Source organism: Kitasatospora sp. NPDC097691, assembly GCF_040302665.1.
Lineage (GTDB): Bacteria > Actinomycetota > Actinomycetes > Streptomycetales > Streptomycetaceae > Kitasatospora.
This window is the reverse complement of sequence record NZ_JBEORY010000001.1, coordinates 229,448-284,412: the sequence shown is the minus strand read 5'-3', so window position 1 is coordinate 284,412 and position 54,965 is coordinate 229,448. Positions and strand designations below refer to the sequence as shown.

Here is a 54,965-nt window from a genome sequence, read left to right as displayed (position 1 = left end):
CGGCACAACCCGTAGGACCGCACGGCCGAAGGCCCCGCAGCATCTCAGGCCCCAGGAAGGAACGGCCCCATGCCCCAGCTCCCCGACTTCCGGCTCGAAACCCACCTCTCGCGCTGGGAGTTCACCGCCCCCCACCACCTCACCGCCTCCGACGCCCAGACCATGACGATGGCCGAGCTGCTCGCCCTGGCCGGCCCCGAGGACCGCGAGGCCTGGGACACCCTCACCCTCGGCTACACCGAGACCTTCGGCGACCCCGGGCTGCGCCGGGCGATCGCCGGGATGTACGAGCAGGTCGACGCGGACGACCTGATCTGCTTCGGCGGCGCCCAGGAGGGTCTGAACCTCGCCATGCAGGTGCTGCTCGAACCGGGCGACCACGCGGTGGTGGTGACCCCCAACTACCAGTCCGCCGAGACCATTCCGCTCTCCCTGTGCGAGGTCACCGGCGTCGCCCTGGACGACCGGCGGGACTGGGCGCTCGACCTCGACGCGGTCGAGGCGGCGCTGCGCCCGAACACCAGGGTGCTGTCGGTCAACTTCCCCAACAACCCCACCGGCACGCTGATCGACGCCGCCGACTTCGCCCGGCTCGTCGAACTCTGCGACGAGCGCGGCATCCGGCTCTTCTCGGACGAGGTCTACCGCGGCTTGGAGCGGGACCCGGCCCGCACCCTGCCACAGGCCGCCGACCTCTCCGAACGGGCCCTCTCGCTCAACGTCACCTCCAAGTCGCTCGGCCTGCCCGGTCTGCGGATCGGCTGGATCGCCTGCCGGGACCGGGAGGTACGCTCCCGCCTGGAACGGGCCAAGCACTACACCACGATCTGCAACTCGGCGCCGAGCGAGGTGCTGGCCCGGATCGCGATCACCGCCCGCGAGCGGATCCTGGCGCGCAACCGCGGCATCATCGCGGAGAACCTGCCGCTCTTCGACGCCTTCTTCGCCGAGTTCGCCGACCTCTTCGAGTGGCGCGCCCCGGACGGCGGCTGCGTCGCCTTCCCGCGCTACCTCGGGACGGACGGCGTGGAGGAGTTCTGCACCGGGCTGGTCGAACAGGCCGGTGTCATCCTGCTGCCCGCGAGCACCTTCCGCTCCGAACTGACGCCCACCCCGACCGACCGCTTCCGCCTCGGCCTCGGCCGGCGCGACCCGGGCCCGGCCCTGGAGGCCTTCGCCGGCTGGCTCCGCAAGCGCTGACCGGCCCCGACGGACCACCGACCGGCGCGCCCGCGCACACGCACGAGCCGGCGCGCACGCGAACGAGCCGGGGCGCCGGCCACCGAGCGGATCGGTGGCCGGCGCCCCGGCCGTCACGGCTGCGCCGCGGACGTGCTCAGAGCTTCTGCCAGGACGGCTTGGCCGCGTAGGTGTCGCGGAAGTAGTCGGCGAGCTTGAGGCGGGAGGCGGCGGCCTCGTCGACCACCACGGTCGCGTGCGGGTGCAGCTGGAGCGCGGAGGCGGGGACGACGGCGGACAGCGGGCCCTCGACGGCGAGGGCGACGGCTTCGGCCTTGGCCTCGCCGGTGGCGAGCAGCACCAGGTGGCGGGCCTCCAGGATGGTGCCGATGCCCTGGGTGATGACGTGGTGCGGGACCTCGTCGATGCTGTCGAAGAAGCGCGCGTTGTCCTCGCGGGTCTGCCGGGTCAGGGTCTTGATCCGGGTCCGGGAGGCCAGCGAGGAGCAGGGCTCGTTGAAGCCGATGTGGCCGTCCGTGCCGATGCCGAGCAGCTGGAGGTCGACGCCGCCGGCCTCGGCGAGCGCGCGGTCGTAGGCGGCGGCCGCTCCGGCGATGTCCGTCGCGTTGCCGTCCGGACCCAGGAAGGAGTCCTCGGTCAGTCCGAGCGGCTCCACGACCTCGCGCAGCACCACGGAGCGGTAGGACTCCGGGTGGCCGGCCGGCAGGCCGACGTACTCGTCCAGCTGGCAGATGCGCGCCCGGGAGGCGTCCAGTCGGCCGTCGCCGACCCGGGCGGCGAGGGACTGGTAGATCGGCAGCGGGGTCGAACCGGTGGCCACGCCGAGCAGGGCGTCGGGCTTGTCGGTCAGCAGATCGGTGATCGCCGTGGCGATGAGTTCGCCGGCCGCCCGGGCGTCTGGGACGATCACGATTTCCATACTGGGTCCACCGTTCTGAGGTGCGTCTGAGGTCTAGACCTCCGAGGTCTAGACCAGTTTGCCGTGAACGGGTGCCCCAGGTCCACCCGGGGCCTGGTCGGAGCCGGTCCGTGGCCTCCTGTTCTCCCCTCGGATGCCGGGCGAGGGAAGTCGGGCGGTGGTGCGGATGCCTGCGCGCCGACGGTGCGGGCACCCGTGCGTCGACGGTCCGGGGCCCGAACGCCGACGGGCCGGCCGCCGGGAACGGGGGTCCCGGCGACCGGCCCCGAGCGGGGCGGGGCCCCGTCTCGTCCTGTCGCTACTGCTACTGCTACTGCTGCCGCTGCCGTCGGGCGTGCGGACGGGGGCGGGTGGTGGCGTCGCGCGTGCCGCCCGTCAAGGGCTCCGTGATCAGAACGGGTTGGTACAGGTGGTGACCTGCTTGGCCGCGTCCAGCGCCGGGCCGGCGGTGGCGCAGATCATGTGCAGGTCGGTGGTGACGACACGCGGGGTGACGGCCTTGGCGGAGCCGAGGCGCACGGTGGTGGCTGAGGCGGCGGTCTCCCACGGGCTGCCCCACGCGGCCTGGGTGCGGACCTCGACCTTCACGATCGTCAACTGGCCCGGGTCGGCGGTGACCTGGGCGACGCCGACGAAGCCCTCGCCGTCGGCCTGGTGCGAGATGCAGGGGCGGTTGAGCACCGTGGCGCAGGCCACGGCGTCGGTCTCGGACGTTGCCGTGGCGGCTATGGCCGGGCCAGCCGTCAGCCCGGCGATCCCTGCCACCGTCATCATCACAGCTGCGATCCGAGTGCGCATGATGCGAACCTCCTTGGAAATTAAGGGAATCTCACTCCTTGGGATGAGTCTTGCACACATTGTGGACGTCGCGTGGTGTGCGTTGCGTCACACTCATGGTGATCGTTCAACTACATAGTGCAACCGTTCGCCGAGTGTTCGATATCCGGACAACTGGTGTCCTGACGGAGGATCAGTTCGTGGGCGGCAGCACCATCCGTCGTCCGGCCGTCGCCCCGCCGTCCACCGGCACCGAGGCGCCGGTCTGGTACGTGAAATCGTCCGAGGTCAGCGCCAGGATCGCCCGCGCGATCTCCTCCGGCTCGGCCATCCGCTCCAGCCCCTCGACGTTCAGCGGCCCGTAGGCCTTCTTGAACTGCGCCCAGGCCGCGTCCGGGATGCCCGGCGGCCGGACGAAGGCGGTGTCGGTGGTGCCCGGGAGGATCGCGTTGATCCGGATGCCCCTGGTTCCGTACGCGAGAGCCGCCGCCTTGACCAGTCCTTGGATCGCCCTTTTGCTGGCCGTGTACGCACCGCCGTTCGGCCGGGCCTGTTCGGCGGCCGAGGAGGCGGTGCAGACGATCACCCCGCGGCCGGCCTTCAGCATGTGCGGGATCTGGTACTTGAGCGCCAGGAACACCCCGCGCGCATTGGTGTTCAGCACGTCGTCCCACTCGGCGACGCTCAGCTCGTGGAGCAGCTTTCCGCTGCCGATCCCCGCGTTGTTGACGGCGATGTCCGGGCCGCCGTACCGGGCCACCACCTGTTCGGTGAACCGCTCGACCTGTGCCGGGTCGCGCACGTCGGCCGGGAAGTACGAGGCCTCGCCGCCGGCCCGGCGGATCTCCTGCTCGACCTCGCGGCCGAGCGCGGTCCGCCGTCCGCAGAAGCCGACCCGGGCGCCGGACGCGGCGAAGGCGAGCGCGGCGGCCCGACCGATGCCCGAGGTGGCGCCGGTGATCAGCACCGTGCGGTCCTCGAAGCGGCCCTCCTGGCCGGACGGCGCGCCGCGCCGCCGCTCGCCCGGATCGGCCTGGGCCCGTCCGGCGCCCAGGGTGGCGGCGGCCGCCCCGGCCAGTCCGAGCGCGGAGGCGCCGAGCAGCGCCCGCCGGGCCGGAGCGGCGGGGGAGTCCGATCCCGCGGTGGTGGAAGTGGATGCGGTGGAAGAGGAGTTGACGTCCATGCCCCCACCTTCGCGACCCCCGCCCCGGGGCCGCCTCGGCCGACCGGCCCGACCCTCCGGCCGGAAGGAGGAGGGCCGTCCTCCCGCAGGTTGACGGCAACTCCGGCGAGACCGGGCGGGGTTGGCGGTGTCCCGTCACTCGTCCGGGTGGCGGTTTGCCTCCGGGGCGAATCGGGCGGATACCATCGACCCGATCCCACGGAGGTGGCTGCGTGGACACGGTCATCGTGCAACTTCCCTGTCCGGGGCCCGAGATGGCGCCCCGCGAGGCGCCCGGCCTGGTGCGGATGGGCCCCGGCGAGGCCGCGGTCTTCGGCCGCGGCGAGCCCGGTCGGCCGGTCGCCATCCCGCTGCCCGACCAGGGCGTCTCGCGCCGCGCGGGCGAGGTGGTCGCGGCCGAGGACTACTGGCGGCTGTCCAACTTCAGCGGCTCCGCCACCTATGTCGTGGAGAACCTGGAGGGCGCGGGGGAACACATCAAGGTCGCCCCCGGCCGGCTCGGCGCGCCCGTGCCGTTCGAGCTCTCCCGGGTGCTGCTGCCCGCGCTGGGCGAGCCCGCCTCCTTCAAGGTCTTCGCCCCGCAGCACGCCTACCTGGACGGCCGACCCGGCGGCGCCGACGGTGAACGCACCGTCAGCCCCTTCGCCCTTGACCCGACCGCCAAGTACTTCCTGGTGCTGCTCGCGCTGTGCGAGCCGCGGTTGCGCTCGCCCTCCGCCGCCGTCGTCCCGGGTGTGACCGAGGTGCTGGCCCGGCTGCGCGCCCTGCCCTCCTGTCAGGGACTGACCCGCTCGGCGGTGAACTACCACATCGACTACCTGGTGGAGACCAAGCTGCGGCTCCGCGAGCCGTACGAGGAGGGCCCGGGTGGCGGAAAACGCGAGGAACTCGCCGCCCTGGCACTGAGGTTCGACCTCGTCCGGGAGGAGCACCTGGCCCTGCTCCCGCCCCGGCGCGCGGCCACCCGGCCGTGAAGCCCGCGGACACCCCGGATCCGGAGCCACCGGAGCGGCGGCCGAGCGCGGGCCGACCGCCCGAAGGCCCGCCCTTCGACGTCCCGGACGGCTACCCGATCGCCGGCTACCGCCTCGGCGCGTTCCTCGGTGCGGGCGCGTGGGGCAGCGTCCACGCTGCCGAGGGGCCGGACGGCACCCCGGTCGCCGTCAAACTGCTCGGTGCCGCCCGGTTCAGCCCCGGCCAGCGGCGGACGGTGGCCCAGATGGCCCGCAGCGAGCAGCGCTTCAGCCGGCGGGCCGACCACCCGCACCTGATCCGGACCCTCGCCGTGGTCACCGTCGAGGACCCGGACCACCCGGCCCTGGACGGTGCCGTCGCCCTGGTGATGGAGCGCGCCGCCCGCAGCCTCCAGGACGTGCTGGCCGCCGCCCGACCGGGCACGGCGGTGCCCGGAGCCGAGCGCATCCTCGCCGAGGTCTGCGCCGGGCTGACCCACATGCACCGGGCCGGCTGGGTGCACGGGGACCTGAAACCGGCCAATATCCTGCTGATGCCCGACGGCAGCGCCAGGATCGCCGACTTCGGCCTCACCGCCGAGCTGGAGGGCACCCACGCCTACGCCCCGCCGCTGGGCTCGCCCGACCACGTCCCGCCCGAGTGGTGGTCCCAGCGCACCGGGGCGCGCGGCGTCGCGGTGCGCCCCAGCGCCGACGTCTGGGCCTTCGGCGTGATCGCCCACCAGCTGCTCACCGGCGGGCTGCACCCCTTCCTCGGCGCCACCGCCCGGGCCCGCTCGCTGGCCGCCCAGGCGTACGCGCGCGGCGTCGCGCCGCTGCGGCCGGACGAGGCGCTGCCCGCGCGCTGGCGTCCCGTGGTCGCCGCCTGCCTCGCCCCCGGGCGGGAGGAGCGGGCGCGCACCGACCTCGCCGCGCTGGTCGCCCGGGCGACCGCCCGTCCGGCCCGGCGCCGCCGCGTCGTGCTGCGGGCCGGTGCGGGCGCGCTGGCCTGCGCCTTCGCCGTCCTCGCGCTGACCGGGGGACCGGAGCCCGCCGGCCCGGGCGCCCACCGCGGCCCGCCCCCGCCGCCCGGCGCGATCCCGGCGGATTCGGACGTCCCGGTCGCCTACCGGGACATGATCCTGAACGCCGCCCGGCGCTGCCCCGAGCCGGAGGTCACCCCGGTGCTGCTGGCCGCGATGCTGAAGGCCGAGAGCGGCTTCGACCCGAACGCCGCCCGCCCGGAGACCGGCGAGTACGGCATCGCCATGTGGACGCCCGCCGTCTTCGAGGCCTGGGCCAAGGCGGCCACCCACGCCGGCCCCAAGTCGTACCTGGACCCGGGCGACGCCATCGCCGCGATGGGCAACTACGTCTGCTGGCTGGACCAGCAGCTCAAGCGGGCCGGCTTCACCCGCGACCTGCCCGCGCTGGTCACGGCCGCCTACCGGACCAGCGACAAGACGGTGGAGTCGGCCGGGGGCGTCCCGGACCGGGTCCGCGCCCATGTGGACAAGGTGCTCCGGTACCTCGCCGACTACGGCGGATGAGGGCGCGTACCGGGACGAGTTGTGCCACATCCATACGCATCCCGGCGCGGGCACCCGGGTGACCGGACGGTGGTCTGGGATCCTCGCGGAATGATCACGAAGCTCCGCGCAGCTGCCGCGCAATGGACCGTCGTCGTTCCGGTGGTGTCGTTCGTCGTCCTCGTCCTGACCTGGCACGAGGACCTGCCCGGCTGGGTGGTGGGCGTGGTCGCCTGCTTCCTGATGGGCGCCGTGCTGGCCGCCGTGCACCACGCCGAGGTCATCGCGCACTGGTCGGGGGAGCCGTTCGGATCGCTGGTGCTCGCGGTGGCCGTCACCGTGATCGAGGTCGCGCTGATCGTGACGCTGATGGCCGACGGCGGGGAGAAGTCCTCCACACTCGCCCGGGACACCGTGTTCGCCGCCGTGATGATCACCTGCAACGGCATCCTCGGTCTGTCCATCCTGGTCACCGCGGTCAAGTACCGCACCGCCGTCTTCAACGCCGAGGGCACCGGCGCCGCGCTCGCCTGCATCGCCACGCTCGCGACCCTCAGCCTGGTGCTGCCGACCTTCACCACCAGCTCGCCGGGCCCGCAGTTCTCGACCACCCAGCTGACCTACGCGGCCACCGCCTCGCTCGTGGTCTACGGGCTGTTCGTGGCCACCCAGACCGTCCGGCACCGCGACTACTTCCTGGCCGTCACCCCCGAGGGCCGGGTGCTGGACGAGGAGGAGCACGCGAGCCCGCCCACCGTCCGGGCCGCCGGGGTCAGCCTGCTGCTGCTCGCCGTCGCGCTGGTCTCGGTGGTGGGCCTGGCCAAGGGCGTCTCGCCGACCATCGAGAAGGCGGTGGACGACGCCGGACTCCCGCACGCCGTCGTCGGCGTGGTGATCGCCATGATGGTGCTGCTGCCGGAGACCATCGCGGCGCTGCGCGCGGCCGTCCGCAACCGGGTGCAGACCAGCCTCAACCTGGCCCTCGGCTCCGCGCTCGCCAGCATCGGCCTGACCATCCCGGCGGTCGCGATCGCCTCCACCTGGCTGTCCGGCCCGCTCGTCCTCGGCCTCGGCCCGGCGCACATGGTGCTGCTGACCCTGACGGTCGTGCTGGGCATCCTCACGGTGATCCCGCGCCGGGCGACGATGCTGCAGGGCGCGGTGCACCTGGCGGTGCTGGCGGGGTACATGGTGCTGGCGGTGAACCCGTGACGGCCGGTCGGCCGTAGTCCAGGGTGGAAGCCCCTGGCCCGTTCCCCCGTGGGCCAGGGGCTTCCGGTGTTCCCGGGCCGGCACCGGTGGAGTGCGCGGTGCGGCCGGTGAACCGGCGGCGGCCGGTCGTCCGTGCCGGAGGGTGGAAGCCCCTGGCCGGTTCCCCCATGGGGCCGGGGGCTTCCGGCCCTCCCGGAACAGTGGCCGGTGGAGCCGGTGGCGTTCGCGGTACCGGTGGTGAACCCGGGACGGCGGGCCGGCCGTAGGACAGGGTGAGGGCCCCTGGTCCCACCCCCGTGATCCGGGGCCCTCGTCGTCGGCGGCGCCGTCGGCCGTGGCCCTCGGGGGACACGGGCGCCGCCCTACGACACGGAGCCCCCGGCCCCGCGGCTGCTCGCGGGGCCGGGGGCCCGGTGCTGCCGCGGCTCAGACGCGGCGGGTGCCCGGAGCGGGGTCAGCGCCCCGGGCGGGCTCGGTGTCGCGGGGCAGCCGGTGCGTCGACACCCGGTGCCCTGGGAGGACGTGCCTCATCAGGCGGCGGTGCCTGAGGCCGGCGTGCCTCGGACCGATGCGCCTCAGGCGGACGTGCCTCAGGCCGAGGTGCGGCGACGGCGGGCGTAGACCACCGCGCCCGCGCCGGCGGCCAGCAGGACGGTGCCGGCGCCCGCGTACAGCAGGGTGCCGTCGCTGCCGGTGCTGGCCAGCTTCTTGCCGTCCGAGGGGGCGCCCGGGATCGGGGTGGGGACGCTGACCTTCTTGGGCAGCGGCAGCGGCGCGTCCGGGTTGACCGGGGTGTCGGTGGTCGGGGTGTGCACCGGCACGGTGGCGGTCGGCGGGGTCGACGGGCCCGCGCTCGGGACCTCGGTGGGGGCGGCGGTCGGCTCGCCGGTCGCCGGAGCGGTGGCCGCCGGGGTGGTGGGCGTGGCGCTCGGGGTCTCGGTCGGCTTCGCGGTGGCGCTCGGCGTGGCCGGGGCCGAGGGCGTGGCCGGAGCGGTCGGGGTGTGCACCGGCGGGGTCGGCACGGAGGTCGGGCCGCCGGTCGGGGTCTTGGTGGGGGTCTTGGTCGGGGTCGGCGTCACGGCCGGCGACGGCTTGCCGGTCGGGGCCGTGGTCTCGCCGCCGCAGTCGACCTTGAAGACCTTGTGCTTGGGGTTGTTGAGCTTGGTGTCCTCCGGCAGCTCGCCGTCGACCAGCTCGACGGACTGCCAGTAGAGCTTGTAGTGGCCGTCCGGCAGGTGGATGTCCTCGGTGCGGACGTGGCCGTGGCCGTCGACCGGGAGGTCGCCGTACGCGACGAGCTTCTCCTGCGGGCCGCCGCCGACGGTGGTGATCGCCCAGATCACGTCCTGGTTGGCGTCGAAGCCGAAGGAGTCCAGGTAGAAGGTGCAGACCTTGGGCTCGTTGCGGACGTCCTCCTGGCCGGTGGCGGCGTCGTGGATCTTGACGGTGCCGTTGTTGCCGGGGGCACCGCCCTTGCCGCCGCCACCGGCGACGGCGTGCGCGGCGGCGGGGGCGAGCAGCATCAGGGCGGCGGCGGTCGGGACGGCCACCAGGGAGCGCGCGGCGGTGGAGCGGATGTGCATGGGTGTTCCATCGGGTACGGCAGGCGGGGACGCGCCTGCGCGGTGGGAGGGAGCCTCTGGTCGGCCGTTCGGCGTGAGCCGGTGCCGTACGACGTGAGGGGCACAAAAGTTCCCGCAGAGAGAAACGTGACGCAAGGGAGGTTTGGCCGAAATGCAGCGCTCTGGTCGGTTCGCCCGACTAGTTCGTTACAACGATCCGATCACCCGGTTGTCATGGATTCGTGTGCGTTCCGGCCGGTACGGCGGCCGGCGGCGGTCAACTCCGGGCCCCGACCCGGCGGGTGAACCCGTGACACCGATCTGGCCGGTATTGACCGGTCCCCGGGCACGGCCTGCGTGTCGGGGCGGCGGGCGGGCGCCAGGTTTCTCTATCGTCCGTCTGGAACCGCCCAGTCCGCTGACTCCGTTGCGCGTGCAGCCGAGCCGACCCGTGGGAGAGTGCGATGCCCGGCCCCGAGCAGACCGCCGAGGAGAGCGCCGACGTCATCGTGGTCGGTGCCGGCCCGGCCGGCTCCACCGCTGCCGCCCACCTGGCGCGGACCGGCCTGGACGTCCTGCTGCTGGAGAAGTCCGCCTTCCCACGCGAGAAGGTCTGCGGCGACGGCCTCACCCCGCGCGTCGTCAAGCAGCTGACCGACCTCGGCATCGACGTCTCCGAGGAGGCCGGCTGGCTGCACAACCGTGGTCTGCGGCTGGTCGCCGGCCGGCGCTCGCTGGAGTTCGACTGGCCCGAGCTCTCCGCCTTCCCCGGGTACGGACTGGTGCGCCGCCGCGCCGACTTCGACCACCTGCTCGCGCAGAAGGCCGCCTCCTACGGCGCCCGGGTGATCGAACGCGCCAATGTGGCGGGCCCCCTGGTCGACGAGCGGACCGGCCGGATCACCGGCGTCACCGCCAAGCTGGGCGAGGACCGCCGTTCCGTCGCCTACCGGGCCCCGGTCGTGGTCGCCGCCGACGGCAACTCCACCCGGCTGTCCGTCGCCATGAAGCGCTACCGCCGCACCGACCGCGCGATGGGCGTCGCCTACCGGACGTACTTCACCACCCCGCGCCACGAGGACCGCTACCTGGAGGCCTGGCTCGACCTGCGCGACCCGAGCGACCCGGCCCGGCGCCTGCTGCCCGGCTACGCCTGGGTGTTCGGCATGGGCGACGGCACCGCCAACGTCGGCCTCGGCGTCCTCGACACCGCCGGCACCGACGTGGACTGGCGGGAACTGCTGCGCCGCTGGTGCGAGGAGCTGCCGCCCGGGTACGGCTACACCCCCGACGGCGTGACCGAGCCGATCCGCGGTGCCGCCCTCCCGATGGGCCTCAACCGCCGGCCCCACTACGCGGACGGCCTGCTGCTCGTCGGCGACGCGGGCGGCACCGTCAGCCCGGGGACCGGCGAGGGCATCGCCTACGCGATGGAATCCGGCCGCTACGCCGCCGAGACCATCGTCCAGGCCCTGGCCCGCCGCACCGACCGCGGCCGCGAACTCGCCCTGCGCGCCTACCCGCGGGCACTGCACTCCGCCTACGCCGGCTACTTCGCGCTCGGCCGCCTGGCCGCCGACCTGCTCGGGCGGCCCAAGCTGCTCGGTGCCGCGGGCGCCGCCGGACTCGGCCGCCCCGCGCTGCTGAAGGTGGCGTTCCGGCTCATGGTCAACCTGACCGAGCCCAACTCCAAGGACTCCCTCGACCGGCTGCTCCACCTGCTCGGGCGGGTCGCGCCGGGGCGCTGAGCACAGGACCGCCGAACCGCCCATCCTCGCGGGTGGGCGGTCGCCGTGTCCCGGGTTCGGCCGAAACCACGGAGTCGAACGGGCCGTTGTCAGGATCATGTTGACGAACGATCAGATGATCCGATTGCCTGGTGTCGAATCGGCCACGAAGGGTGAGCGAAACACCCCTCCGGGGCTGGTTCCCCGACCGCCGACCCGACCGCCGACCCGTCCGACGGAGACACCGTGCGCCTTCGCCTTCGCCTGCTCGCCGTACCCCTCGCCGCGGCCGTGGCCGTGCTCGCCCCGAGCATCCCCGCCGCCGCGGCCGCCCCGGCCGCCACCCCCTCCGACCAGTGCTCGGCCGCCTTCCACCACGACGACGCCCGCCTCGGCCCGCAGGACCTGCCGACCAGCGGACGGATCGGGCGCCAGCTGATCGGCTACCAGCGCACCGGCGGAGCGAGCGACCAGGCCTTCCTCGCGCACTACTACGACGCGACCGCCAACGGCGGCAAGGGCGGCTGGATCTACCCGCCCGCCGACGGCTACGTCACCCTGCCCGACGGCAGCCCGATCGAGTTCGACATCACGCTCCACCCCAACCAGAACATCGACCGCTACGGCAGCGAGTACGGCGCCTTCCTCGCCCCCGAGGGCCTGCCCTACGCCAACCGCGCGATACCGCCGCAGAGCCTGGACGGCAACCCGCCGGCCGCCTGCAACTACCACGACTACAAGGTGGTCAAGGCGTTCACGGTGCACGCCGGCCCGATCGCGCCGTGGTTCGACCAGCCCGGCTGGGGCCTGCAGTACCAGCTCGACGCGACCCTGCTGCCCGGCGGCCCGGCCAAGCTGAACGTCCTCTGGCTGGTGGAGAACGGATACCTGGCCCGGATCTGAGCCACCGTCACGGACGGCGGCGTCCGGTGCCCCCGCCCCGCGCGGTCACCGGACGCCACCGTCGCGCCGGGTCACGGGCCAGGATTAATCGCTGGCGACTGCGGGGGAGCCGGGGATAGGAAGAGCGGGTGACCACCACCAGTGACCCCACCACCAGCGACCCCACCACCGAGCGGCGCGTCTTCCGCCCCGCCGTCCTCGACCTCGGCGACGCCCTGCTGCGCCCCTGGGGGCGGGCCCTCGACGTGCCCGGCGGCATCGTCCCCGCGCTCGTCGCCGCGTCGACGGACCCGGACATCGCCCGCTGGAACCCGCTGAGCGCCACCGATCCGGCCACCGCCGAGGCCTACCTGGACCGCTGCGACGACCACTGGGCCGACGGCACGATGGCCGGCTTCGCGATCACCGACGCCGCCGACGGCACCCTCCTCGGCAACGCCTTCCTGCGCTGGAGCAACCAGGCCGACGGCGTCGCCATGGTCGGCTACTGGCTGCTCGCCGCCGCCCGCGGCCGCGGCCTGGCCACCCGGGCGGCCACCGCCGTCACCCGCTGGGCCGTCGAGACCGCCGACGCCCGCCGCATCGAGCTGTTCCACGCCGTCGGCAACGACAACTCCTGCAAGGTCGCCGAGCGCGCCGGCTTCCCGTACGAGGGCACCCTGCGCGCCTCGTGGCGTTTCGAAGGCCGCGACTACCAGGACGAACACCTGCACGCCCGGCTGGCCTCGGACCCCTTCACCGCCTAGACCCGAGGCACCGCCCGGACCCGGCCCGCGTGGTCCGCCGACGCGGGCGCGGCCCGCGACCGCCCAGGGGGCCGCGACCGCAACCCCGCCGCACCGCTCCCGGACGCCCCGGCCCGGCAGGCAGCGCGCCGGGCGGAGGAGCGGCCTAACCTGGAAGGGCGCATACGGCGCGTGGCCTGCGAACGGAAGCGGTGGCCATGACGGTGATCTCGGCAGCTCTCTTCGGTACCGACTGGCGGCCCGCGCTGCCCGGTGGCGCGGACCTGCTGCGTGAGTGCGCCGCCCGGGGCTGGACGGTCGTGCTGACCGGGCCGGGACCCGCCGGGGCCCCGGCCCTGACCGTGACCGCCCCCGGGACCGATCCGGTCCGGGCCGCGCTGGACCTGCTGGACGGCACCCCCTCGCACGCGGTGGCCGTCGCGGGGAGCGTGCGCGAGGTACGGGCGGCGCGGCGGGCCGGAGTGCCGTGCATCGCCCTGGAGACCGGCGGTGCCGCCGGTCCGGAGCTGCGGGCGGCGGGCGCGGCCGAGGTCCACCGCGACGCCCCCGCCCTGCTGCGTGTCCTGGACGACAGCCTGCTGGCCCGTCCCCGGGCCTTCGGACCCGTGGGCGCCGGAACAGGCGGCGCCCGGAACGGTTAGCGCCGGCCCGTACCGGGAAACCGCCCCGGTGCGAGCACGTCACCGGAAGTGTCGGAGGTGACCGAGATGGACGGTCCCGCTTTGAGCGGATGGGAGCGGCGGCTCCTCGAGGAGATCGAGTCCGATCTGCGCCAGGACACACGGCTCGACCGCAAGCTGAGCACGATGGGCGCCAAGCGGCCCGGCCGGGTCCGGCGCGTGCTCCGCGCCGTCGGGCGCCGGGCCACCGCGGGGGTGGTCCTGACCGTCCTGGTGATGACGGCGATCTGCCTCGGCGTGGGCGCACGGACCCCGACCACGGCCGTGCTGGCCGCGCTCTCCGTGGTCTGGGCGGCCACCGTGGCGGCCGCGGTCGCCACCTCGGAGCTGCTGCGCCGTCGCAGCGCCTCCCGGGAAGGCCGGATCGAGGCCGCCGAAGCGGAGGAGCGCCGCGAACGCCGCGAACGGCGCCCATGGGACCGGCCGGAGGCGTGACGCGATGACCACCGATCTCTGGGAGCACCGCCCGGGCTCCCATCCCGCCGCCGATCCGGGCCTGGTCGGGTACGAGGTGCAGGCCACCGACGGCCCGGTCGGCACGGTCGAGCAGGACACCGGGGACCACCTGCTGGTCGACGCCGAGCCCTGGGTGCCGGGCACCCGGGTGCTCGTCCCGGTCGGCTCGGTCGCCCGGGTCGACCACCTCGTGCTCGCCGTCCACCTCGACTGCCCGCGGGCCAGGCTCAGTTCCGCCCCGCCCGCCGCCGTCGACCTGACCGCCCCCCGTCCGCGCTGAGGACCCGGTGCCATGCCCTGGCCGTCCACCACGCTCACCGGCCGGACGATCGCCTTCCTGGTCGCACCGTACGGGGTCGAGCAGGCCGAACTGACCTCCCCCTGGCAGGCCGTCGCCGAATCCGGCGGCACCCCGCGCCTGCTGTCCACCGCCGAGGGCCGGGTCCAGGCCGTCCGGCACCGTGCCCCGGGCGACACCTTCGCCGTGGACGCCCTGGTCGCCGAGGCCGACCCGGCCGACTACGACGGCCTGGTCCTGCCCGGCGGCGTCGCCAACCCCGACCACCTGCGCCTGGACCGCCAGGCGGTGGCGTTCGTGCACGCCTGCTGCGTCGGCGGCCGCCCGGTCGCGGCGATCTGCCACGCGCCCTGGACCCTCATCGAGGCCGACGCCGTCCGGGGCCGCACCCTCACCTCCTGGCCCAGCCTGCGCACCGACCTGGTCAACGCGGGTGCCCACTGGGTCGACGAATCGGTCCACGTCTGCCACGACGGCCCCGGCCCGCTCGTCACCAGCCGGAAGCCGGGCGACCTGCCGCTCTTCGAGGACGCGCTCGTGACGGAGTTCGCCCACGCCACGGCGAAGCGGCACAGGTAGCGGCCGACGGGAGGAAAGACCCACACCGGGGCGGGGGAGTCGTCCCGGTCGGCTCGGAGGCGGGCGGAGGTCGCGTCGGGTAGTGGGCCCGGGGAGCGGTGCAGGTGGCGCCCCCGGCGCGGAGGCGGTCTCAGTCGCCCCGGAGGCGGACGAAGGTGGCGTTGGGCGGGCGCCCGGTGAGGGTGAGTTCGGCGCGCAGTGGTGCGGTCAGGGGGTGGACCGGGCCGTGGTCGGGGTCGGTGGTGGCCGGGCCGAGGAGGGGGCGGGTGACGTCGGCGACCTCGCGGGACTGGACGGGGGTGAGCCGGGGGGTCGTCAGGAAGACCCGGCCGTCGTCGAGTCGGAGGACCAGCGCGTGCGGATGGGCGGCCGGGCCGGTGACGGCACTGACGGTGGCCTCGAGGGTGTCGCTGCGGCGGTACTTGACCCAGGAGCGCCCGGCGCCGCCCGGCCGGTACGGGGAGGCGGCGGCCTTGCAGACCAGGCCCTCCACCCCGGTGTCGGCGAGCTGCTCCATCCACTCCAGCGCCTCCGCCCGGTCGGTGGTGGCCAGCACCGGCCGGATCGGCGGCGGGACGTCGGCCAGGGCGGCGAGCAGCAGCCGGCGACGGTCGGCGAGCGGGAGCCGTCGGACGTCGCGGCCGGGCAGGGCCAGCACGTCGAAGGCGATCAGACCGAGCGCGACGTCCGAGGCGGCGGCGCGGGCCCGGCGGGTGCGCAGCAGCTCGCCGAAGGCGAAGCGGCCGCCGCGCCAGGCGACCAGTTCGGCGTCCAGCACCAGTCCTTCGGGCAGCCGGGCGACGGCGGCGGTGATCGCCGGGAACTCGGGGGCGAGGTCACGTCCGCTGCGGGACTGCAGGACCGGCGGGTGGTCGCCGCGGGCGAACGCGACGCAGCGGAAGCCGTCCAGCTTCAGTTCGTACTGCACGCCGCCGCCGCCCAGTCCGTCGGCGGGCGGTACGGCGGTGACGGCTGCGGGGCGCATCACCTCGACGGGCGGCTGCAGGACCTGGCGCGGCTCCCGCGCCCGCCGGGCCGCCGGCGGTCTCGTCCCTCCCGGTGGTGGCTGCCCCGGCTGCCGTGGCGCCGCCGAGGGGGCGGTCGGCAGCGGGCGGGCCCGCTCCGGGTCCAGCAGCGGGGCGAACAGGTCGCCGTCGGCGGCCACCCGCTCCGGGACCTCGGCGAGGGTGAAGGTCAGCTCGCGTTCCCCGGCGGCCCGCTCCAGCTCGGCCCAGGACAGCGGGGTGGAGACCGTCGGCAGCGGCCGGGCCCGCAGGGTGTAGGGCGCGGCGGTGGTCTTCTTGGCGTTGTTCTGCGACCAGTCGACCAGCACCCGGCCCCGGCGCCGGGCCTTGGCCATGGTGTGCACCGCCAGGTCCGGGTGCTCGGCCTCCAGGGCGGCGGCGAGTTCCTTCGCGTACGCGGAGACCCGGGTGCTGGGCGTGGGTTCGATCGGGACCAGCAGGTGCAGGCCCTTGGAGCCGGAGGTCTTCACCCAGGCGGTGAGGCCGTCGGCCGCCAGCCGTTCGCGCAGCAGCAGCGCGACCGCCCGGCAGGTGAGGACGTCCGCGCCCTCGCCGGGGTCGAGGTCCAGGACCAGCCGGTCGGCGAGGGCGGGCGCGGCCGCGTGCCACTGCGGGACGTGCAGCTCCAGGCAGCCCAGGTTGGCGACGGACAGCAGCGCCGCGCCGTCCTCCAGCACCACCTGCCGCAACTCCCCGGTGTTGCTCGGGACCTCGACGCTGCGCACCCAGTCGGGGGTGCCCGGGGGCGGGTTCTTGGCCACGAAGACCTCCGCCTCGACCCCGTCCGGGCAGCGCAGGAAGGAGACCGGGCGGTCGCGCAGGTGGGGGAGCAGCGCGGCGTGGACGGCGGCGTAGTAGCGCAGCACCTCGCCCTTGAGGGTGCCGGTGCGCGGGTAGTACACCTTGTCGAGGTGGGAGAGCGCGAGGGTGCGCCCGTCCACCGTCATCTGCGGCACGGTCCGTCTCCGAAGCCTCCGGTGGGTGGCCCCCGCAGCCAGTCTGCCCCGGTTCGGCGGCCATCGCCCGAGGCCGGGCGGCCGAGCGGCTGGCGGCCGGCGGCAGGCGGTGGTCACCGTCCGGGACCGACCAGCGCGTGGGCGTCCGCGACCAGGTCCTCGATCCGGGCCCAGTCCGGCGCCGGCCCGTCCAGGTACACGCCGAGCCAGCCCCGGTGCCCCACGTACGGCGGCCGGAAGTAGCGGTCGGGGGCCTGTGCGACCATCCGTTCCTGCGCTCCGCCGGGCGCCGCGCACCAGAAGCCGAGCCGGTCGTCGTGGTGGTGGTCGGCGAGCATGACGAACACCCGGGCCCGGCGGCCGGAGCCCGCGAACCAGGTCGGCTCCCCGTGGCTGACCCGCTCCTCGACCTCCGGCAGCGCCAGGCAGAGGGCCCGCAGCCGGTCCACCGGCCCGTGGGCCGTTCCGGGCACGGCGCTACCTCGTGGCCGGCCGGGGCGCGCCCGGGTAGGTGCCGAAGTACCAGCGGTTGCCCTCGGGGTCGGCGGCCGCGAAGTCGCGCGAGCCGTAGTCCGTGTCGTGGAGCCCGGTGGTGATCCGGGCACCGGCGGCCACCGCGCGGGCGTGCAGGGCGTCCGGGTCGGCGGTGACCACGTAGGCCGTGAAGCCGCCCGGCTTGCCGGGCCAGGGCGAGTCCCCGTCGGGCGTCTCGCGGTCCGAGCCGAGCATCACGCCGCCGCCCTCGGGCCAGGCCAGCTCGGCGTGGGCGACGAACTCGCCCTCACCGTGGGCGACGACCTCCTGGAAACCGAAGGCCTCGACCAGGAAGCGGATCAGCGCCCGGGCATCGGTGGCGCGCAGGCTGGGCCAGACCTGCGGGGCGGGGGAGGTCTCGGTGGCGTCCATGGCTGTCTCCTCGGGATCGGCTCGGGTGGGTGCGGGAGTCCGCTACGCCTCCCACTCTGCGGCCGCCCCGGCCACGCCGCCTTGGACGTTTCGGAACTTCGCCGTCTCCGGGCCCTCCGCCGCCAGCCAGGCGCTCGGCGCCGCCCCGGCCAGCGCGCGGAACTCGCGGGCCAGGTGCGCCTGGTCGAAGTAGCCGCAGCGCACGGCCAGTTCCGCCAGCCGGGACGGCGGGGCCGAGGCGGCGAGCAGGTGCCGGGCCCGGTCGAAGCGGATCACCCGGGCGGCGGCCTTCGGCGTCAGCCCGGTCTCCCGGCGGAACCGCTCCTGCAGGTGCCGGGCGCTCCAGCCGGTCTCCCGGGCCAGTGCCGCCACCGGCAGCGCGCCGCCGCTGCGGAGCAGGGCCCGCCAGGCCCAGCCGACCTCGGGCGGCACCTGCCCGGACGGCCGGGCGGCCCGCAGCAGTGCCCCGTCCAGCGCGGCGAACCGCTCCTCCCAGGTCCGCGCGGCCCGCAGCCGGTCCTGCAGCTGCGGGCCCAGCCGTCCGATCACCTCGTCGGCGGGGACGTCGATCCCGGCCAACTCCCCGGCGGGCAGGCCGAACAGCGCCCGGGCGGCGAGCGGGTGCACGGCGATCTGCACGCCGGACTGGGCACCCTCGTGGGTGATCAGGGCGGGGGCGGTGTGCAGGCCGCCGAGCAGGGTCGGGTAGCTGCCGGGCGGCTGCGCCGGGTCGGGGTGTCCGGCGATCACCAGGGGTTCGTCGAGGGTGAGGATGAAGGTCAGGTAGGGGGAGGGCAGGCCGCGGTGGACGGCGGGGGCGAGGCCGCGCTGCCGGTAGCCGGAGTACCAGGCCACGTACGGGCGCAGTGCGGTGGCGGGCCGGGCCCGGACGGCCTCGTCGACGGTCCCGGCACCGGGCCCTGCGGTGTCCGTGGTCACCCTCCCAGTATCGGCGGTCCAGCGGGCCGGGGCGCCGGGTCGCCGCCCGGCGCGGCTGCCGTCCCGGCGGGCCCGGCGCGGTCGCGGACCGGCGCGGCGTTGCTTATGGTGAGGGCGCGGTCACCCCGTTCGCGCCCGTGTCGGGCGCGGGGGAGAACCGTCCGGGGGGATGCGGGGGGAACCACCGACGAAGGAGTCCCCGTGACCACTGCCCGAGAGATCATGCACACCGGCGCCCAGTGCATCGGCGCCCACCAGACGCTGGCCGAGGCCGCGATGATGATGCGCGACAAGAACGTGGGTGCGTTGCCGATCTGCGGCGACGACCAGAAGCTGAAGGGCATCATCACCGACCGCGACATCGTGCTGCGGTGTATCGCCGAGGGCAAGGACCCGGCCACGATGACGGCCATGGACCTGTCCGGCCACCTGCACTGCGTGCGTGCCGAGGACAGCATGGACGTGGTGCTGCGCAAGATGGAGCAGCACCAGATCCGGCGCATCCCCGTGATCGACGGGGAGCGGCTGGTGGGCATGATCAGCGAGGCCGACCTGGCGATGGGCCACCGCGACGGCCAGCGGCTGACGGACCAGCAGATCATCGACTTCATGGACAGCGTCTACATGAAGCAGTGAGCCGCTGCGGTGATCCGACGCAGTGACTGACGCAGTGACGGGGCTCGGCTGGTTCCGAGCCGAGCCCCGGCCCCGTTCGCGCCCGTGACCGGCCGGTCCCCCCGTAACCGGCCGGGCACTTCGAAGGTGCCGGACGGGGCCGCCGCGCGTCTTGTACGAATGCGCACGCGCTCCGGAGCGGAGCCGGGGCCCGTCTCAGGCTCCGCCGGCGTCGAGGACGGCGCTGGTCACCCGCCCCGCCACCCGGTCGGTGGGCTCGGGCAGGGCTTCGGCGCCGCTGCGGGAGGCCAGGAACTCGCGCGGCGAGCAGCCGACCATGCCGCGGAAGTTCCGGTCGAGGTGGGACTGGTCGTAGTAGCCGCAGAGCACGGCGAGGTCGGCGCCGGTGGGGCGGTCCTCGCGCGCGGCCAGGACGCCGAGGGTGTGCTGGAGCCGGAGGATCCCGGCGGCCTGCTTGGGGGCCAGCCCGAGGTGCTCGCGGAAGCGCAGTTCCAGCCGGCGGCGGCTCCACCCGGTGCCCTCGACCAGGGTGTGGATCGGCACCATGCCGTGCGAGCGCCGCAGTCGGTGCCAGGCCCAGCGGACGGACGGCTCCCAGTCCGGGCCGTACGCGAACAGCGCGGCGAAGTAGCCGTCGAGCATGGCGAACCGGGCCGGCCAGCTCGGGGTGTCGGCCAGGCGGTCGGTCAGCGCGCGCAGCCGCGGGCCCAGGACGTCCCCGGGTTCGGCCCACTGCCCGCCGAGGTCGCCGGCCAGTGGGCCGAACGCCCGGAAGGCGCCCTGCGGGGTGAGCGAGACGGCCAACCCGTGCAGGACGCCCGAGTGTTCGGCGATCGTCGCGGTGCGGCGCAGCCCGGCCACGACCGACCCGAAGGAGGCGGCGGGCGTGGGGGAGACGGCGTCGGTGAGGCGCATGCTGCCCTCGAAGGCGAGGGCCACCGTGACCACGTCCGTCGGCACTTCCAGTCGGCGGCGCGGCTGCCGCAGGTCCAGCCGGTAGCCGCGGTAGCCGAGGACGTACCGGCGCAGCGGTACGGCGGGTGCGCCGAGGACCATCCCCGGCGCGGTCTTCGGGAGGGTGTTCCCGGTCATCTCAACTCCCGTGCTGGGCGGGGTGGGTGACATGTACACAGGTCATCCTAGGCGTACCGACGGCAGCTCAGGACGGTCTCACGGAATGGATTCCTCTTTCCCGCCAGTCGAGATGCGGGCACAATCGCGCACATGGGAAAGCAGTACGAATCCATCGACGGTCGACTGCGCCGGTTCATCGAGGGCCAGCCGGTCTACTTCGTGGCGACGGCCCCGCTGGCCGCCGACGGGCACGTCAACCTCTCGCCGAAGGGCCGTTCCGGCACCCTCGCGGTGCTCGACGAACTCACCCTCGCCTACCTGGACTTCGGCGGCTCACAGGCCGAGACCGTCGCCCACCTGCGGGAGAACGGCCGGATCACCCTGATGTGGTGCGCCTTCGAGGGGCCGCCGACCGTGGTGCGGGTGCACGGCACGGGTGAGGCGGTCTTCCGGGACGACCCGCGCTTCGCCGAGCTGCTCGGCCACTTCGACCCGGCCGCCGACGGGTCGGGCCTGCGGGCGATCGTGCTGGTCAAGGCCGAGCGGGTGAGCGACTCCTGCGGGTACGCGGTGCCGTTCATGGACTACCGCGCCGACCGCGACCTGCACACCCGGTACTTCGACCGCAAGGACGAGGAGGAGTTCGGCGTCTACTGCGAGCGCAAGCCCTTCGTCGGGACCAGCATCGACGGACTGCCCGCCGTCCCGCTGCCGCTCCCGCCCCGACCGGCCTGACGGGCGCGTCCGGGGCGGACGGCGGCAGCGACTCCAGGGCGTACGGCCGCGACTCCGGGGCGTACGGCCGCGACTCCGGGGCGTATGGCCGCGGGGACGACGAAGCCGCCGCACCCGGCAGGGGTGCGGCGGCAGCGTGGGGGTCTTACTTGCCCAGGCCGGCCTTGACGGAGCAGATCGGCCAGGCGCCCGGGCCCTGGGCGGCGAGGACCTTCTCGCCGATGGAGATCTGCTGGTCCTTGGTGGCCAGGTCGGCGCGCGGGGCGAAGGAGGTGCCGCCGAAGGCCGCCCAGGTGCTGGAGGTGAACTGGAGGCCGCCGTAGAAGCCGTTGCCGGAGTTGATGGCCCAGTTGCCGGTGGCCTCGCAGGCGGCGACCTTGTCCCAGACACCGGCCGGAGCGGCGGAGGCGCTGGTGGCCGTGACGAGGCCGGCCACGGGCAGGGCGGTGAGCGCCCCGGCCATCAGAGCCATCCGGACGCGGTTGCGGCGCTTCGGGGTGGCAGTGGTGGTGGCAGCGGCGGTCTCGTTACGGAAGGTCATGGAGTTCCTTTCGGAGGGGTTGCGAGCATGCGGAACCAGGCCCTCGGAAGGCCGACGGTTTCGGGGACGCGTCACTCGCGTGGTTCGGCACCGTTCCTGCTCGGTGGGCGGTGAGGCCCGTCCGGAGCGGATCGCTCGGTGCAACGGGTTCGAAGTTACGGGTCCGGTCGTGGCCGATTCAAGGATTCGAGGGTTTAGGCACGTCAGAGGCCTGTTACCGGGCGTAAGGATCAAGGAATTGTGCTGATTTCGCCCGATTTCCACCTATTTCCAAGATCAAACCACCCGGTGAAGTGGCCCGGGCCACAGCGAAAGCGCTGTGAGGCCGCGCACATCGTCGACAGCGCGTGACGGCCCGCCCGCCGCCGGTGCCGGATCCGCCGCGCCCGCCGCCGCCCCGGGTGGCCCGCACCACAGGGCTCACCCGGAGTGCCCCGTGGGCTCACGCACGGTGCCGCACATAGCCTCTGGGCCATGAGCAACGAGAGCGATGCAGCGGGTGCGGCGGACGCGGGAGCCGCGGACGCCGGTGCGGGAGGGGCGGCCGGGGCCGCGGTGCCGACCGGGCCGACGGGGCCGAGCGGGCCGGTCGGAGCCGAGGGCCACGAGGCCGCGGCCGCACCGCAGGGCTTCGAGCTGGGGACCGACGGGCCCACGGTGATCCTGGCGGGGCTGGACGGTTCCGACTCCTCCTGGCGCGCCACCGCCTACGCCGCCGGGCTGGCCCGCCGGCAGGGCGCCGTCCTCGCGGTGGCGTACATCCAGCCGATCCTCGCCGCCGCGACCGCCCTGGCCGGGGCCGCGGTGGAGGAGACCACCCAGGAGATCGCCGAGGAACTGCTGGCCGCCCTGCGCGAGGCCGAGGAGCGGGTGCGCGAGGTGTGGAAGGTGGACTGGCGGTTCCTGACCATGCGCGGCGACCCGTACGGCGGACTGGCCAGGCTCGCCGACGAGCTGCGCGCCGACGCCGTGGTCGTCGGCGTCTCCGAGCAGGCCGGGCACAAGGTGATCGGATCGGTGGCCGTCCGGCTGGTGAAGGCAGGCCGCTGGCCGGTGACCGTCGTTCCCTGACAGTGACGGCCGGAGTCGGAGTCGGGGCCGGGGCCAGGGCCGGCGGGGCCGGGGCCGACCGGCCGCAGGGCGGGGACGGGGCGGCGGGTAGGGTGCGTGAACATGACGGACACGCGGGGCACGCACCCCTCCGAGCCCGCCCACCCGACCGGCAACGACCTGCACCTCGACCTCCCCGCCACCGGCGGCCGCCGCGCCGCGCTGATGACGGCCCTGCGCGAGGCGATCCGCAGCGGCCGGCTGGCACCCGGCACCCGGCTGCCGCCGTACCGGGCCCTCGCCGTAGACCTCGGCCTGGCCCGCAACACGGCCGCCGAGGCCTACGCCGAACTCGTCGCCGAGGGCTGGCTGACCGCCCGTCAGGGATCCGGCACCGCCGTCGCCGAACGCGCCGAGCCCGTCCCCGCCACCCGGGCCCGCCGGCCCTCGCGCCGGCCCGGGCCCCGGCACGACCTGCGCCAGGGCCAGCCCGACGCCGCCTCCTTCCCCCGCACCGCCTGGCTGGCCGCCGCCCGACGGGCCCTCACCGCCGCACCCAACGAGGCCTTCGGGCCCGGCGATCCGCAGGGCCGGCGCGAGCTGCGCACCGTCCTCGCCGACTACCTGGCCCGCGCCCGGGGAGTGCGCACCGACCCGGACCGGATCGTGATCTGCTCCGGCTTCGCCCACGCCCTGCGACTGCTCTTCGACGGCGCGCGGCCCGTCCTGCCGCCCGCCGAGAACGGCCCGCTGGCCGTCGAGGCGTACGGGCTGGGCTTCCACCGCGGGCTGCTGGCCACCGCCGGGGTGACGGCCGTTCCGCTGCCGATCGACGAACAGGGCGCCCTCGTCGACGAGTTGACGCACCACGGAGACGTCCGCACCGCCCTGCTCACCCCCGCCCACCAGTTCCCCACCGGCGGCCCGCTGAACCCGGGCCGCCGCGCCGCCGTGATCGACTGGGCGCGCGGCCGCGGCGGGCTGCTCCTGGAGGACGACTACGACGGCGAGTTCCGCTACGACCGGCAGCCGGTCGGCGCCGTCCAGGGCCTCGACCCCGAGCGGGTGGTCTACGTCGGCAGCGCCAGCAAGAGCCTCACCCCCGCGCTGCGCCTCGGCTGGATGGTGCTGCCGGACCATCTCGTCGACCGGGTGCTCGCCGCCAAGGGCGAGCGCGAGGGCTGGGCCAGCGCGCTGGACCAGCTGACCCTCGCCGAGTTCATCGACTCCGGCGGCTACGACCGGCACGTGCGCCGGATGCGCCGCCGCTACCGCGACCGCCGCGACCAGCTGGTGGCCGCGCTGGCGGCGAGCGCCCCGCACGTCGAGGTGTCCGGCATCGCGGCCGGTCTGCACGCCGTGCTGCGACTGGAACCGGGCACCGAGCGCTCGGTGCTCAAGGCCGCCGCCTACCGGGGCCTGGCCGTCGACGGGCTCGCCGACTTCCGGCACCCGGCGATCGGCCCGGAGGCCATGCCCACCGTGGACGGGCTGGTGGTCGGCTACGCCACGCCGCCCGACCACGCCTACGCGGCGGCGGTCGCGGCGCTCTGCGACATCCTGCCGCCGCCGGCCTGAGCAGGGACGGCGGGGACGGGGGAGCGGAGCGGGGGAACCGAAACGGGGGAGCGGAGCGGGGGAACCGAAACGGGGGAGCGGAGCGGGGGAACCGAAACGGGGGAGCGGAGCGGGGGAACCGGACCGGGGGAGCCGGACCGGCCGGCCCGCCCGCCCGAGCGGTGCGGGGGAGCAGCCGGGCGCCGGGCCGGAGGCAGGGCCGGGGACCGCGAAGCATAAACCCCCGGACGCCCGGACGGGGCCGTGACCGGACCGACCGGTCCGCCGCGTCCGCTCGCGGCTCCTGCGTCGGTACGGAACCGGGCAGAGGCGGGCAACCCCGGCGGTGCCCCGGCCTACGCTCCATGGTCATGCGCAGAACACATCCGATCCGCGCCGCGCTCGTCGCGTGCCCGGCCCTCGTCGGTCTGCTCCTCTCCGCCGCTCCCGCCCGGGCCGACTCCCCGCTGCCCCTCACGGTCGTCTCCGACAGGCAGACGACCGTCCGGGGCGGCGAGTTCACGCTCACGCTGACGCTGACCAACCCGTACGACACGCCGATCCAGTTCGTCTACCAGAGTGTCCAGGAGACCTACGGGACCAGCCTGCAGACCGGCCTCAAGTTCACCGAGACGGCCTGCGGCACCCAGACCAACGGCTGCAGTGACAACGTCCACGGCGGCATCGCCCGGTACGACGTGCCGCTCGGACCGGGAGCCGTCAGCACCTTCACGGTGACCTACGCCATCGCGCCCGACTCGGCCTGCGGTGATGCCACCCGGATCGACTTCTACTCCTACCTGTACTACGAGTACAACGGAGGGTTGAACAACAACTCGGGCATCGTCGAGGTCCCGGGCACCCAGGTCGCCTGCACCTGACCGGGACCGACCCGGCACCCCCACTGCGCATCCCCGTACTCCCGTCAGGTGCCGGCCTCCCCCCGTGTCGGCGCCTGACGGGCCCTTCTGCGCGCCCGGAGGCGAGGTGGGCCCGGCAGTTCGGTTCGACCGCGTACGGCACCGGCCGCACGGGCCTGAGAACCGGTCGACCGGTGTGCCGGGTTGACGCCGGTCGGTGGCCGCCGGGGCGGCCGGCGGGGTCGTGGTCGGGGAGGGGAGGCCGTTGGCGTCGCGGGGATCCGCCGGGGTGAACGGATGTTCCTCCGATCCTCGGCGTGATGGGGGCGGACCGCGCGAGATTCACCCTATCGGGGGGTACTGGGCGTCCGTGCGGGCTTGGCCGGGTCCTGGTGATCTAGGGTTCCGGATGGGCCACCGCCAGCCGGTGGCCTCACTCGCGATACGTCGCCAACGCCCCCACCAGTCTACGGATCTGATGATCCGTCACGGCATGCGCCCAGGGCGGTTCGGATGGCCTTGGCCGCGTGACCCGACCACAGGAATGGAGACCCTGCCGATGCCCGTGGACACGAGCCCGGAGACAGAGCAGGTCAAGCAGCAGAGCCTTGCGACGGCCGCTGCCCGCAACCTTGCCACCACGACCAAGTCCGCACCGCAGATGCAGGAGATCACCTCCCGCTGGCTGCTCAAGGTGCTCCCCTGGGTGCAGGCCGCCGGTGGCGCCTACCGGGTCAACCGCCGGCTCACCTACGCCGTGGGCAACGGCGTGGTGGAGTTCATCAAGACCGGCTCCCAGGTCCGGGTGATCCCGGCCGAGCTGGGCGAGCTGGCGCTGCTGCGCGGCTACGAGGACGAGGACGTGCTCGCCGCCCTCGCCGACCGCTGCCAGCAGCGGGACTTCGGCCCCGGCGAGGTGCTCACCACCCAGGGCGAGGCCGCCGACCGGATCTTCCTGATCGCGCACGGCCGGGTCAACCTGGTGGGCACCGGCAAGTACGGTGACGAGACCGAGATCGGCGTGGCCGCGGACGGCGACCGCTTCGGCGACGACGCGCTGCTGAACCCGGACGCCGCCTGGGACTTCACCGCCAAGACCGCCACCTCCGGTGTCGCCCTCACCCTGTCCCGGGCGGACTTCGCCGCCATCCGGGACAACGCGCCGAGCCTCCAGGAGCACCTGCAGGCGTTCCTGGCCCTGCCGCTGCAGGCCCAGAACGAGCGCGGCGAGGCCGAGATCGCCATGTCGGCCGGCCACCACGGCGAGTTCGAGCTCCCCGGCGCCTTCGTGGACTACGAGCTGAAGCCGCGCGAGTACGAGCTGAGCGTCGCGCAGACCGTCCTGAAGATCCACACCCGGGTCGCGGACCTGTACAACCAGCCGATGAACCAGACCGAGCACCAGCTGCGGCTGACCATCGAGGCCCTGCGCGAGCGGCAGGAGCACGAGATCGTCAACAATCCGGAGTTCGGCCTGCTCCACAACGCCGACTTCGACCAGCGGATCCAGACCCACTCCGGCCCGCCCACCCCGGACGACCTGGACGAGCTGCTCAACCGTCGCCGTGACCCCGACTACCTGCTGGCCCACCCGCGGACCATCGCCGCGATCGGCCGCGAGTTCAACGCCCGGGGCCTGTACCCCACCCACGTCGACCTCGGCGGGCAGCAGGTGCCGGCCTGGCGCGGGGTACCGATCCTGCCGTGCAACAAGATCCCGATCACCAAGGAGAACACGAGCTCGATCCTCGTGATCCGTACCGGTGAGGACAACCAGGGCGTGATCGGTCTGCACCAGACCGGCATCCCGGACGAGTACCAGCCGTCGCTCTCGGTCCGCTTCATGGGGATCGACGAGAAGGCGATCATCTCGTACCTGGTCAGCGCCTACTACTCGGCCGCGATCCTGGTGCCGGACGCGGTCGGCGTGCTGGAGAACGTGGAGATCGCGCACCGTCGCCACTGACCGCGTAACTGATCGCCCAACTGATCGCGCACAACAACGGGCGCGGGCCGTAACCGGCCGGCTCGATGATCGTTTGACCTGATGACGGACGGCCCGCCCCCCGGAAAGGCGGGCCGTCCGGCTGATTGCGTCCGATCATTTCTGGTCGTGCCCGATCGACTTCGACCGGGGAGTGACCGCTGTCGGCTGTCCTGCTGTGCTTGCGGCGATCCGTCGACCAGTGCCCGGCCGTTCCGCTTCGGTCCCGTCCTGTCAGGTCTCGTCCTGTCAGGTCCCGTTCTGTTCCGCCCGTTCCGTCCCCAGGTGATCCGAGAGGTGTGTGGTGCCCATGTCCCAGCGTCGGCAGTTACGACGGATACCGCTGCACGGCGGCGGGACACCGGCCTCCGGGCGACGGGCGCGGCTGATCGGCGCCGCCGTCGGCGCGGTCGCGATGTGCGCGCTGGTCACCGGCGCGACCGCGTCCGGGGCCGAGCGCACCGGAGGGCATCCGCAGGGCCCGTCCGTGGACACCTGCGTCTGCACCGGGACCGACGTGTCGGTGTCGGTGGGGCCGGGCGGCAGCGTGGGCGTCGGGGTGGGCGTGGACGTCCAGGTCGGCGTCAGCGTCGCCCCTAACGCCGGGACGGGACACCACGGCCACAAGCCCCCGGCCGGACACCACCCGTGCCACACGCCCCGGGCCACCCCCCGCCCGGCGGCGCCCTCCGCCTCGGCCGGACTCCAGCCGGAGCACGGGCGGCCGGACGACGAGCACGAGGGGAGCGACGGGCAGTCCGGGCACGGCGATCACGACGGGCACGGTTGGCACGACTGGCATCACCACCACCATCACCACCCGCATCCCTGCCCGACTCCGACTCCGACACCCACGCCGACACCGACGCCCACGCCGACACCGACGCCCACCCCGACCCCGACCCACACGCCGACACCGACGCCGACACCGACGCGTACCCCGACCCCCACCCCGACTCCGACTCCGACGCGTACCCCCACACCGTCGCCGACCCCGCCCAGCCCGACGCCGGCTCCCAGTCCGCCGCCCGCGTCGCCCCCCGCGCCTCCGCCGCCGCCCGCGCCCGCACCGCCTCCGGCGCCCCCGGCGGCCCCCGCGCCCGCACCTGCCGATCCGGCTCCGCCCGCCCCGGCCCGGCCCAGCCCGGCGCGCCCGAGCCCGCTGTGGCCGGCCCCGCCGACGCGACCGGTGTTCCCCGTCCCGGCGGCGCAGCCGATGGCCGTGGTGCAGCGCCACCACGGCGCCCCGATGACCACCACGCTGCTGCTGATCATGGTGCCCGGTGTGCTCGCCGCGGCGGCCCTCCGCCCGGGTCGCGGTCAGGGCCGAGGCCGCTCGGGCCGGTCCTGACCGGCCGCGGGCCCCGCCGCCCGCCGTCCGGCCCTGCGGCGTCCGTCGGCCCGGGGCCGCCCCAGACCTTTCCGTTTCGTCACAAGCCAAGCCAGAGAAGGGAGTTCCCATGTCCGAGTGGGTGGCGTTGACCATCGCCATGGCGTCGGCCTTGGCCGTCGTGGTGGCGGTGGTCCTGCTGAGGAACCGTCGGGTGGGCGCCGCAGAGGAGAACACGGACGAGACCCCGGACGTCATCGAGTACATCACGATGATGATCGGGGTGGTCTACGCGATCGTCCTCGGTCTCGCCATCGCGGGCGTCTGGGAGGCGCGCGGCGTCGCCCAGGACGACCTGTTCCGCGAGGCGCAGTCCTTGCGCGAGGTGAGCGACCGGGCGGTGGTCTACCCGGTCGAGTTCCGCGACCAGGTCCGGGCCGACGTGGACGCCTACGTCACGTACGTGGTGAACACCGAGTGGGACTACATGCGCGAGAACGGCGAGATCTCCGAGCAGGGCGACCAGTTGCTGCAGAAGCTGCAGACCGACGTCGCCACCCGGGCGCCGGCCTCCGACCTGGAGTCGCAGGCCTACCAGCCGATCATGGACCGGATCAGTCAGGCCTCCGAGGCCCGCCAGGCGCGCGGTCAGAACGCCGGCTCGACGATGCCGGGGATCGTCTGGTTCGGCCTGATCGGCGGCGCGGTGGTGACCGTCGGCATGCTGTTCGCCCTGCAGATCCGGCGCACCCCGAGGGAGTTGATCCTGGCGCTCTGCTTCAGCGTGCTGATCGCCTTCCTGCTGTTCATGATCTGGGACTTCGACGACCCGTTCGCCCGCAGCGTCTCGGTGACCACCCAGCCGTTCGAGGACCTCTTCCCGACGCTGAACCTCAAGGGCTGACCCGCCGGGAGGGCCGGTCCCGGTACTCCCGGACACCGGGAGAATCCAGGCAGATGATCTTCGGATAATCTTGCCCGGATCGCCGGGAACCGGTCCCCGGCGGAGGCATCGAGGGGATCGTCGGCAGTGTCCGAACCGACGCCGGATCTCGCCGCCCCTCGGCGCCCGCCCCGTGCGGCCTCGCGGCCGGCGTGATGGACGGTGCGGTGCGCTGCTACCGCACCGAGGTCAGCCCGCGGCGCCCGGCCTGCTGCCCGTACACGCCGTCCGTGCGTGTCGCGACCGACCGGATCGGACGGGACCGGTGTTCGCCGTCGAGGGTGTCCGCCCGCCGGACGGCCCCCGGCCCGGCTTGCGGTCGCCCGGTAGGTTGACCGGTACCGGCAGGCCCGCCGAACGGAGGACGCGCGATGGACAGCCAGGACTGGGACGACCGCTACGCCGCGAGCGAGCTGGTGTGGGGCACGGCACCCAATCAGTGGGTGGTTCGCGAACTGACCGGCCGCACCCCCGGCCACGCCCTCGACCTGGCCGCCGGCGAGGGCCGCAACGCCATCTGGCTGGCCGCCCAGGGCTGGGAGGCCACCGGACTGGACTTCTCCGCCGTCGCCCTGGAGCGGGCCGAACGGCTCACCGCCGACCTGCCCGACGAGGTCGCCGACCGGCTCACCTGGCGCCACGGCGACGCCCGCACCTTTGAAGCCCCCGCCGGGGGCTACGACCTCGTCCTGGCCGCCTACCTCCAGCTGCCTGCCGCGGACCGTCGCACGGCGCTGCGCCGCGCCGCCGACGCGCTCGCCCCCAGTGGCACCCTGCTGGTCGTCGGGCACGACCTGAGCAACCTCACCGAGGGCGTCGGCGGCCCGCAGGACCCGGCCGTGCTCTTCACTCCGGAGGATGTCCTGGCGGACCTCGCCGACCTCGGCCTGCGCACCGTCCGCGCCGAGCGGGTGCACCGCACGGTCGGCGGCGAGCCCGGACACAAGGGCGGGGGCGCGGGCGGCGTCGCGGTGGACGCGCTGGTACGGCTGGAGCGCGGCGCCGGGTGAACGTGCTCCGGGTCCACGGCTGTGGCGGACGGCGGACGGCGGACGGCGGGCTGAAGGCGCCTGACCGCCGGTTCCTTGGTGTGCGGACCGTTGTCGGGGGTGAGGTGCGGCGGCGTGCGGGGTAGGGGTGCTTCCAGGGCTCCTGCCCGGACTCCGTCGGACGATCACAAACTGTCTACAGTGCTGTAGATTCGCGGCACGCGGCGGTGGCAGAACGAGGAGGGCGCGATGAGCGTTTCGCTGGCCAAGGGTCAGAAGATCAGCCTGGAGAAGCCGGGCGGTGGGCAGCTGAGCCTGGTCCGGATGGGGCTGGGCTGGAAGGCGGCGGAACGCAAGGGCTTCCTCGCCAAGCTCCTCGCCGCCGGCCGGGAGATCGACCTGGACGCCTCGGCGGTGCTGTTCGCCCAGGGCCGGCCGGTGGACGTGGTCTTCTTCCAGCACCTCACCAGCAACGACGGCTCGGTGCGGCACAGCGGGGACAACCTGGTCGGCGGCGCGGGCAACGCGACCGACGACGAGTGGATCACGGTCAACCTGACGACGGTGTCGGCCGAGGTCGACCAGATCCTCTTCACCGTCAACTCCTTCACCGGGCAGACCTTCCAGGAGGTCGAGGCGGCCTTCTGCCGGCTGGTGGACGAGACCACCGGCGCCGAGCTGGCGCGCTACACGCTCACCGGCGGCGGCCCGTACACCGCGCAGATCATGGCCAAGGTGCAGCGCACGGGGACGGGTTGGCAGATGACCGCGATCGGCCAGCCCGCCAGCGGGCGGACCTTCCAGGACCTGATGCCGGAGCTGGTCAAGCACCTCTGAGCCCCGGCCGGCTGGCACCCGGCCTGGCACGCACCCGGCATTGCTCGCGCCCGACCCGCCCGGCGGGACACGACGGGGGCGCGGTTCCTCGTACGGAACCGCGCCCCCGTCGGCACTTCGTCAGGCCACTGCGTCAGGTCACTTCTTCGGGGCCGCCGAGGGCGAGACCGAGGCGCTGGGGGTGGTGCTGGGCGCCGCGCTCGGGGTGCCCGTCGCGGTCGGCGCCGGGGTCGGGCAGCCGGGGGCGCCGGTGGGCGTCGCCGTCGGCGTCCCGGTCGGCGTGGCGGTGGGGGACGGGGAACCCGTCGGGGTGGGCGTCGCCGTCGGCGTACCGGTGGGCGTGGCGGTGGGCGTACCCGTGGGCGTGCCGGTCGGGGTGGCCGTCGGGTCCGGGCAGGCCGTGGGCGTGCCGGTCGGGGTGCCCGTGGGCGTCGCCGTCGGGGTGCCGCTCGGGGTGGTCGTCGGCGTCGCGGTCGGCGACGGCGAACCGGTGGGCGTCGGCGCCGTGGTGGGCGTCGTCGGCTGCGCGGTCGGCGACGGGTTCGGGGCGGGCGTCACCGGCGTGGTCGGCTGCTGAGTCGGAGCCGGGGCGGGCGTCGTGCCGGTGCCGGTCGAGCCGGTGCCCGATCCACCGCCGACCGTCGGGCCGCCGACGACCGGGAGGAACGGCGAGGGCAGCGACGGCGACGGGACCGAGGACCCGGGACGGTTCGGGACGGTGGTCACCGTGCCGCTGCCGTAGTGGGCCATCCAGTTGCGGACGGTCCGCAGGTACTCGCCCGAGTTGTTGTAGCTGAGCACCGCGCGGTCGAGCTGCGCCGGGTCGGAGAGGTCACGGCCGCCCTCGCACAGGTAGCGTCCGGCGGCCTCGGCGGCGTCGAAGATGTTGTTCGGGTCGGCCTTGCCGTCGCCGTTGGCGTCCACGCCCGAGGTGGCCCAGGTGGACGGGATGAACTGCATCGGTCCGACGGCGCGGTCCCAGCGGGCGTCGCCGTCGTAGCGGCCGCCGTCGGTGTCGGCTATCGCGGCGAAGCCGTTGCCGTCCAGCGCCGGGCCGAGGATCGGGGTCAGCGTCGTGCCGGAGGCGTCCACCTGGCCGCCGTTGGCCTGGCCGGACTCGACCTGGCCGATCGCCGCGAGCAGTTGCCAGGGCAGGTGGCAGCCGGGGGAGCGCTGCGCCAGTGAGGCCTCGGTCTGGCGGTAGGCGGCGAGCACCGTGGCGGGCAGGGCGGGCCCGGTGGCCGCGAACAGGCCGGCGTCGGGCGCGCCCGGCAGCGTGCCGGGCGGCTGCGGGAACTGGAGGGTGCCGCCGCCGTCGGCCGGAACACCGGTGCCGGGCGAGGGTATGCCGAGCGGCGAGCCGGCGCCCTGGTGGTCGGCGTCCTGGGCGGTGGCGCCGGTCGTCGGGCCGGTGTCCGCGGCCGCGCCGGGGGCGAGGCCGATTCCCGTGACCTGAGAGCCGGTCAGTGCGGCCAGCGCGGCGAAGGCCGCCGCCGTCCCCGTGACCCGCTTGCCGACCCGGAGCTTCCGCCCGCCCTGGCTGCTGCCGAACCTCGCCGTCATCCGATTCCCCTCCCCGTCACCGCCCGGACGATCCCGGAACGGTTGAGCTGTCGTCATCGTGCCCGTCCACCTGATGACGGCACCCGCCACCGGACGATTAGTATCACGACGATCTGACAGGGACAGGGTGACCGGGAGGCGGCCCGAGGCCCTCCGAGGGGTTAACTCGGCACTTCAGCGGGGGTGCGCCGGTCCCCGGGCCGCGGACCGGGCCCGTGGCGTGCGGTTGCTTCGCCCGCGTCCGGCGGCATCTCCCCTTCCGGTACCGGGAGTTGACCAAGGGCCCAACGGCGGGGGGACGGACGCCCCGGGCGCCGGACCGGCGGTTCGGAGCACGGGGGTGGTACGTGCGCGGCGTTTCGGGCTCCCCGGCGGCGCCCGTCCTCCACCCCTCTGACCTGCCGGAACGTCCGGCGCCGCGGTCGGCCACCCCTAGCAGGACGGGCCCCCGGACGCCAGGGTGCGTCCCCGACTCGCCCCTGGACGGGTGACGTTCTGGTGAAAGTGGGCATGCCAGGAATCACCGCCCGGCATGCTGTGCCGCGTGATGATGCGGATGGAGGTCCAGACCGTGAGCCCGAACCTGCCGGAGACCGTCGCCGAGGGAGCAGTCGTGCTGCCGGCGCCCCCTCGGGTGGTGGACGACCTGGCCCGTGACCTGACCCAGGCCGCCGCCGCGGTCCGGGCCGTGTCGCGGAACTGCCGCTCCGGTGGGGACGTCGCGGTCGCCGCGTACACCGCCGTGGTGTGCACCGGGCTGTCGGCCGCCCGCGCCCTGGAGGAGGCGGCCTCCTGGTGCCGCCAGGCCCCCGGTGCCGAGGTGCACTCGCTGGCCTGGGCCCGGGTGCCGGGGCACCGCGACGACGTCCACGAGTACCGCGTCACCCTGGCCGTCAGCTTCCCCGACGACGAGACCGGCGAGCACCTCGGGGACACCCACCACGCCCGGCGCTGAGGTCGTATCATCACCCCATGGGCGAGGGGGGTACGAACGACATGGTGAACGAGACCGGCGGCGCTTCGGACGGCACGATGCCGAGCCCGGCTCCGGTGTCCGCTTCCGACCCCGACGGCCCGCAGGAGCTCTCGCGGGCCGCCGCCGTCGTGGTGACCGTCCTGGCCGCGCTGTGCGGTGCGGCGGTGCTGCTGGCCGTGTTCCACTGGCTGGGGTGGGCCGTTCCGGGGATCGGCTGGCTCGTCGCCAAGGCCGGCATCAAGCTCGCCGTCGGAGGCTTCGCCGCGATGGCCGTCGGCCTCGGCTGGCTCCGGGCCCGGCTGGGCGCCCGGCCCCGGGGCTGACCCGGGAGCCGTCAACCCGCCTGCGGGGAAGCGCAGGTGAGGTCGTGCGCGGGCGCCTTGTCGTCCAGCAGGTAGCGCTCGACCACGTCGGTGACACAGGAGTTGGGCCCGGGGTACTGTCCGTGGTCGCCGTTCCCGGTGACGGTGACCAGCTTCGAGCCGCGCAGTGCACGGTGGGCGCCGAGCGCCGCCTCGTAGTACGTCGCCGGGTCGTGCACCGAGTTGAGCATCAGCGTGGTCGGCAGGTGGGCGCCGGTGACCTTGACCTTGGGCGCCGGGGCGACCGGCCAGGCGGCGCAGACCGCGCTGAAGGCCAGCGTCCGGGCGCCGACCAGCGGCCAGCGGGCGGTGTTCTCGGCGCCGAGCCGCACCCAGGTGTCCATGTCCCTGGTCCACGCGGTGTCGTTGCAGGTCACCGAGAAGTACTCGGCGAGGAAGTCCGGGCTGAGGTAGCTGTTGAACATGGTCGCGACCGCTGCCCGGGTGGCGGCGTCGGTGGTCTGCCAGTTGTCGAGGACGGCCAGCAGGCGGGCGAGGTCGGGGAAGTGGGAGGCCGAGTAGATCGCCGAGATCGCGATGTTGTCCAGCTGGTTGGGGCCGATCGTCAGCGAGCCCTCGACGATGGGGGAGTCGTGCAGCGCGGCCCGCCGCTGCTCCCAGTGCGCCCGCACCTGCTCCGGCGTGGTGCCCCAGTGGTACGTGGCGTCCTGGGTCGCCAGCCAGGGCACGAAGTCCTCGTCGAAGCGGCGCTGGAAGCTCATGGGCTGGCCCAGCTGGAACTTCTCCCAGGTGCCGTCGAAACCGATGTTGCTGTCCAGCACCATCCGCTCGACCCGGTGCGGGAAGAGCGTCCCGTAGTAGGCGCCGATCATCGTGGCGTAGGACGGGCCGTAGTAGCTGAGCTTGCGCTCGCCGAGCAGGGAGCGGAACAGGTCGATGTCGTGGGCGGTCTGCTCGGTGGTGAGGTAGGGGATCAGGTCGCCGCTGCGCTCCTGGCAATCGGCGGCCAGCTTGGTGGATTCGGCGATCACGTGGTCGACCGCGGCGGGGGACTGGTCGCGGTAGTCGCCGGCCAGGAACTCCTGGAACTCCTCCGGGGTCTGGCACACGGCTTTGGTGCTCGCGCCGACCCCGCGCTGGTCGAAGCCGACGATGTCGTACGCGGCGCCGACGGCAGGGGCGGCCGTGGCCAGTCCGGCCGGGCGCAGCAGGCCCGAGCCGCCGGGGCCGCCGGCCGCCATCAGCAGGGTGCCCTTGCGCTTGGCCGGGTCGGCGGTCGCCTTGTGCCGGGAGACGGCGATGGTGAGGTCGGCCCCGACACCGGGGTGGTGCCAGTCGCGCGGGGCGCTCATGGTGGCGCAGTCCAGGGCGGGCTGCGTGGCGCAGGGCTGCCAGTTCAGCGTCTGGTGGGTGTAGCGGGCGGGTGCCGGGTCGGCGTCGCCCGGATCGCGGGCGGTGTCGGCACTGGCGGTGGCGGGAACGGCGAGGCCGGTCAGTACGGCGGCGGCCATGGCCAGCGCGGCACGGCGGGTGCGGGGCCTGGTGGCGGCCGGAGCGGTGCGGGCCGGGGCGGTGGCGGTCGGGGCGGGGTTCGTCGATGCGGTGTTCGTCACGGGAATGATCCTGTCCGAGCCGGGCCTGACGATCGATCACCCGTGCTGCCGTCTTCGGGGTGGTGCTGGCTACACCCCCGCCCGGAGGAAGGCTCCAGTTCCGGACGGGGGTGGCCGGCGGCGGCCCCACCCCCGTGGAGGCCGCCGCCGGCCGTCAGTAGGCGGCGGTGAACCGGGCGCGGTGGTGGGCGGGCGTCTCGACCTCGTCGAGGAGGGCGACGGCGAGGTCCTCCATGGAGATCGCCGAGTTGCCGTCGGCGTCGAGCAGCAGCTCGTCCCGGCCGAGCCGGAACCGGCCGGTGCGCACGCCCGGTTCGAGCAGCGCGGCCGGGCTGAGGTACGTCCAGTCGACGTCGGCGTCGGCCGCGAGGTAGAGGTCGAGCTGCTCGCCGCAGGCCAGCGCGATCGGGAGGATCTCGGCGGGGAAGCCGGGGGTCTCGACGAGGGTCGTGCCGTCGGTGCCCGGGACGAGGAGGTTGCCCGCGCCGCCGACGGCCAGCAGTCGTACGCCGGTGCCGGCGAGGCCGGCCAGCAACCCCTCGGTGGCGACGGCCAGTTCGTGCTCGCTGCCGGGCACCGGGCGGGTGGCGGTGATCACCGCGTCCTGCCCCGCGGTCACCCGGGTGACGTCCTCGGGGTTGCGGGCGTCCGCGACGGCGAGGGTGACGGCGGAGGGCAGGCCGTGCGGCTTGGCCGGGTCCCGTACGACGGCGGTGACCTCGTGGCCGCGGGCGATCGCCTCGGCCACGACCCGGCTGCCGACGTTTCCGGTGGCGCCGAACACGGTGATGCGCATGGGGAGTTCTCCTCGGATGGGGTCCGGACCGGGTCCGGACCGGATGCGTGATGCGGGCTTGGGAACGCGGGATGCGGGATCGGGAACGGGAGATCGGGGACGCAGGCTCGGGGGCGCCGGGTCCGGGACACCGGTGGGGATCCCGGGACGCGCGGGACTCCGACCGGGAGGGGTCAGACGTTCTCGCGCACCGGTGGCGCGGCGGCCGACCGGGCCACCGGTGTCGACCGGGTGGTGGCGCCGGGCCGCTGGGTCTGGGCGACGACGAGCGAACCGAGCACGACCAGTGCGCCGAGCGCCTGCAGCGGGCTGAGGTTCTGCCCGAGCGCCAGCCAGCCGATCACGGTCGCGACCACCGGGCTGAGCAGGGAGAGGAAGGAGAGCGAGGTCGGCGGCAGCGAGCGGAGCCCGCGGAACCAGAGCACGTAGGTGACGGCCGCGCCGATCAGGCACAGATAGGCGTAGCCGAGCACGTTGGCGGCGGTGTAGTGGGTCGGCGGCGCGCCTTCGGTGAGCAGCGTGAGCGGCACCAGCAGCAGGCCGCCGGCGGTGAGTTGCCAGCCGGTGGTGGCGAGCAGCGGGGCGGGTGACACCCAGCGCTTGGAGAGCACGACGCCGGCGGCCATGACCGCGGCGCCGCCGAGCGCGGCGGTCACCCCGAGCGCGTCCGGTTCGGCGCCGGCCCGCAGGACCAGCAGGCTCACGCCCGCCACGCCCGCGATGCCGGACAGCACGGTGCGCAGGGTGAGCCGGTCGCCGAGGACGGCGGCCGAGAGACCGGCGGTCATCAGCGGCTGGACGGCGCCGACGGTGGCGGCGATGCCGCCGGGCAGGCGGTAGGCGGCGATGAACAGCAGGGCCTGGAACGCCCCGATGTTGAGCGCGCCGAGGACCAGGGAGCGCCACCACCAGCTGCCCTGCGGCAGTCGGCGGGTGAGGGCGATCAGCAGCAGCCCGGCGGGCAGGCAGCGGATGACGGCGGCGAGCAGCGGGCGGTGGGGCGGCAGCAGCTCGGTGGTGACGAGGTACGTCGTCCCCCAGACGGCGGGGGCGAGCGCCGTCACCAGCACGATGGCGAGGCGATGTCTTAGCACTAAGCCAATGTATCTCAGCGCTAAGGCATTCTCTATCGCCGCGGGCCGGTGACGTGGCTCACAGTTACCTCGCTGCTAAGGGATTCGGGCCCGATCGCCTACCCTGGAGCCGTGGCAGATCATGTGGACCGCGTAGTCGCGCAGTGGGCCGCCGAGCGCCCCGACCTGGACGTCTCCCCGATGGAGGTGTTCGGCCGGCTCAAGCGCCTCTACCGCCTGGTGGACACGGCGCTCAACCGCACCTTCGCCGAGCACGGCCTGGACGCCGCCTCCTTCGACGTCCTCGCCACCCTCAAGCGCAGCGGCCCGCCCTACCGCCTCACCCCCACCGGCCTGATGCAGTCCTCCATGGTCACCTCCGGCGCCATCACCCAGCGCCTGGACCGGCTGGAGGCCCGCGGCCTGGTCACCCGGACCCGCAGCGACCAGGACGGCCGCAGCCGCGAGGTCGCCCTCACCCCCGAGGGCCACGCCCTGATCGAACGCGCCCTGCCCGACCACCTCGCCACCGAGTTCGGCCTCCTGGAGGGGTTGGACGACGCCCGGACCGCCGCGCTGGTCGACGCGATGCGCGCCCTGCTGGTGGCCCTCGGGGACAGCCCGGACTAACGGCCGCCGCCGAGCGGGGCCGGTCCTCACGGGTTGACCGCGACCGCCTTGAAGAAGGTGTAGTGGAAGGTGCCGCCCGGCTCGGCCGCGCGGCGCAGCTCCGTGATGCCCCGGTCGAAGTCCTCCGCCGTGGCGAGCCCGGCGGCCAGCGCCTCCGCCCGGACGGCCTCGACCATCGCGACGAAGGTGCGCAGCGTGAAGCCCTCCGCCAGCGCCGGGCGGCCGCCGTCGGCGTAGACCGTCCGCGGGCGGACCGTCACGTCGGTGAACCCGGCCGCCGTCAGCAGCGGGTACAGACGGCGGCCGAGCAGACCGTCGCCGCCCGCCTCGGCCTGGAGGCGGACCAGGTGGTCGATCGTGCGGGTGGCGGCCGCGCTCCGCGGGTGGAAGAAGGCCGAGCCGTGGTCACCCTCGATCACCGTGATCGTCCCGCCGGGCCGCAGCACCCGGCGCAGTGCGGCCAGTCCGGCCGCCGGATCGGGCAGGTGCTCCAGCACGAAGCAGAGGAAGACGTGGTCGAACGCGCCGTCCGGGAACGGCATCCGGTGCAGGTCGCCGTGGTGCCAGGTGACCTCCGCGTCCGGTGCCTGCGCCGCCACCCGGGCGCGGGCCTGCGCCAGCGACTCCGCCGAGAGGTCCATCGCGGTCAGCAGCACCCCCGGGCCGGCGGCCAGCAGGTGCACCGTCTGCGCCCCCACCCCGCAGCCCGCCTCCAGCAGCCGGCTGCCCGCCGGGTACGCCGTGCCCGCGTGCAGCAGCTCGGCGAGGGTGTCCGCCTGGTCGCCGAGGCGCTGCGCCTCGGTCTCCGAGTAACCGTGGACGTAGGTCGTGTTCTCGTTCTCGTTCCGCTGTGCCGCGCGGGCCGTTTCCGTGGTCATGGCCACCACCCTCGCGTCACTATGGTCCGGTGAACAGGTCCAAAGCTGCCGCACCCGACCGGTCCAAAGAGGCGCACGGCCCCCGCGAGACCGGTGCCGACTTCCTCCAGCTCGACCCCGCCGACGCCCCACCGGGCGGCCTCACCGACTGGCTCGCCCGCCGACTGCGCGAGGCCGTCGCCGACGGCCGGCTCCCGATCGGCAGCCGACTGCCCGCCAGCCGGGTGCTGGCGGCCGAACTCGCCGTCTCCCGCGGGGTGGTGACCGATGCCTACCGGCGCCTCGCCGAGGAGGGGCAGATCGCCGGGCGGGGCCGCGGCGGCACCGTCGTGGTCGCCACCCCGGCCCCGCCCGCCGTGCCCGCCCCGGAACCGCGTCGACCCCCGGCGGCGACGGCGCCCGCCCTGTTCCGGGACGACCCCGATCCCGAGGTGTTCGACCTGCTGCGCGGCACCCCCGCCCGGATCGACCTCACCCCCGGCGTGCCCGACCTCGCCGCCTTCCCCCGCACCGCCTGGCTGCGTGCCGAACGGGCCGTCCTCGACGGTCTCGCCGCGCACGACCTGGGCTACGGCGACGTCCGCGGCACCCCGGCGCTGCGCCGGGCCGTCGCCCACTGGCTCGCCCGCAACCGGGGCATCCGCGCCGACCCCGACGAGGTGCTGATCGTCGCCGGCACGGCCCAGGCCCTCGCCCTGCTCGGCCGCGCCCTCGGGCGGACGGGCGTCACCGAGGTCGCCGTCGAGGACCCCGGTTCGCTCGGCGCCCGCCGGCACCTCGCCCACTGGCTCGCCGCCACCCCGCCCGTGCCGGTCGACGCCGAGGGCATCCGGGTCGACGCCCTGCGCGCCACCGGCGCACCGGCCGTCCTGCTCACCCCCGCCCACCAGTACCCGACCGGTGTCGTCCTCGGCGGCGACCGCCGCCGTGACCTGCTGCGCTGGGCGGCCGAGGGCGGCCTGGTCATCGAGGACGACTACGACGCCGAGCACCGCTACGACCGCCCGCCCGTCCCGGCGCTGCGGGCCGCGCTGCCGGACCGGGTCTGCTACGCGGGCAGCATCTCCAAACTGCTCGCCCCCGCCCTGCGCACCGGCTGGCTGCTGGTGCCCGCCCGCCTCCGGGAGGCCGTCCTCGACGCCAAACGTTTCGCCGACCTCGGCAACCCGGTGCTGCCGCAACTCGTCCTCGCCCGTCTGATGGAATCCGGCGAACTCGACCGCCACCTTCGGCTGCTGCGCCGCCGCCACCGGCGCCGCCGGGACGCCATGATCGCCGCCATCCGCACCCACCTTCCCGGCGCCACCGTCCACGGTGCGGCGGCCGGTCTCCATCTGATGCTCACCCTGCCGGAGGAACTCGGCTGCACCGACACCGAGTTGGCCACCGCCGCCCTGGCCCTGGGCGTGAAGGTCCAGCCGCTGTCCTGGCACGCCCGCCTGCCGTACCCGCCCGGTCTGGTCCTCGGCTACGCGGCGGGCTCGCCGCCCGAGATCACCGAGGGCATCGCCGTCCTCGGGCAGCTGCTCCGCCGGGCGGGGTGAGCGGGGCCGCCACGACCCCCGCCGGGCGCCGGGCGGCGAAACGAGTACGCGTACTCAGGACGGAAGCGGAGGGCTACTCAGGCGGTGGCCGGCCGGCTCCGGGCACGATGGCGATCATGGAGAACGGATCCCGAACCCGCGGACGCGCTCGCAATGCGGCCTACCTGTTCATCGGCCTGGGCCTGTCGACCACGCTGGTGTTCGGCGCGGTGAGCCTCGGCCGGGTCTGGCAGGGCGAGCCGTACCCGACGGCCGACCCGGCCGCCACCGCGGCACAGGTGAACGGCCGCCTCCTGGCCGTCTACGACGCGTTCGGCCTGTCGCCGGCTCCGGTGCTCGATCCGCAGTACACCCCCGCCGTCGAGGCCGACGTCTACGACTGCCACCGGCGGGGGCTCGCCCACGCCCTGGACGGCGTGGACGACTCCGCTCCGCACGAGCCCCGCACCGCCGCGATCCACGCGGGCTTCAGCGTCAAGGCGCTCACCGGTCCGCAGGCGGAGGCGGCGGTCCTGCGCGCGGAGCGAACGCTGAACGACCAGGGGTGGACGGTCACCTCGTCCCGGGAGCCGGACCGCGTCCGACTGCTCCTGGAGCCGCCGAAGTCGGGTGCCGCCGGGTCCGCCTCCGACGCGGTCTCGGCCACGGTGTCCGCTTCCGTGGACTACGCGAACGGCTACCTCACCTCAGTGCCGGCGCGGAGTGCGCCCGCTACCCCGGGGACACCCGGGTGGACGACGAGGGGAAGCCGGAGGGCCTGCCCAGCCTCACGCTCCCGGCGCAGCTCCGTCGGTCGTGACCGCCGGGGCCACCGGTCCTCGCCGTTGACGCGGACCCGCAGCTCGGCGGCGAGACGCCGCCCCGGCGGCAGGACCAGGATGTCCAGTCGATCGAACGTTCGGCCCACTCTCTGGCCCGAGGTGTAGCGCCGATCGGATTGTCGGATGAAGCTGGTGCGGGGAGGGACCGGCGGATCGGGCCCTGGGTACGCTGACGGGCCGTGGTCCGCCGTCGATCGACGCGCTTCAATCGTTCTGTCGCTCCATCGCTCCATCGCTCCATCGCTCCAGTCACTCCCATCGATCCAGGAGGCGTGATGGCCACCTTCCGACGAGCCGCCCGGTTCGGAGTGGTGCTGACGGTCCTGGGGGCCGCGCTCGGCCCCGTCCCGGTCGGATCGGTGTCCGTGGCCCGCAGCCCCCACACCGAGAGGACCGTCACGATGGCCGCCCAGGACCAGGAGGATTCGCGGGTGCTCGCCGGCCGGCGGATCGTGCTCTCGTACGCGGGTCCGACGCCGCCGCCCGAACTGCTGAAGACGATCCGGGAGGGCCGGGCGGCCGGGGTGATCCTGTTCGGCGAGAACATCACCAGCCCGGAGCAACTCGCCCAGGCCGTGGCGGAGTTGAAGCAGGCTGCGGCCGAGGCGCCGAATCCGCGCGGCCTGCTCCTGATGACCGACCAGGAGGGCGGCAAGGTCCGTCGGCTGCCGGGTGCGCCCGAACTCTCCGCCCGCCGCACCGGGTCGGCCGCGAACCCGCCGGCCGCCGCGGTGGAATCCGGCATCGGAGCCGCCCGGAACCTGGCCGACGCCGGCCTCAACGTCAACCTCGCCCCGGTGCTCGACGTCTACGACACCCCGGACAACTTCATCGACCACGCCGAGCGCTCCTACAGCCAGGACCCTTCCACGGTCGCCGAGTTGGGCAGCGCCTTCCTCGCCGCCCAGCAGAGCCTCGGCGTGGCCGCGACCGCCAAGCACTTCCCGGGGCTCGGCGCGGCCGCCCGCGGGGCCAACACCGACGAGCGCCCGGTCACCCTCACCGTCCCGCTGGAGCAGATCCGGGCCCGCGGCGAGGCCCCCTACCGGGCCGCCATCGCGGCGGGCGTGCGGCTGGTGATGGCGTCCTGGGCGGTGTACCCGGCGCTGGACCCGGAACGCCCGGCCGGACTGTCGCCCACCGTCATCCAGGGCGAGCTCCGTGGTCGGCTCGGCTTCGACGGCGTGACCGTCACCGACGCCATGGAGGCCGGTGCGCTCGACCCGTACGGCGACACCGGCGACCGCGCGGTGGCCGCCGCCGGGGCCGGCATGGACCTGATGCTCTGCTCCGCCCGTGACCCGCAGCAGGCCGAGGACGCCACCGGAGCCCTGGCCGCCGCCCTCGACGACGGCCGGCTCGACCGCCACGCCTTCACCGCCGCCGTCTCCCGGGTCGACGCCCTGCGCGACGCGCTCGGTTGAGCGGTTGAGCGGTTGGGCGGTTGAGCGGCTGGGCGGCTGGGCGGCGCACCGGAGGCTCGACGCCCGGCCCGCCCCGCGGCGCCGCTCACCGGTCGAGCAGCGTCCGCAGGTCGACGATGCGGTAGCCGCGCGCCAGTGCCCCGTCGATGATGCGCGGGAGTGCTTCGGCGTCGAGGCAGGTGTCCGGCCCGCCCTCGTCGGTGGCGCCGACGTGGAGCTGGAGGACGGCGCCCGGGGTCAGGGCGGCGAGGGCGCGCTCGACGGCGCGGTCCGCCGTCATGCCGTGACCGGGGCCCAGGTAGCCGTTGGTGTCGGCAGTGAACTCCAGGTCGGCGTAGCCGAGTTCGTTGACGGTGGTGATGCCCTGCGGGGTGGTCTCGCTGTACGGGAAGCGGAAGAACGGCAGCGGTTCCGTCCCGGCCGCGCGGCGGATCGCGGTCTCGGCGCGCCGGACCTCGGTGCGGGCCCGGTCGGCGGTGAGGTCGGGGAAGTGGGGGTGGCTGTAGGAGTGGTTGCCGAGGCCGTGTCCGGCGGCGGCGATGGCGCGGACCGCGTCGGGGTGGTGGTCGGCGAAGTCGCCGGTGGGGAAGAACGCGGCCGGGACGCCGCGGTCGCGCAGGACGGCGAGGACGGTGTCGAGCCCGGTCTCGTTCCAGGCGGCGTTGAAGGTGAGGGCGAGGACGCGTTCGTCGGTGGGGATCCGGCGGATCTCGGTGCCCAGGAGCTCGGCGGGCGGCGGGGCGGCGGCCAGCAGGGCGACGGCGGCGAGGACGGCCGCGGCGGCGGTGCGGAGTCGGTTCACCTGGGGTCAACGCAGACGTTGCCCGGCGGGTTATGGGTGTTCGCCCGTCCGAGGGTGATTGCGCCATTGAAGGTCTCGTTTCGGTCGAGGCGTTACTTCCAAGGGTGAAACCCACGCAGGCATAGGAATCGCATGGCAAAGTTTCTGTCGTGGGCCTATGAAATGTCATATGTGCCACGTCACCTGTCTCTGACCGTCCTCGCCTCCCAAGGAGAACCCATGAACCGCATCGCCAGGATCACGGCGGGCGCCGCCGGCGCCGTCGCCCTGTTCGCGTCGCCCGTGCCGGCGCTCGCCGCGACCTCGACGGCCGCCGCCCCCGCCGCTACCGTCACCACCTGCGGGTGGTCCGGCCTCCAGGCCGGGCTGTCCACCAAGGTCTGCGCCGACGTCACCGGCGACAGCGTCGTGCTGTACGGGCAGATCGGACTGGCCGGCCCGCCGTCGCCGGGCACCCCGTGGCCGCCGGCGCCGCAGGAGCTGCTCACCCGGCTGTCGGCCGACGTGACCGGCGGCAACTCGCTGGGCGCGGTGAACGGTCGCACCGTCTTCACGGTCAGCACCGTGCGCGTCGACGGGATCACCGCGACCGTGCCGTGCGGTTCGACCGTGCACGCATCCTTCTCCGTCGAGGCGATGTGGCGAGGACCGGCCCCGGTCACGGTCGATGTGCCTGTAGTCTGCTGACGGCTCGTCACCGTGACTGCCGAGCCCGGGAGTTGGCAGCGTCCCGGGCTCGGCGTCGGCATGCCCCGACGCGGGCGCAGGTGTGAGGTGGGTCACCCCTGCGCGCGGCGAGCGGGAGTCGTCGAGCTGTGACGACTTGAAGAAGTCTTCATCTGTCCGCGATGATGCCTACCGGCCGCGGCACGGACCGCCCGGCCGGGACGACCACCGAGCCGGACCCGAGCCGGATCCAAGGGAGGCGCGCGGACGATGCCGGTCCCGCTGTACCAGGCCAAGGCGGAGTTCTTCCGCACCCTCGGCCACCCCGTACGGATCCGGGTCCTGGAACTGCTCCAGGACGGACCCCGGCCGGTGCGCGAGCTGCTGGCGGAGATCGAGGTCGAACCGTCGAACCTCTCCCAGCAGCTCGCGGTGCTGCGCCGCACCCAGCTGGTCACGGCGACCCGCGAGGGCAACACCGTGGTGTACGCGCTCAGCACTCCGGACGTCGCCGACCTGCTGCGTGCGGCGCGCCGGATCCTGACCGAGCTGATCACCGACCAGGGCGCGCTGCTCACCGAGCTGCGCGCCTCCGGCGGTCGACAGCTCCGCTGAGCCCCGCCCGGCCCGTCCGACCGATCCGAGGAGAACCACCCACCATGAGCGACAGCACGAACGAGGAGAAGTCGCGCCGCAAGGCGATGATGGTCCGCGCGGGCATCTACATCTTCGCCACGCACCTGTTCGCCGGCTTCGTGCTGCTGCTGTTCGCGCTCGGCGGTCGGAAGTAGCGCGGCCGGGGTGGTCGCCGGGTGTCATCCTCCACCGCCGGGTGCCACCGCCGTCCGCCCGGTATCACCGTCCGCCCGGTGTCACCGCCCGTCGTCCGGAACCAGGTAGCGGTCGCTGGTGCTGCTCCAGGCCTGCACGCCCGCGACGAGTTCCCGGGTGCCGTCCAGGTACCAGCGCCCCGCCGGGTGTCGGCGCTGCAGGTCGCGGCGCAGCACCTCGCTCTCCCGGCGCAGCACCGCCACCCGGTCCCGTACGGCGCGGACGGCCCGGCTGCGGGTGCAGCCGAGGGCCCGCTGCAGGGTGAGCACGGTGTTGAAGGCGGCCGCGGTCTGCCGTTCCTCCCGTTCCAGCGAGTAGAGGTCGTTGATCAGGGTGGCGGCGTCGGCGGTGTGGGCGCGCAGGCGGTGCAGTGCGGGCTCCGCGTGCAGGGCGGCGGGGGCTTCGGCGCCGTGGACCCGTTCCAGTATGTTCATGAACGGGTAGAGGCAGCTGCCGTGCCGGCGCAGCCGCATGGTGTCCGTCAGGCCGAGGCCGTGGGCGGGCACCGTGCCGCGGGCGCGGTGGTCGGCCTCGGCGGGGAAGGTGGCCAGGCACTCCCGCCACTCGCGGGCCGCCCGGGCGCGCCAGGCGGGGGACATCGACGCGCTCTGACGGTCCCACAGTTCCCGCCAGGAGCCGAGGAGTTGGGACTCCGACGGGGTGTCGCCGCCGTCGAGGACGGAGATCAGCGGGTCCACGAGGGCGTGCGCCTCGGCGGGCCGGCGTCCGGGGGTGCCGTCGAAGCGGTCGTCCAGGATGGTGAACCAGCCCAGCATGTCCAGCAGCAGGTCGAGTTCGGTGCCCCGGGCGCGGGGGAAGGCGTGGCCGATCAGCTCCTGCAGGGCGTAGGAGCGGTAGCCGGGCAGCTCGGTGGGGGTGAGCAGGCCGTGGCGGACCGCCCAGTCGTCGTGCCGCTGCGCGGCGGCGTACAGCTCGCCGGGCGGGCGGGCCGGCGGGCTCGCCGCGGGGGCGCCGGTGGACGGACAGCGGCCCGGTACCGCCGGCTCGTCCCGGGAAGCCGCGGCACCCCGCCCGCCTGACGTCCGCGCGGCGCGGCCGGCGCGCCCGCCGCCGGGCGCCCGCTGCTCGCGCGGCGCCAGCCGGACACGCAGCCCCTGCGCCTGGACCGTCGTCCAGACCACCTCCCGGGCCCGCGAGCCCGGCACGGCCACCGGCTGCCAGCGGCGCAGGATCGCGGCCGCCGCGACGGTCAGTTCCGCCCAGGCGAAGGCCTCCCCGATGCACTTGTGCTTGCCCGCGCCGAAGGGCAGGAAGGACGGTCGGCCGGCGCCGCCGCCGTCCTGCCAGCGCTCGGGACGGAAGGCGAGCGGCTCGGGGTGGCGCACCGGGTCGCGGTGCAGCGCGGTGAGGCTGTACAGCAGCTCGGTGCCGGCCGGGATCCGGTACGGGCCGAGCTCGACCGGGACGCGGGCGGTGCGCATCAGGAAGGCGTTGGGCGCGTGCAGTCGCACCACCTCCTGGGTGACGCTCCGGGTGTACGTGAGCCGGGCCAGCGCCTCGGGGGTGGGGACGGCGCCGGCGGGCAGGTGCTCGTCCAGCTCGGCCAGGACGCGCGCCTCCACCTCGGGGTGGCGCAGCAGTTCGTCGAGCAGCCAGGTGAGCGTGGTGGAGACGGTCTCGGTGCCCGCGCCGAACATGGTGATCGCCTCGGACCGGACGTCGGCCTCGGTGAGCGGGCAGCCGGTGGCCGGGTCGGTCGCGGCGCGCAGCAGGGTGGGCAGGGTGCCGTGTCCGTCCTCCGAACCCGGCGTTCCGGAACGGCTGTTGACGGCCTGGTCGACGACCCGGTTGAGCACCCGCACGGCGGCGTCGAAGCGCCGGTTGACGGGCAGCGGCAGCCGGGCGAGCGACGGGTTCGGGTAGAGGGACTGGACGATCTGGCCCTTCACCATGTCCGGCAGCGCCCGGTGGAAGGCGAGCGTGGCGTCCTCGCTGAGCCGGGCGCCGAACAGTGAGCGGGTGACGATCTCCAGGGCCAGGTGGTTCATCTCCTTGGCCACGTCCAGGACCTGGCCGGGGTGCCAGCGCCCGGCCCGCTCCTCGGTGACCTGGTGCATCACGGCCAGGTACCCGCCCATCCGGTCCGGGCCGAAGGCGGGCTGGATGATCCGGCGCCGGTCGCGGTGGGCCTGGCCCTCGGACATCAGCAGACCGTCACCGAAGGCCGTCTTGAGGGTGTCCTGGACGGCGCCGCGCGGGCAGTCGTGGGCGAGGGCGACCAGCAGGGTGTGGACCAGCCGGGCGTCCGTGACCACGCAGACGGTGCGCGGTCCGAGGCGGATGCGGACCACGCCGCCGTGACGGGAGAGGGAGCCGAGGAAGCCGAGCGGGTCGCGGAGCAGGGCGGCGGCGTGTCCGAGGCCGGGGAGCGCGCCGGGGGCGAGCGGCGGGACGGCGGACCGGGCCAGGGGGGACGGGCGGGGCGTGTTTCTCGGGGGGACGATCCGCTTCCGGGACTCGGTCAGCAGGGACATGACACTACCTTCCACAGAGGGGCAGGCGCCGGGCGGTGCGGGTGGGCACCGGCGGGCCGACCGCGGCTCGGGGCCCGGCCAGCGCGGACCCCGCGCGCACCTGGGCGCTCGCCATGGCAAACGCGCCGGTCCCACGGGCGTTGCGCCGAACGCGCGGGGATCACTCCAACGGCCGATCGCGCCGCCTCTTCCGCGCCCTCCCGGAGATCCGGCTTGACCTGCGCGGATGGCGCGGGTCGGAAGGTCCCCGGCGGGGCCCGGCCGCAGGGTCTTTGGACCCTCGCCGCAGGGTCGCGCGAGGGCCAGCATGGTGGCGGGAGAGGGAGGAACCTGATGACCCGTTTGCGCCACCGGCCCGCGCTCGACGTCCGGGTGGAGATCCGCGGTGAGCTGCCGCGCGAGGACGCCGAGTACGCCAGGGCCCGGGCGCTGGACACGGCCACCGCGCTCGGCCCCGGAGCCCGCGCGCTGCGGCTCCGGCTCACCCGGACGCAAGACCGGTCGATCAGCCGGCCCGCGCTCGCGCAGGCGGATGTCGAACTGGACGACGCCGGGCCGGTGCGGGTGCAACTGGCCACCGGAACGGCCCGGGAGTCCGTCGACCTGGTGCTGGGGACGCTCGTCGGGCGGGCCGTCCGGCTGCGCGAGCAGGGCGACATCGGCTTCGCCGCCACGTACGAGAGCGCCTACCGCCCGCAGTACGTCGACCGCCCGCTGGCCCGGCGGCGGATCGCCCGGCACAAGACCGTGGTGCTCGCCCGCCGCACCCCCGGGCAGGCCGCGCGCGAGCTGATCGCGCTGGACCGGCGGTTCCACCTCTTCGCGGACGTGACGACCGGGTGGGACGGCCTGGTGCACCGCTGCCCGCTGAGCGGGGCCGTGGAGCTGTGCGCCGCGGGCAGCGGGGCCCTGCCGCGGCTCGACCTCGCGGAGGCAGGCCGCCGGCTCTGGCTCGGCGGCCGCCCCTTCGTCGGCTACACGGGGCCTGGAGACGACCGGGGCCGGGTGCTCTACCGCCGCTATGACGGCCACTACGGATTGATCGAGCCGGTGTCGGGCGGCCGGATCGGGGCAGGAACCCTGTCGGCGCGGAACTGAACACGACGACGGCACCACCGCACACGGGTTTCCACGAACTTCCAGTACTCCACGAACTCCACGACAGGGGACCGGGACCATGGACTGCGACGAGGTCATGCTGACCGTCCGGATCACCGCGGCCGAGCGGGCGCTGCTGCGCGAGCTGGCGCGCGGGCACGGCGGCGACGTGTCCGACGTGGCGGTGGACGGCCTGTTGGAGGTCATCCCCGCCCTGCACGACGACTCGTCCGTCCTGCCGCTGCTGCGCGTCCTGGCCCGGCCCGCGCCCTTCGCCCTGACCCTGTGGCTGCCCGCTCCGGTCGCGGACCTGCTGCCGCTGCTCGGTGAGCGGCTCGCCCGCACCGGCGGGCCGTCGGCCGGGCCGGCCAGCGCCGCGCTCTCCGCGGCCCTGCGGCTCTGGCTCGCCGGGGACCGCGTCGCCCTGGCGGGCGCACTGGCCCGGCTGCACGGCGGCTGCGGCGCCGCCGCGGTCGCGGCGTCCTTCGGCCCGGGAGCCGTGACGGCCGCGGCCTGATCACTGCCCGGGGGTGACCGGCCGTCACACACCGGCCGAGTGAGCTCCTCGAATCCCGCCCAATTCGGACCGGTCCCTGTCTGAGCCGGACCGGTTCCTGTCCATGACTGACCGTCTCTTGCCCGCACCGGGAACGTTCCCTGCCTGGTCATGACCGTTCTCCTGCCCGCACCGGACCGCTCCTGGCCTGCGGCCGGACCCGTACCGCTGCTTCGCATGCCACCGGGCCCGAGCCGACGGCCCGGTCGAACGGGTCGAAGAAATTCGCAAGAGGTTTCTGTTATCCCCTGCCGTCCTGTTCGCTCTCCGGAGTGTCGGAAGGCCCGAGCCCCCCTTCACCACAGGGCGCGGGTCGTCGCACGAGGAAAGGAACGCGATGGGACACCGGAGCAGCGAGCTTCGTCGGCGCAAGCGCCGCAGGCTCACCCGCAGGAGCGCCCTGGTCGCCGCCGTGGTGGCGGCCGGGCTGGTGGCGGGGACGCTCGGCATCCGCACCGCGCTGGAGCCGACGGGCGCGCAGAGCGCCGTCACGGCCGCGGCGGACGCGGTCGACAACTCGGGGTCGCAGGCCGGACTGGTCGGCGACGACGGCGGGCCGGGGGAGACCGGCACCGCCGAAGGCGCCACCCAGGCGCCCGCCCCGAAGCGCGACCAGAAGGCCGTGCCGCTCAAGGCGATACCCAAGGACGAGCCCGATCGCGGCCTGGTCTACGCCGGATTGAGCCTGCCCAGCAGCGACCGCTGTGGCGGCACGCTGGAGGTCACCGGCAGCACCCAGTGCAGCCACGGCCCGGACGTGCCGCCCAAGGGTGTGGACGTCCGTCAGGACGTCGCGCCGGTCGCGGCCCCGGCCGCGCAGGCGCCCGCGCTCACCCCGGCCGCCGGTGCCCAGCCGCCGGCCGCCGCCGACCTGCTGAAGGGCGGCGCGCCCGTCCTGGACGCCACGCAGAAGACGCTGCTCGGCGGCTCCGGCAGCGCCGCCGCGGATGCCGCGCCGGGCGTGCCCGCCGCGCCCGCCGGTTCGAAGGTCGTCTGCGACGGCGACGGCAGCAGCGGCAACCGCGTCCAGGTGGTGTACGTGCACTCCCCGAGCAGCGACCGCTTCGCCCAGTACCTGCCCTCCTTCAAGAAGTGGGCCGCCGACGTCGACGTCATCTACAACGCGAGCGCCGCGGAGACCGGCGGCGAGCGGCACGTCCGCTTCGTCACCGAGTCCGACTGCACCGCCTCGGTGCTGAACGTGCAGATCTCCGACGCCGAGATCCAGGACTTCAACGCGACCAACCGGGCCGTCGCCGCGCAGGGGTTCAACCGCAAGGACCGCAAGTACATGATGTTCACCGACGCCAAGGTGTACTGCGGGATCGGCACCTTCGCCGGGGACGAGCGCCCCAGCCAGGACAACCTCAGCAACTTCGGCCCCTCGTACGGCCGGACCGACTCCGGCTGCTGGAGCGGCAGCACCGCGGCGCACGAACTCGGCCACAACCTGGGTGCGGTGAACAACAGCGCCCCCAACTCCAGCAAGGCCGGGCACTGCGTCGACGAGTGGGACATCATGTGCTACTCGGACGCCCCCAACTACCCGCAGATGCGGACCGTCTGCCCGGACCGCGCCCATGACGACCGGCTCGACTGCAACCACGACGACTACTACAACACCTCGCCCGCGCAGGGCAGTTACCTCACCACGCACTGGAACGTCGCCAACAACCGCTTCCTCATCGCCGGTGGCGGCAGCAACCCCAACCCCAACCCCACGCCGACGCCCTCGCCGACCCCGACCCCGACTGCGACGGCCACGCCGACCCGCACGCCCTCGCCGTCCCCGACGCCCACCGGCGGCACCACCCCCACGCCGACCGGATCCCCGACCCCGACCCCGACCGCGACGCCGACGACCGGCAACGCGGGCCCTGACGTCGGTGTCAGCCAGATCACCCAGAACTCGGTGATGCTGAGCTGGAAGGCGGCTCCCGCCGCGGCCGGCTACGACGTCCTGCTGAACGGCCAGACGATCGGCACCGTCCGTTCGACCGTGGTCGGCCTGGTCCGCCTCGCCCCCGGCACCTCGTACACGGTGGCCGTCGCCGTCCGCGACGCCGCCGGAGCGGTCGGCAAGCCCGGCCGCGCCGCCACCTTCCGTACCGTCACCGACGCCGGCCGGCCGCAGCCGGGCGCGAACTACACCATGGTCAACAGCCTCACCGGCCAGGCGGCCGACCTGTGGGGCAGCTCGATGAACGACGGCACCGTGGCCATCGCCTACCAGCGCACCGGCTACGCCAACCAGAAGTGGCAGTTCGAGGACGCCGGGAACGGCGCGGTGCGGATCAAGTCCGCGCGCTCCGGCAAGTGCCTGCAGCTCGGCGGTGCCGCGGTCGCCGGCCAGTACGTCGCCCAGCAGCCGTGTTCCGACGCGGCCGCGCAGAAGTGGCAGCTCACCGCCGGTGACGGCGGGTTCACCGTCACGGCGGACGGCGGTTCGCTGGTGCTGGGGCTCAGCAACCGTTGGTACTACGGCGGTTGGCTGCTGGAGCTGCAGCAGCCGAACGGCCGGCCGTACCAGAACTGGTCGGTGCTGAAGACCTCGTGAGGCCGGCAGGACCATCGGCTCGCAGGCCCGCCGCACCGGCTCGCTAGCGCCGGCCGCCGGCCGCCGGTCGCACGTCGCCGAGCCCCGTGAGCCGTTTCGGACCGACACGCCGGGCGCGGCCGCCACTCACCCAGTGGCGGCCGCGCCCGGCGCCCCGCTTCCTGCGCCCGCTCCCCACACCGCCATGAGGAATCCCGCCATGCGAACCCGCCCGATCCTCGCCACCGCCGCCCTGGCCGCGGCGGTCGTCCTCGCCACCGCCACGCCCGCGGTCTCCCACGGCGACAGCGTCCACCTCGACGTCACCGGCCAGCAGAACGGTCACGTCAGCACCGTCGCCACCTGGGAGAACGACCACGACCCGGTCACCGAGGAGTTCGCCGGAACGCTCTCCGCCACCGCCGTGGACGGCCGCGCCGTCGGGCCCTGGCGCCTGGTCACCGTCCCCGGTCACCCGGGGACGTACACCACCCGGGAGATCCTCCCCGCCGGGCACTGGACGGTGACCGTGGACTGTGCCTTCCCCTCGCTGGGGCACGCCCAGCGCGAGCTCGACGTCGACGCCACCGTCATCAACGACCCGGTGCCCGCGGGCACCGCGGCCCACCCCACGCCGGGCGGACCCACCGCCGGGCCGACCCAGGGGACGGGCACCGGGACCGCCCCCACCCTGGTGCCCGTCCCCACGCAGACGGCCACCGCCGGTCCCGCCCCCACGCAGGCGGCCACCGCCGGCCCCGTCCGCGAGACCACGGCCGCCACCGTGCACGAGACCACCTCCGCCGGCGCCACCTGGGCCGCCATCGGCACCGCCGTCGCGGCCGTCGTGCTGACCGCCGCGGGCCTCTGGTTCCGGCGCCGCCGGGCCTGAACCGCCGGGCCCGACCGCGGGGCCCCAGCCGCCCGGCCCCGGCCGTCGGGGCACGTGCCGGGGAACCAGCAGGGCACGAACCGACGTCCTCCTCGGTCATCGGGCGCCACCGGGCGCCCGGCCGATCGCAAGGGAGCGTCCGCGGATGAAGAAGGTGCTGATCACCGGCGGAGCGGGGTTCATCGGGAGCACGGTGGTGTCCGCCCTGCTCGACCGGGGGATCACCCCGGTCGTGCTGGACGACCTCTCGAAGGGCCGGGCCGAGTTCGTCGAGGACCGGGTCTTCTACCAGGGCGACATCGCCGACGGCGCCCTGCTCGACCGGATCTTCGCCGACCACCCGGACATCGACGCCACCGTGCACTGCGCCGCGAAGATCGTCGTACCGGAGTCGGTGGCCAAGCCCCTGTACTACTACCGGGAGAACGTCGCCAAGACCGTCGAACTCCTGGAGTCCCTCCAGCGGCACGGCTGTACCCGCGTCGTCTTCAGCAGCTCCGCCTCCATCTACGCGCCCACCCCCGACGCCCGCGTCGACGAGAGCTGCCCGGTCGACGCCAACAGCCCGTACGCGCGCACCAAGCAGATGATGGAGCAGGTGCTCCAGGACTGGACCCGGGGCGAGGGGGCCGAACGGCAGCGCGTCATCGCCCTGCGGTACTTCAACCCGATCGGTGCCGACCCGCAGCTGCGCACCGGCCTGCAGGACCTCAACCCCACCCACGCCCTCGGCAAGCTGATCGAGGCGCACACCACCGGCGCGCCGTTCACCGTGACCGGCGTCGACTGGGCGACCCGCGACGGCTCCGGCATCCGCGACTACGTCCACGTCCAGGACCTCGCCGAGGCGCACGTCGCGGCGCTGCTCCGGTTCGACGAGGTGGTCGCCCCGGGCGCGGCGGACCGCTACCGCGTGATCAACGTCGGGACGGGCGACGGCACCACCGTCCGCGAGCTGATCGCCGCCTTCGAACAGGCCGTCGGCGCCCGGCTCGACGTCCGCGAGGCGGGCCCTCGCCCCGGTGACGTGATCGGCTGCTACGCCGCCGTCGACACCGCGCGTGAGCTGCTGGAGTGGCAGCCCCGGCGCGGCATCGCCGAGGGGGTCGCCGACGCCCTCGCCTGGCGCGCCAAGTGGGCTGCCCGCCTGGGTGTCTGACCCGTCGGCAGCCCGGGGCCCGCCCGCGCGCCGCCACCGTCGCCGCGCGACGCCGGACGGGGCGGGCCCTACTTCACGGCCTCGCCGGACTTCGTCCAGTTGTCGCGCAGCCGGTCCAGGTAGGACTGCGCCTGGGAGCCGATCTTGACGCCCCGGGCGAAGGCCAGCATGTTGCCCGCGCCCGCGTTGTAGCCGAGGGCGACGAGTTCGTCGCGGCTCAGCGACACGCTCGGGCGGGCCGGGAGCTGCGCGGCGAGGTCGTGCAGGTGCCACGCGGCGGCCTGGACGGCCAGGTTGCGGTCGTCCGGGAGCTCCTCCCACTGGCGGGAGGCGAAGGGACGGCCGGGCTTGGTGTCGTCGAACGCGGCCCGGTGCATGTTGGCGATGCCGAACGAGGCGTCCGGCTTGCTGCGCTGCCAGGCCCGTTCGAGCTCCGGGTCGTGCGGCTTGTACGACTCGTTGTAGAGGATCGCCATCAGCAGCTGCGGGTTGACCCCGGCCTCGGCGGCGTACTGGCGCACCGGCGCGGCGTAGTCGGCGGGGTCGTACCGGCCCGGGGGCTTCGACGGTGCGGCCGAGGGGTCGGCCGACGGTGCGGCGCCGGACGGCGGGGCCGACGACGCCGCGGCGGACGGCGTGGGGTCGGCGGAGGTCGCGCCGTCGTGGCCGTTGCCGCGGATGAGGCCCAGTCCGGCCACGACCACGACACCGATCACCAGCCAGCGCCCCCACCCCGGGCCCTTCTGTTCCTCGCTCACCGCTGCCGGTCCCTCCCCGTTCGCCCGTGCGCTCGTTCGACCGCCGCACGGTCAGCCGTGTTCCGTCGGCAGGCTACTCGGCGGCCTCGTGGTCGCCGTCGAGGTTGCGGAGGAAGTCCTTCGCCTTCTCGACGCCGGTGTCGATCTGCCCGCTGTACTTGCCGTCCGTGCGGTCGTCGATCGCGTCGCCGACCTTCTCCAGGCCCTGCCCGATCACGTCACCGTGCTCGCGGGCGAGGTCGGTGGCCTTGTCCGCCAGGTTCTTCAGACTCTCAAACATGGTGACGCTCTGCTCCTCTGAGCCGTTCCTGATGGTGTGCCGACGTGGCGGGGATCATGACCATCCTAACGACGGCCGTCCGAACGGTTCGCCTGCTGCCGGTCGGCGGCGGGTGACTTTGGTGAGATGGGTTGTATGCTCCAGCCCGTCTTCTACAGGCGTGTA

General features: G+C 74.4%; 54 protein-coding genes. 35 read left to right on the top strand and 19 right to left on the bottom strand.

Features of this window, described 5'->3' with window-relative positions; translation table 11 throughout:
• The first annotated feature begins 69 nt into the window (after positions 1–69).
• Positions 70–1,200, top strand: a complete 1,131-nt coding sequence (locus ABTY56_RS01230) for an aminotransferase class I/II-fold pyridoxal phosphate-dependent enzyme (RefSeq protein WP_350625185.1) — start codon at positions 70–72, stop codon at positions 1,198–1,200.
• A gap of 136 nt (positions 1,201–1,336) precedes the next feature.
• Here ABTY56_RS01230 and ABTY56_RS01225 read toward each other — a convergent pair whose 3' ends face one another.
• The 3 genes from ABTY56_RS01225 to ABTY56_RS01215 form a co-directional block, all read right to left on the bottom strand.
• A complete protein-coding gene (locus tag ABTY56_RS01225) occupies positions 1,337–2,119 on the bottom strand; it encodes a glucosamine-6-phosphate deaminase (RefSeq protein WP_350625183.1) in 783 nt (260 codons plus the stop codon).
• Between the two features lie 390 nt (positions 2,120–2,509).
• A complete protein-coding gene (locus ABTY56_RS01220) occupies positions 2,510–2,917 on the bottom strand; it encodes a hypothetical protein (protein WP_350625181.1) in 408 nt (135 codons plus the stop codon).
• A gap of 172 nt (positions 2,918–3,089) precedes the next feature.
• Entirely contained in the window at positions 3,090–4,079 is a 990-nt protein-coding gene (locus ABTY56_RS01215; RefSeq protein ID WP_350625179.1) for an SDR family NAD(P)-dependent oxidoreductase, read from the bottom strand.
• A gap of 212 nt (positions 4,080–4,291) precedes the next feature.
• On the opposite strand from ABTY56_RS01215, the gene ABTY56_RS01210 reads away from it, so the two are divergent.
• The 3 genes from ABTY56_RS01210 to ABTY56_RS01200 all read left to right on the top strand — a co-directional run bounded on the left by ABTY56_RS01210 (position 4,292) and on the right by ABTY56_RS01200 (position 7,773).
• Positions 4,292–5,053 (top strand): serine/threonine protein kinase, encoded by a 762-nt coding sequence (locus ABTY56_RS01210; protein WP_350625177.1) that lies wholly within the window; start codon positions 4,292–4,294, stop codon positions 5,051–5,053.
• A complete protein-coding gene (locus ABTY56_RS01205; protein ID WP_350625175.1) occupies positions 5,050–6,582 on the top strand; it encodes a serine/threonine-protein kinase in 1,533 nt (510 codons plus the stop codon). Before ABTY56_RS01210 ends, ABTY56_RS01205 begins: the two co-directional genes overlap by 4 nt.
• A 90-nt stretch (positions 6,583–6,672) precedes the next feature.
• On the top strand, positions 6,673–7,773 hold the full coding sequence (locus ABTY56_RS01200) for a calcium:cation antiporter (RefSeq protein ID WP_350625173.1): 1,101 nt from the start codon (positions 6,673–6,675) through the stop codon (positions 7,771–7,773).
• A 590-nt stretch (positions 7,774–8,363) separates the two neighbouring features.
• On the opposite strand, the gene ABTY56_RS01195 is transcribed toward ABTY56_RS01200, so the two are convergent.
• Positions 8,364–9,356, bottom strand: a complete 993-nt coding sequence (locus ABTY56_RS01195; protein WP_350625171.1) for an LPXTG cell wall anchor domain-containing protein — start codon at positions 9,354–9,356, stop codon at positions 8,364–8,366.
• A 443-nt stretch (positions 9,357–9,799) separates the two neighbouring features.
• Here ABTY56_RS01195 and ABTY56_RS01190 point away from each other — a divergent pair, with 443 nt between their 5' ends.
• From ABTY56_RS01190 to ABTY56_RS01160, 7 genes are all read left to right on the top strand, one after another.
• Positions 9,800–11,083: a geranylgeranyl reductase family protein gene (locus ABTY56_RS01190; RefSeq protein ID WP_350625169.1), complete on the top strand. Its 1,284-nt coding sequence runs from the start codon at positions 9,800–9,802 to the stop codon at positions 11,081–11,083.
• 225 nt (positions 11,084–11,308) lie between these two features.
• Positions 11,309–11,965, top strand: coding sequence for a TNT domain-containing protein (locus ABTY56_RS01185; RefSeq protein WP_350625167.1), 657 nt, complete (start codon positions 11,309–11,311; stop codon positions 11,963–11,965).
• A gap of 128 nt (positions 11,966–12,093) precedes the next feature.
• Positions 12,094–12,711 carry a GNAT family N-acetyltransferase gene (locus tag ABTY56_RS01180; protein ID WP_350625165.1) on the top strand — a complete coding sequence of 206 codons (618 nt, stop codon included), beginning with the start codon at positions 12,094–12,096 and terminating at the stop codon, positions 12,709–12,711.
• 197 nt (positions 12,712–12,908) lie between these two features.
• Complete coding sequence (locus tag ABTY56_RS01175) at positions 12,909–13,352, top strand: HAD family hydrolase (RefSeq protein ID WP_350625163.1); 444 nt, start codon at positions 12,909–12,911, stop codon at positions 13,350–13,352.
• Between the two features lie 66 nt (positions 13,353–13,418).
• Positions 13,419–13,826 (top strand): DUF3040 domain-containing protein, encoded by a 408-nt coding sequence (locus ABTY56_RS01170; protein ID WP_350625161.1) that lies wholly within the window; start codon positions 13,419–13,421, stop codon positions 13,824–13,826.
• 4 nt (positions 13,827–13,830) lie between these two features.
• The gene (locus tag ABTY56_RS01165) at positions 13,831–14,127 is read left to right on the top strand and encodes a PRC-barrel domain containing protein (protein ID WP_350625159.1); all 297 of its coding nucleotides are present in this window, start codon (positions 13,831–13,833) and stop codon (positions 14,125–14,127) included.
• A gap of 12 nt (positions 14,128–14,139) precedes the next feature.
• On the top strand, positions 14,140–14,724 hold the full coding sequence (locus ABTY56_RS01160) for a type 1 glutamine amidotransferase domain-containing protein (protein ID WP_350625157.1): 585 nt from the start codon (positions 14,140–14,142) through the stop codon (positions 14,722–14,724).
• A 130-nt stretch (positions 14,725–14,854) separates the two neighbouring features.
• On the opposite strand, the gene ligD is transcribed toward ABTY56_RS01160, so the two are convergent.
• From ligD to ABTY56_RS01135, 4 genes are all read right to left on the bottom strand, one after another.
• Positions 14,855–16,696 (bottom strand): non-homologous end-joining DNA ligase, encoded by a 1,842-nt coding sequence (gene ligD, locus ABTY56_RS38780; RefSeq protein ID WP_502893002.1) that lies wholly within the window; start codon positions 16,694–16,696, stop codon positions 14,855–14,857.
• A gap of 122 nt (positions 16,697–16,818) precedes the next feature.
• Positions 16,819–17,178, bottom strand: a complete 360-nt coding sequence (locus ABTY56_RS01145; protein ID WP_350625155.1) for an MmcQ/YjbR family DNA-binding protein — start codon at positions 17,176–17,178, stop codon at positions 16,819–16,821.
• A gap of 4 nt (positions 17,179–17,182) precedes the next feature.
• Positions 17,183–17,611: a VOC family protein gene (locus tag ABTY56_RS01140; protein ID WP_350625153.1), complete on the bottom strand. Its 429-nt coding sequence runs from the start codon at positions 17,609–17,611 to the stop codon at positions 17,183–17,185.
• A 42-nt stretch (positions 17,612–17,653) separates the two neighbouring features.
• Entirely contained in the window at positions 17,654–18,550 is an 897-nt protein-coding gene (locus ABTY56_RS01135) for a helix-turn-helix domain-containing protein (protein WP_350625151.1), read from the bottom strand.
• A 201-nt stretch (positions 18,551–18,751) separates the two neighbouring features.
• On the opposite strand from ABTY56_RS01135, the gene ABTY56_RS01130 reads away from it, so the two are divergent.
• Entirely contained in the window at positions 18,752–19,186 is a 435-nt protein-coding gene (locus ABTY56_RS01130) for a CBS domain-containing protein (RefSeq protein ID WP_350625149.1), read from the top strand.
• 195 nt (positions 19,187–19,381) lie between these two features.
• Here ABTY56_RS01130 and ABTY56_RS01125 read toward each other — a convergent pair whose 3' ends face one another.
• Entirely contained in the window at positions 19,382–20,278 is an 897-nt protein-coding gene (locus tag ABTY56_RS01125) for a helix-turn-helix domain-containing protein (RefSeq protein ID WP_350625147.1), read from the bottom strand.
• A gap of 132 nt (positions 20,279–20,410) precedes the next feature.
• On the opposite strand from ABTY56_RS01125, the gene ABTY56_RS01120 reads away from it, so the two are divergent.
• A complete protein-coding gene (locus tag ABTY56_RS01120) occupies positions 20,411–20,995 on the top strand; it encodes a pyridoxamine 5'-phosphate oxidase family protein (RefSeq protein WP_350625145.1) in 585 nt (194 codons plus the stop codon).
• Between the two features lie 145 nt (positions 20,996–21,140).
• On the opposite strand, the gene ABTY56_RS01115 is transcribed toward ABTY56_RS01120, so the two are convergent.
• A complete protein-coding gene (locus tag ABTY56_RS01115) occupies positions 21,141–21,536 on the bottom strand; it encodes a transglycosylase family protein (protein ID WP_350625143.1) in 396 nt (131 codons plus the stop codon).
• 474 nt (positions 21,537–22,010) lie between these two features.
• On the opposite strand from ABTY56_RS01115, the gene ABTY56_RS01110 reads away from it, so the two are divergent.
• The 8 genes from ABTY56_RS01110 to ABTY56_RS01075 all read left to right on the top strand — a co-directional run bounded on the left by ABTY56_RS01110 (position 22,011) and on the right by ABTY56_RS01075 (position 31,086).
• Complete coding sequence (locus ABTY56_RS01110) at positions 22,011–22,607, top strand: universal stress protein (protein ID WP_350625141.1); 597 nt, start codon at positions 22,011–22,013, stop codon at positions 22,605–22,607.
• Between the two features lie 102 nt (positions 22,608–22,709).
• Positions 22,710–24,164, top strand: a complete 1,455-nt coding sequence (gene pdxR / locus ABTY56_RS01105; protein WP_350625139.1) for a MocR-like pyridoxine biosynthesis transcription factor PdxR — start codon at positions 22,710–22,712, stop codon at positions 24,162–24,164.
• A gap of 350 nt (positions 24,165–24,514) precedes the next feature.
• Entirely contained in the window at positions 24,515–25,024 is a 510-nt protein-coding gene (locus ABTY56_RS01100) for a hypothetical protein (protein WP_350625137.1), read from the top strand.
• 538 nt (positions 25,025–25,562) lie between these two features.
• Positions 25,563–26,969, top strand: a complete 1,407-nt coding sequence (locus tag ABTY56_RS01095; RefSeq protein WP_350625135.1) for a family 2B encapsulin nanocompartment shell protein — start codon at positions 25,563–25,565, stop codon at positions 26,967–26,969.
• A 1,234-nt stretch (positions 26,970–28,203) separates the two neighbouring features.
• Positions 28,204–28,338, top strand: coding sequence for a hypothetical protein (locus tag ABTY56_RS01090; protein WP_350625133.1), 135 nt, complete (start codon positions 28,204–28,206; stop codon positions 28,336–28,338).
• Positions 28,339–28,447: 109 nt separating this feature from the next.
• A complete protein-coding gene (locus ABTY56_RS01085) occupies positions 28,448–29,221 on the top strand; it encodes a bestrophin-like domain (protein ID WP_350625131.1) in 774 nt (257 codons plus the stop codon).
• Between the two features lie 410 nt (positions 29,222–29,631).
• Complete coding sequence (locus ABTY56_RS01080; RefSeq protein ID WP_350625129.1) at positions 29,632–30,270, top strand: methyltransferase domain-containing protein; 639 nt, start codon at positions 29,632–29,634, stop codon at positions 30,268–30,270.
• A 228-nt stretch (positions 30,271–30,498) separates the two neighbouring features.
• Positions 30,499–31,086 (top strand): TerD family protein, encoded by a 588-nt coding sequence (locus ABTY56_RS01075; RefSeq protein WP_350625127.1) that lies wholly within the window; start codon positions 30,499–30,501, stop codon positions 31,084–31,086.
• A 138-nt stretch (positions 31,087–31,224) separates the two neighbouring features.
• Here the strand turns inward: ABTY56_RS01075 and ABTY56_RS01070 are convergent, their stop codons facing one another.
• Entirely contained in the window at positions 31,225–32,649 is a 1,425-nt protein-coding gene (locus ABTY56_RS01070; protein WP_350625125.1) for a lytic transglycosylase domain-containing protein, read from the bottom strand.
• A gap of 544 nt (positions 32,650–33,193) precedes the next feature.
• Between ABTY56_RS01070 and ABTY56_RS01065 the strand changes: the two genes are divergently transcribed.
• Both ABTY56_RS01065 and ABTY56_RS01060 read left to right on the top strand, forming a co-directional pair.
• Entirely contained in the window at positions 33,194–33,604 is a 411-nt protein-coding gene (locus tag ABTY56_RS01065) for a hypothetical protein (protein WP_350625123.1), read from the top strand.
• Positions 33,605–33,621: 17 nt separating this feature from the next.
• On the top strand, positions 33,622–33,948 hold the full coding sequence (locus tag ABTY56_RS01060) for a hypothetical protein (RefSeq protein ID WP_350625121.1): 327 nt from the start codon (positions 33,622–33,624) through the stop codon (positions 33,946–33,948).
• 11 nt (positions 33,949–33,959) lie between these two features.
• Here ABTY56_RS01060 and ABTY56_RS01055 read toward each other — a convergent pair whose 3' ends face one another.
• The 3 genes from ABTY56_RS01055 to ABTY56_RS01045 all read right to left on the bottom strand — a co-directional run bounded on the left by ABTY56_RS01055 (position 33,960) and on the right by ABTY56_RS01045 (position 37,451).
• Entirely contained in the window at positions 33,960–35,561 is a 1,602-nt protein-coding gene (locus tag ABTY56_RS01055) for an alpha/beta hydrolase (protein ID WP_350625119.1), read from the bottom strand.
• A 154-nt stretch (positions 35,562–35,715) separates the two neighbouring features.
• Positions 35,716–36,357 (bottom strand): NAD(P)-dependent oxidoreductase, encoded by a 642-nt coding sequence (locus ABTY56_RS01050; protein ID WP_350625117.1) that lies wholly within the window; start codon positions 36,355–36,357, stop codon positions 35,716–35,718.
• A gap of 173 nt (positions 36,358–36,530) precedes the next feature.
• A complete protein-coding gene (locus tag ABTY56_RS01045) occupies positions 36,531–37,451 on the bottom strand; it encodes an EamA family transporter (protein WP_350625115.1) in 921 nt (306 codons plus the stop codon).
• A 111-nt stretch (positions 37,452–37,562) separates the two neighbouring features.
• Here ABTY56_RS01045 and ABTY56_RS01040 point away from each other — a divergent pair, with 111 nt between their 5' ends.
• On the top strand, positions 37,563–38,060 hold the full coding sequence (locus ABTY56_RS01040; protein ID WP_350625113.1) for a MarR family winged helix-turn-helix transcriptional regulator: 498 nt from the start codon (positions 37,563–37,565) through the stop codon (positions 38,058–38,060).
• Between the two features lie 26 nt (positions 38,061–38,086).
• Here ABTY56_RS01040 and ABTY56_RS01035 read toward each other — a convergent pair whose 3' ends face one another.
• Positions 38,087–38,938 (bottom strand): L-histidine N(alpha)-methyltransferase, encoded by an 852-nt coding sequence (locus ABTY56_RS01035; RefSeq protein WP_350625111.1) that lies wholly within the window; start codon positions 38,936–38,938, stop codon positions 38,087–38,089.
• 29 nt (positions 38,939–38,967) lie between these two features.
• Here ABTY56_RS01035 and pdxR (ABTY56_RS01030) point away from each other — a divergent pair, with 29 nt between their 5' ends.
• The 3 genes from pdxR (ABTY56_RS01030) (at position 38,968) to ABTY56_RS01020 (ending at position 42,727) form a co-directional block, all read left to right on the top strand.
• Positions 38,968–40,482 carry a MocR-like pyridoxine biosynthesis transcription factor PdxR gene (gene pdxR, locus ABTY56_RS01030; protein WP_350625110.1) on the top strand — a complete coding sequence of 505 codons (1,515 nt, stop codon included), beginning with the start codon at positions 38,968–38,970 and terminating at the stop codon, positions 40,480–40,482.
• A 116-nt stretch (positions 40,483–40,598) separates the two neighbouring features.
• Complete coding sequence (locus ABTY56_RS01025; protein ID WP_350625108.1) at positions 40,599–41,408, top strand: hypothetical protein; 810 nt, start codon at positions 40,599–40,601, stop codon at positions 41,406–41,408.
• Positions 41,409–41,578: 170 nt separating this feature from the next.
• Positions 41,579–42,727 carry a glycoside hydrolase family 3 N-terminal domain-containing protein gene (locus tag ABTY56_RS01020; RefSeq protein ID WP_350625106.1) on the top strand — a complete coding sequence of 383 codons (1,149 nt, stop codon included), beginning with the start codon at positions 41,579–41,581 and terminating at the stop codon, positions 42,725–42,727.
• Between the two features lie 85 nt (positions 42,728–42,812).
• Here ABTY56_RS01020 and ABTY56_RS01015 read toward each other — a convergent pair whose 3' ends face one another.
• Positions 42,813–43,529: a polysaccharide deacetylase family protein gene (locus ABTY56_RS01015; protein WP_350625104.1), complete on the bottom strand. Its 717-nt coding sequence runs from the start codon at positions 43,527–43,529 to the stop codon at positions 42,813–42,815.
• Positions 43,530–43,748: 219 nt separating this feature from the next.
• Between ABTY56_RS01015 and ABTY56_RS01010 the strand changes: the two genes are divergently transcribed.
• The 3 genes from ABTY56_RS01010 to ABTY56_RS01000 all read left to right on the top strand — a co-directional run bounded on the left by ABTY56_RS01010 (position 43,749) and on the right by ABTY56_RS01000 (position 44,986).
• Positions 43,749–44,216, top strand: coding sequence for a hypothetical protein (locus ABTY56_RS01010; protein WP_350625102.1), 468 nt, complete (start codon positions 43,749–43,751; stop codon positions 44,214–44,216).
• 249 nt (positions 44,217–44,465) lie between these two features.
• Positions 44,466–44,810 (top strand): ArsR/SmtB family transcription factor, encoded by a 345-nt coding sequence (locus tag ABTY56_RS01005; protein ID WP_350520917.1) that lies wholly within the window; start codon positions 44,466–44,468, stop codon positions 44,808–44,810.
• A 44-nt stretch (positions 44,811–44,854) separates the two neighbouring features.
• A complete protein-coding gene (locus ABTY56_RS01000; RefSeq protein ID WP_350625099.1) occupies positions 44,855–44,986 on the top strand; it encodes a DUF6126 family protein in 132 nt (43 codons plus the stop codon).
• Positions 44,987–45,067: 81 nt separating this feature from the next.
• Here the strand turns inward: ABTY56_RS01000 and ABTY56_RS00995 are convergent, their stop codons facing one another.
• A complete protein-coding gene (locus ABTY56_RS00995; RefSeq protein WP_350625097.1) occupies positions 45,068–47,521 on the bottom strand; it encodes a cytochrome P450 in 2,454 nt (817 codons plus the stop codon).
• Positions 47,522–47,854: 333 nt separating this feature from the next.
• On the opposite strand from ABTY56_RS00995, the gene ABTY56_RS00990 reads away from it, so the two are divergent.
• From ABTY56_RS00990 to galE, 5 genes are all read left to right on the top strand, one after another.
• On the top strand, positions 47,855–48,619 hold the full coding sequence (locus ABTY56_RS00990; protein WP_350625095.1) for a hypothetical protein: 765 nt from the start codon (positions 47,855–47,857) through the stop codon (positions 48,617–48,619).
• A 79-nt stretch (positions 48,620–48,698) separates the two neighbouring features.
• A complete protein-coding gene (locus tag ABTY56_RS00985) occupies positions 48,699–49,136 on the top strand; it encodes a hypothetical protein (RefSeq protein ID WP_350625093.1) in 438 nt (145 codons plus the stop codon).
• Positions 49,137–49,512: 376 nt separating this feature from the next.
• On the top strand, positions 49,513–51,732 hold the full coding sequence (locus ABTY56_RS00980) for an RICIN domain-containing protein (protein WP_350625091.1): 2,220 nt from the start codon (positions 49,513–49,515) through the stop codon (positions 51,730–51,732).
• A gap of 199 nt (positions 51,733–51,931) precedes the next feature.
• Positions 51,932–52,603 (top strand): hypothetical protein, encoded by a 672-nt coding sequence (locus ABTY56_RS00975; protein WP_350625089.1) that lies wholly within the window; start codon positions 51,932–51,934, stop codon positions 52,601–52,603.
• A 145-nt stretch (positions 52,604–52,748) separates the two neighbouring features.
• Positions 52,749–53,762: a UDP-glucose 4-epimerase GalE gene (galE, locus tag ABTY56_RS00970; RefSeq protein ID WP_350625087.1), complete on the top strand. Its 1,014-nt coding sequence runs from the start codon at positions 52,749–52,751 to the stop codon at positions 53,760–53,762.
• 68 nt (positions 53,763–53,830) lie between these two features.
• Here galE and ABTY56_RS00965 read toward each other — a convergent pair whose 3' ends face one another.
• Together ABTY56_RS00965 and ABTY56_RS00960 are read right to left on the bottom strand one after the other, a co-directional pair.
• Positions 53,831–54,520, bottom strand: coding sequence for a transglycosylase SLT domain-containing protein (locus ABTY56_RS00965; protein ID WP_350625085.1), 690 nt, complete (start codon positions 54,518–54,520; stop codon positions 53,831–53,833).
• Between the two features lie 73 nt (positions 54,521–54,593).
• Complete coding sequence (locus ABTY56_RS00960; protein WP_350625083.1) at positions 54,594–54,800, bottom strand: antitoxin; 207 nt, start codon at positions 54,798–54,800, stop codon at positions 54,594–54,596.
• Positions 54,801–54,965 lie beyond the last annotated feature (165 nt).

Excerpts from the sequence above, each read along its gene's own strand:
- ABTY56_RS01230 (WP_350625185.1), top strand. The coding sequence starts at position 70 with ATGCCCCAGCTCCCCGACTTCCGGCTCGAAACCCACCTCTCGCGCTGG.
- ABTY56_RS01225 (WP_350625183.1), bottom strand. The coding sequence starts at position 2,119 with ATGGAAATCGTGATCGTCCCAGACGCCCGGGCGGCCGGCGAACTCATC.
- ABTY56_RS01220 (WP_350625181.1), bottom strand. The coding sequence starts at position 2,917 with ATGCGCACTCGGATCGCAGCTGTGATGATGACGGTGGCAGGGATCGCC.
- ABTY56_RS01215 (WP_350625179.1), bottom strand. The coding sequence starts at position 4,079 with ATGGACGTCAACTCCTCTTCCACCGCATCCACTTCCACCACCGCGGGA.
- ABTY56_RS01200 (WP_350625173.1), top strand. The coding sequence starts at position 6,673 with ATGATCACGAAGCTCCGCGCAGCTGCCGCGCAATGGACCGTCGTCGTT.
- ABTY56_RS01195 (WP_350625171.1), bottom strand. The coding sequence starts at position 9,356 with ATGCACATCCGCTCCACCGCCGCGCGCTCCCTGGTGGCCGTCCCGACC.
- ABTY56_RS01190 (WP_350625169.1), top strand. The coding sequence starts at position 9,800 with ATGCCCGGCCCCGAGCAGACCGCCGAGGAGAGCGCCGACGTCATCGTG.
- ABTY56_RS01175 (WP_350625163.1), top strand. The coding sequence starts at position 12,909 with ATGACGGTGATCTCGGCAGCTCTCTTCGGTACCGACTGGCGGCCCGCG.
- ABTY56_RS01170 (WP_350625161.1), top strand. The coding sequence starts at position 13,419 with ATGGACGGTCCCGCTTTGAGCGGATGGGAGCGGCGGCTCCTCGAGGAG.
- ABTY56_RS01165 (WP_350625159.1), top strand. The coding sequence starts at position 13,831 with ATGACCACCGATCTCTGGGAGCACCGCCCGGGCTCCCATCCCGCCGCC.
- ABTY56_RS01160 (WP_350625157.1), top strand. The coding sequence starts at position 14,140 with ATGCCCTGGCCGTCCACCACGCTCACCGGCCGGACGATCGCCTTCCTG.
- ligD (WP_502893002.1), bottom strand. The coding sequence starts at position 16,696 with ATGACGGTGGACGGGCGCACCCTCGCGCTCTCCCACCTCGACAAGGTG.
- ABTY56_RS01140 (WP_350625153.1), bottom strand. The coding sequence starts at position 17,611 with ATGGACGCCACCGAGACCTCCCCCGCCCCGCAGGTCTGGCCCAGCCTG.
- ABTY56_RS01125 (WP_350625147.1), bottom strand. The coding sequence starts at position 20,278 with ATGACCGGGAACACCCTCCCGAAGACCGCGCCGGGGATGGTCCTCGGC.
- ABTY56_RS01120 (WP_350625145.1), top strand. The coding sequence starts at position 20,411 with ATGGGAAAGCAGTACGAATCCATCGACGGTCGACTGCGCCGGTTCATC.
- ABTY56_RS01115 (WP_350625143.1), bottom strand. The coding sequence starts at position 21,536 with ATGACCTTCCGTAACGAGACCGCCGCTGCCACCACCACTGCCACCCCG.
- ABTY56_RS01110 (WP_350625141.1), top strand. The coding sequence starts at position 22,011 with ATGAGCAACGAGAGCGATGCAGCGGGTGCGGCGGACGCGGGAGCCGCG.
- pdxR (WP_350625139.1), top strand. The coding sequence starts at position 22,710 with ATGACGGACACGCGGGGCACGCACCCCTCCGAGCCCGCCCACCCGACC.
- ABTY56_RS01100 (WP_350625137.1), top strand. The coding sequence starts at position 24,515 with ATGCGCAGAACACATCCGATCCGCGCCGCGCTCGTCGCGTGCCCGGCC.
- ABTY56_RS01095 (WP_350625135.1), top strand. The coding sequence starts at position 25,563 with ATGCCCGTGGACACGAGCCCGGAGACAGAGCAGGTCAAGCAGCAGAGC.
- ABTY56_RS01090 (WP_350625133.1), top strand. The coding sequence starts at position 28,204 with ATGGCCGTGGTGCAGCGCCACCACGGCGCCCCGATGACCACCACGCTG.
- ABTY56_RS01085 (WP_350625131.1), top strand. The coding sequence starts at position 28,448 with ATGTCCGAGTGGGTGGCGTTGACCATCGCCATGGCGTCGGCCTTGGCC.
- ABTY56_RS01080 (WP_350625129.1), top strand. The coding sequence starts at position 29,632 with ATGGACAGCCAGGACTGGGACGACCGCTACGCCGCGAGCGAGCTGGTG.
- ABTY56_RS01075 (WP_350625127.1), top strand. The coding sequence starts at position 30,499 with ATGAGCGTTTCGCTGGCCAAGGGTCAGAAGATCAGCCTGGAGAAGCCG.
- ABTY56_RS01070 (WP_350625125.1), bottom strand. The coding sequence starts at position 32,649 with ATGACGGCGAGGTTCGGCAGCAGCCAGGGCGGGCGGAAGCTCCGGGTC.
- ABTY56_RS01060 (WP_350625121.1), top strand. The coding sequence starts at position 33,622 with ATGGGCGAGGGGGGTACGAACGACATGGTGAACGAGACCGGCGGCGCT.
- ABTY56_RS01050 (WP_350625117.1), bottom strand. The coding sequence starts at position 36,357 with ATGCGCATCACCGTGTTCGGCGCCACCGGAAACGTCGGCAGCCGGGTC.
- ABTY56_RS01035 (WP_350625111.1), bottom strand. The coding sequence starts at position 38,938 with ATGACCACGGAAACGGCCCGCGCGGCACAGCGGAACGAGAACGAGAAC.
- ABTY56_RS01025 (WP_350625108.1), top strand. The coding sequence starts at position 40,599 with ATGGAGAACGGATCCCGAACCCGCGGACGCGCTCGCAATGCGGCCTAC.
- ABTY56_RS01020 (WP_350625106.1), top strand. The coding sequence starts at position 41,579 with ATGGCCACCTTCCGACGAGCCGCCCGGTTCGGAGTGGTGCTGACGGTC.
- ABTY56_RS01010 (WP_350625102.1), top strand. The coding sequence starts at position 43,749 with ATGAACCGCATCGCCAGGATCACGGCGGGCGCCGCCGGCGCCGTCGCC.
- ABTY56_RS01005 (WP_350520917.1), top strand. The coding sequence starts at position 44,466 with ATGCCGGTCCCGCTGTACCAGGCCAAGGCGGAGTTCTTCCGCACCCTC.
- ABTY56_RS01000 (WP_350625099.1), top strand. The coding sequence starts at position 44,855 with ATGAGCGACAGCACGAACGAGGAGAAGTCGCGCCGCAAGGCGATGATG.
- ABTY56_RS00995 (WP_350625097.1), bottom strand. The coding sequence starts at position 47,521 with ATGTCCCTGCTGACCGAGTCCCGGAAGCGGATCGTCCCCCCGAGAAAC.
- ABTY56_RS00990 (WP_350625095.1), top strand. The coding sequence starts at position 47,855 with ATGACCCGTTTGCGCCACCGGCCCGCGCTCGACGTCCGGGTGGAGATC.
- ABTY56_RS00985 (WP_350625093.1), top strand. The coding sequence starts at position 48,699 with ATGGACTGCGACGAGGTCATGCTGACCGTCCGGATCACCGCGGCCGAG.
- ABTY56_RS00980 (WP_350625091.1), top strand. The coding sequence starts at position 49,513 with ATGGGACACCGGAGCAGCGAGCTTCGTCGGCGCAAGCGCCGCAGGCTC.
- ABTY56_RS00975 (WP_350625089.1), top strand. The coding sequence starts at position 51,932 with ATGCGAACCCGCCCGATCCTCGCCACCGCCGCCCTGGCCGCGGCGGTC.
- galE (WP_350625087.1), top strand. The coding sequence starts at position 52,749 with ATGAAGAAGGTGCTGATCACCGGCGGAGCGGGGTTCATCGGGAGCACG.
- ABTY56_RS00960 (WP_350625083.1), bottom strand. The coding sequence starts at position 54,800 with ATGTTTGAGAGTCTGAAGAACCTGGCGGACAAGGCCACCGACCTCGCC.